Below are 57,671 nucleotides of genomic sequence, written 5' to 3' on the forward strand. Positions count from 1 at the left end.
GACCATAGCAAGTTGGTCCCACCCCTTCCCATCCCGAACAGGACCGTGAAACAACTTTGCGCCGATGATAGTGCTGCAACCAGTGTGAAAGTAGGTTATCGTCAGGCTTGTTATTCGCAGTAGAGAGAAACCCCGCCAGCAATGGTGGGGTTTTTTTTCGTCTGCTGATTCCTTGCCGCTCCCCTCCCGTTTTCAGGCACCCACCAGGTCCATCGTGCGCAAAATGCAACAACTCACCATATCTATATAAGCACTTATATAAATTCTGCTACTATTGCTACATGAAACAAGGACTCGGAACACAACTACGGCACCTGATCGAACTGCTTGATGGCGCGGTCCAGCAAGCCTATGCGGCCGCGGGCCTCGATTACCGGCCGCGCTACACGCCAGTGATGCGGGTGCTGGCACAACAGCAGAGCGCGACCATCGGCCAGTTGGCCGAGCTGGCCGGCATCACGCAGCCGGCCGTCACACAAACGGTGGCACTGATGAAAAAGGAGGGCTTGCTGCTGGTGGCTGCCGGTGGCGAGGATGGCCGGCAGCGTGTGGTACGCCTGAGCAGCCAGGGCGAGGCGCTGCTGCCCCATCTGCAGATGTGCTGGCAAGCGACCAAGTGCGCCGCTGACAGCCTGGATGCGGAACTGGCATTTCCTTTATCAACATGCCTGGCGCAAGCCATCACGATGCTGGAACAGCGGCCATTCGGCGAGCGCATCCGCGATGCAAGCAAGAAAGTAGCAGCCACTCCCTGACAACCCACGAGGAAAGCGATGATGGACAACACCCTGAGCATGGCAAGCAAAAAATCCCCCCTGGCTCGCCTGATGGCCTATCCTCTGGTGCAGATTGTGCTGGGCATGGTGCTGACGTTTGCCCCGGTGCCGCTGATCATGATCATCGCTTCCCAGTTGGTGGAGAAGTCTTACCGCATCTTGTGGCCGCAACTGCTGGCGGCAGTACTGGTATGGTGCGGCTACCGTTTCTATGTGCGCCACATCGAAAAGCGTCAACCGGTGGAACTGGCGATGCCGGGCATGGCGCGTGAACTGGGACGTGGATTGCTGCTCGGCGCCGGACTGGTCGCCCTCACCTTTGTTGTGCTCGCTGCGCTGGGCGTATATCAGTTTAGCGGCGTCCATGCCTTGAGCGTCTTGTTGCTGTTCCCGCTGGCCGAACTGGTGCTGGTCGGCATGGCCGAGGAGATGATGTTTCGTGGTGTGCTCTTTGGCGTGACCGCACGTGCGCTGGGCAGCAAGGCCGCCATCGGGATTTCATCGCTGGTGTTCAGCCTGGCCCATTTGCCCAATGCGGGCTTTTCCTTGCTGGCAATTGCAGGGCTTGTGGCGTATGGCGTGCTGCAGGCGGCGCTGTACATGCAGACGCGCCGCTTGTGGGTGTGCATCGGCACGCATGTCGGCTGGAATTACTGCGTCGGCCAGGTGTTCTCATCGACGGTGTCCGGCCATGCGGATACAGGCGGTTTGCTGCGCGGCGAACTGGCAGGCAATGCCATGCTGACTGGCGGGGCCTTCGGCGTGGAAGCGTCGCTGGTGACCGTCTTGCTGATCAGCGCCGCTGCCGCCTACGTGCTGCGCCTGGCTTTTGCCAGCGCAGCACGCACGCCGCGAAACTAGGCCGCTGCACCGGCCTTATTGGCCAGCCACCACCGGCGTGGCGCCGCTCCTGGCCACCCACTCGATCAGCGCATCGACAGCGGCGCGGCCATTGCCGTTGCCCACCAGGTCGCTATTGATCATGGCAACCACCACGCACAGTTGATTGTTGGCATCGGGCACATAGCCGGCGATGGCCACCACATTTTTCAAGGTTCCCGTCTTGATGCGGGCCCGCGTGGCGGCAGGGCTATTCAGCAGGCGCTTGCGCATGGTGCCGTCCAGCGCGGCGATGGGCAGGCTGGACTGGAACTCGGGCGCCCACGGACTTTGCTGCATGGCTTGCAGCATGCCGGCCATTTGCGCCGGCGCAATGCGTCCCGTCCGCGATAAGCCGGAACCGTTGTCGACCAGCATGCCCTGGGTGTCGATATTGTGCCGCTGGAACCATTCCTGGATAACTAGACGCGCCCGATTGGCCGTGTCTTCCGGCGCCGCCATGGCAACGGGGCGGCTGCCCAGCCAGCCATCGCTTTGCAAGCTGCCCAGGCTCAGGAATAAGGTGCGGGCCAGGGTGTTGTCGGACGTCTTGTTGATATCGCGCAGCACCTCCGGCAAGGCGCGCGCCACGTGGTCGGCCAACATGCGCGTGCCGACCGGTTCGGCCGTCGGCGGCAAGCCCGTAAACGGCGCTTCGCGCACCGTGCCTGTGATCGTGCCACCCAGGCGTTTCCAGGTCGCACGGAATAAGCGGTCCGCATAATCGTTGCGATCGAGCACATTGATACTGGTAGCCCTGTTGCAATTTTGCGGGAAGGTGCCGTGGAGTATCACCTGCAGCTTGTCGCTCGCATCGCGCCGGTATTCGGGCGGGCGCCAGCCATCTTCCCACCGGGCGCAGCTGCCCTTGATCAGCTTCATGTCGCTGGTGATGCTGACATTCTCGAGCGGCGGCTGCATGAGGATGCTCAATTGCCGGTCCGTCGAGTTCATGTTGATATCGAGCAAATTGGTGTTGAGCAATAAGGCATCGGGGATGACGTTGTAGCGGAACTCGGCCGACTCGTCGAACGGCAGCGCATTGATGTCCAGCCGTGCGGGGTGGAACAGCTGGCGGTCGAGGATCAGGTCGCCCTTGATTTTGACGATGCCCTGGTTGCGCAGGGTTTGCAGCATGTGTGCCAGCACGTCCGCGTTGAAATCCGTATCGGCGCCGCCGCGCAGGATCAAGTCGCCCTTCAGCACGCCATTGATGACGTCGGCGCTGGTGCGCAACTCCGTGCGGCCGCGGAAGATGGGACCCAGTTGCTCCAGGCCCACGGCCGTCGTCACCAGTTTCATGGTGGAAGCGGGCTGCATGCTGCGTTCGGCGCCATGCGACAGCACGGTGGTGTTGCCGCGCAAGACGATGGCGCCCATGGCGTCTTCGGGAATATTCGCGCTGCGCAGCAGCAGGCTGACGGATTCGGGCAATTGCGCCTGGGCATTCGACAGGCCAAGACCAGCCAAAAGCGCAGCCATCAGGACAGGACGTAACATGGTGCTCCTTAGTGGAAAAAGACGTAGGCGACAAAGACGGCCGTGATCACGCCAGCCAGATCGGCGATGAGGCCGGCCGTAATCGCATAACGCGTCTTGCGGATGCCGACGGAACCGAAGTACAGGGCCACGATATAGAAGGTGGTGTCGGCCGAGCCTTGGAAGACGCAGGCCAGGCGGCCGACGAAGGAATCGACGCCGTAGGTATTCATGGCGTCGATCATCATGGCTTTCGAGCCGGAACCGCTGAGCGGCTTCATCATGGCGGTCGGCAAGGCGGGCACGAAGTCCGTATTGATGCCCAGGTTGGCAAAGAACCAGTTCATGCCGCTCATCAGGAAATTGAATACGCCCGCGTTGCGGATTACGCTGATGGCTACCAGCATGCCGACCAAGTAGGGAATCACGGTAATGGATGTTTGGATGCCGCCTTTCGCTCCCTCGATGAAGGCGTCATACACGTTCACCTTCTTGCGCAGGGCGCCGATGATGAAGATGGCGATGACGCTGATCAATACCAGGTTGCTGACCACTTTGGAGACCAGCTCGATTTCCTGTTTTGTCAGGTATTGCGTGAAGTACCAGATCATGGCCACGATGGCGCTCGTCATGCCGCCCATCCAGCCCAGCACAACCCGGTTGAGCAAGTTGATGCGTTGCTTGATGGATACCGTGATGATACCGACCACGGTGGCGACATAGGTGGCGATCATGCAGGGGATGAAGATGTCGGATGGGTCGGCCGCGCCGAGGATGGAGCGCTGCGCCATGATGGCCAGCGGAATCAGGGTCAGGCCCGAGGTGTGCAGCACCAAAAACATGATTTGCGCATTCGTCGCCTCTTCCTTGTTCGGGTTCAAGGTTTGCAGGCTTTCCATGGCTTTTAAACCGAACGGCGTGGCCGCATTGTCCAGGCCCAGCAGGTTGGCCGAGAAATTCATTACCATGTGGCCGGTCGCCGGATGGTCCTTGGGAATTTCCGGGAAAATGCGTGAAAAGAAGGGCGCGATGACTTTCGCCAGCCAGCCGACGATGCCCGCTTTTTCGCCGATGTTCATGATGCCGAGCCACAAGGTCATCACGCCAGCCAGCGGCAGGGCGATATCCATCACGCCCATGCGTGCCGTTTCGAACGTGCCATCGATGATGCGCTTGAAGATATCGGTATCGCCGAGAAACAGCCACTGCAGCACTGCGGCCAGGAAGCCTACGAGGAAAAAGCCGGACCAGATGTAATTAAGTGCCATATGCGATCAGTTCTGTGTGTCGGGAGTGAAAAATGTTTGCAAACAAAGTATAGGGGCAGCCCGATACGAGTTGATGAAAGAATGCAGCAATCGCATGCCAAAAAGTTATAAGCTGGCAGCCTGTTTTCATTGGCGCCCCGTAGCTTGCCCGCGTAGTGTGGGGGATGCCTGTCGCTTATCGCTGTTCGTTACCTCGTCTGCACTGGATCATTGATGATGTTTTTACGCAAAACCGCCTGCGCCGCCGGCCTGGCCCTGTTGACGCTTTTCACCGTACCGGCCCACGCCGCCACCGATGCCGTGGCGGGCCGGGCGGGCAAGATACTGCACCTGTTTCTCAGCACCAGCGAGACGGGCCTGGACCCGGCCGTGGCGTCGGATCTGGCCAGCTTGAACTTGATGGAAAACATTTTTGACCCCTTGCTGCGCTATGATTACCTGGCGCGTCCCGTGCAACTGCAAGGCAATACGGCGCGCGGCTTGCCGACCGTGGAAGATGGTGGACGCACGTATATTTTTCACTTGCAGCCCAGCATTTTCTTTACACCCGATCCCGCCTTCAAGGGCAAGCCGCGCGAGGTGACGGCGCAGGATTATGTCTACAGCCTGACGCGGCTGTATGACCCCAGCCTGAAGTCGCCGTGGCTGTTCTTGCTAGAAGACAAGCTGGTGGGCGATGCGGCCCTGAAAGCTAAATTCAGCTACGACACGCCGATCGCCGGCCTGCAGGCACTGGACAAATACACCTTGCGCATCCGCCTGAATGGCGTCGACCCGAACTTCCTGTTTTACCTGGCCATGCCGGCCACCGGTGTGGTGGCGCGCGAAGTGGCCGAAGCGTACCCGGCGCCGGGGCAGATCGGCAATCACCCTGTGGGCACGGGGCCGTTCCTGGTGAAGGAGTGGAAACGCAGCGACAAGATCGTACTGCAAGCCAATCCGACTTTCCGTCCTACCGTGTTTCATACGGAAGCCAAGGCGCTGGCCGCCTTGCCGGTCGACGCGCGCGCCATCGCCGCTGCGCTGGAAGGCCAGCGCTTGCCACTGGTCGAGCGTATCGAGGTGCGCATCGTTGAGGAATATCAATCGCGCATGCTGGGTTTTCTGAAAGGCGAATTCGATTATCTGGAGCAAGTGCCCGAATCGATGACGGACATGGTGCTGGAAAACGGCGCGCTGAAACCGGCGCTGGCCGCCAAGGGGCTGCAACTGACGCGCTTTCCAGTGCTGCAGACATATTACATGTGGATGAACATGGACGATCCGGTGCTGGGTGGCACGAGCAAGGACAAGCTGGCTCTGCGGCGCGCCATCGCCCTCAGCTACAACAGCCGCGAAGACATCGCGCTGTTGAAGAAGGGTCTGGCCTTGCCGGCGCAGTCGCCGCTGCCGCCCAATGTGCTCGGTTACGACAAGCACTACCGCAGCCCCGTCGGCTACGATCCCGTGCTGGCGCGCGCCCTGCTGGACCGCTTCGGCTATAAGGTGGGTGCCGATGGTTTCCGCACGCAGCCGGACGGCACGCCCTTGATCCTGACCATGCACACGGAGCCGAGTACGGTGGGGCGCCTGCGCGATGAATTGTGGCGCCGCAACCTGAACGCCATCGGCCTGCGCGTGGCATTTAAAAGCGACAAGAAGACGGAAATCATCAAGGCGTCGCGTCTGGGCAAGGTGCAAATGTTCGAGACCAACTGGATCGCCGACTTTCCCGATGGCGATAACTTTATGCAATTGTTGTACGGTGGCAACATCGGCCGCGCCAACTATGCCCGCTTCAATTTGCCCGATTACAATAAACGCTATGAGGAGGCGCGCCTGCTATCCGATACGCCGCGCCGACGCAGTCTGTACTTCGACCTGTCTCAGCTGATCCACGCCTACACGCCGTGGGTGCTGCTGACGCATCCCATCTCTGCCGACCTGCAGCAACCGTGGCTAAAAAACTACAGGCGCCACCCCGTGGAATTCACGTCCTGGCGCTATCTGGACGTGGATAAAACCAGGGCTAGCCCCGCAGGCAAGTGAGCACGCAGTTGAAAAAGGCATTCATTCCAAAAAGTTATGGTTAGGAAAGCATTTTTCATTGGCTGGCCGCGGATGCATCGCGCTACTCTGAAAATGAAAACAAATAAAGTCATGCGCAAATGTCATAAAAAAATGTACTGCGAGACAGACGTTGCGACATATCTAACAGCCTGACTTGATAACTCAAGTTTCGATTGCCCAACAAGGAGAAGACCTGTGAAATTGAAGAAGCTAGCGCAGTTGGTGGCATTGATGGGGGTAGTGGGGCCGGTAATGGCACAGGAAGCGGCGGCGCCATCGATGCAACGGGTCGAAGTGACGGGCAGCAGCATCAAGCGAGTGGCCAAGGAAGGCGCGTTGCCGGTGCAAGTCATCAGCTTTGAGCAGATGGAAAAGCAGGGCATCACGACGGCCGAGCAACTGGTGCGTACGCTGTCGGCGAATGGCACGGGTGCTGAGAACATGACTTCGGGCAATAACGTCTTTGGCGCCGATGCGGACCGCCTGGCTGGCGGCGCCTCGTTCGCCTCGCTGCGCGGGCTGGGACCGGGCGCAACCCTGGTGCTGCTGAATGGCCGCCGCGTGGCCACGCATGGCGCCAGTGGCCGCGCCGTCGACTTGAACTCCATTCCGCTGGGTGCAATCTCTTGCGTGGAAATCCTCAAGGATGGCGCTTCGGCCATCTACGGCACGGACGCCATCGGCGGCGTGATCAATTTCATTCTGAAAACCAATTACAGCGGCGTGGAAGCGTCCGTCTCCACCAACGACACACAGGCAGGCGGCGGCGCCACGCGCCGCGCCTCCATCCTGGCCGGCACGGGCTCGCTGGAAGAGGACGGCTACAACCTCATGGCCAGCCTGACCGTCGACAAGGCGCAGCGCCTGAACGGCAGCGACCGCTCCTTCGTCAATGGCTACCAGCCGGGCCGGGGCCTGTCGCCGGACACCACGGGCACGCCGTTTGCCAACCAGATGGCGGGCGCCAACACGGCATTGGGCACCGCGTTCCAGCTGCCTGGCGATCCGAATCAATACCTGCAAGCCAATCCGCTGAGCTTCCAGGGCAAGTGCGACAGCGTCGCCGGCATGTCGCAATACCAGACGGAATTGTGGAAAGACGTGACCTCGCCGCTGCGCACCAAGTATTCGTGCGCGTACGACTATGGCGCCGACTATGTGCTGCAATTCCCTGTTGAGCGGGCCAATTTCCTGTCGCGCGGCACGTTCAAGCTGGCGCCCGACCACCGCATGTTTGTTGAAGCGCTCGGTTCGCGCACCAAGGCCACGGCGATTTTGACGCCGATGCAGGTGCAGACCAGCATTGCCAACAAGGCCGTGTACCCGGTGGGCGGCGCGTATTACCAGGATCTGTCGGCCTACATCCCGTCTTTCGACAAGACCAAGCCGATTGCCTACAAATGGCGCGCGAATGACGTGGGCAACCGCACCCAGGAAAACACCACCGATAACGCCCGCGTACTGCTGGGTTTTGAAGGCAACTTCGGCAAGTGGGATTACAAGACCGGCGTTTCCTACGCACAGAGCACCACCAAGACCAAGCTGACGGATGGCTACTCCTACACGGACAAGTTGTACGCGGCCCTGGGGACAGGGATCATCAATCCGTGGGTGGGCGCGGGCCAGAGCCAGACGGAAGCGGCCAAACAATTGATCGAGTCGACCAAGTTCCGTGGCGCCTTCCAGCATGGCAAGACGACCCTGACCCAGATCGATGGCGCCGTTTCCGGTGAGCTGTTCCAGCTGCCGGCCGGTGCGCTGGCCATGGCGGCTGGCTTTGACTTGCGCCGCGAGGGCTACAGTTTCGGACAGGATGTCGATGCCAACTTGATTCTGTTGGCGCCAGGAAATGCCGCATTGAAGGATGTCAGCCGCAACGTCAAGGCCGTGTATGCCGAGTTGCTGGTACCCATCATGAAAGACCTGGAAATGCAGCTGGCCGTGCGTCGTGACGATTACAGCCAGGTGGGCGCCACCACGAATCCGAAGATTGCCTTGCGTTACCAGCCGGCCGACTTCGTCCTGTTCCGCGCGTCGGCCAGCAAGGGCTTCCTGGCACCGAGTTTCGACCAGCTCTATTCAGGTGTATTGACGCAGGAATTGCCGAATGGTGTGAAAGATCCGGAAGGCTGTATCAAGCATCCCGGCGTGAAGGAATATTGCAGCATCGATCGTCTCAGCTACACGACGGGCGGCAATCTGAACCTGAAGCCGGAGACGTCGAAGCAGGGCAGCGTCGGCATCGTCATCGAGCCGGTGAAAGGCTACTCCGCCTCGTTCGATTACTGGGCCATCAATACCCAGGACCAGCTCCTGAAACGCACGCCGCAAGTCGTGCTGGCCAATTACCAGGCGCTGAACCAGTATATTTTCCGCAAATCCGATGGCACCATCGATTACGTGCAAGCGGGCTGGTTCAATGCGGGCGGCAGCCGCGTGCGCGGCCTGGACGTGAGCTTGCGCGGCGAAGGCAAGGTCAAGGACGCGAAATGGACGGCGACCCTGGACGGCACGTATATGGACAGCTTCAAATTTGCCGAGTACAAGGGGCAAGAATACAAGGAGCTGGTCGGCAATTTCTACACGCGTGACCTGTACCTGCGCTGGAAACACAATGCCAGTTTCGGCGTCTCGCGCGGCGACTGGAGCGGCTTGCTGATCCAGAGTTTTGCTTCCGGCTACAAGGACCAGGTACCGAATAATGGCAAGGGGGCGCCGCCACCGGGCTTCAAGCCGGACGTGTCCAGCTACACCACGTATAACTTGTCGGGCACGTACACGGGCTTCAAAAATACCACCATCACCGTGGGCATCCAGAACCTGTTCGACCGCGATCCACCGTTCACCGCGCACAACGTGGATGAAGTGGTGGGCGCCGGCTGGGATCCGCGCGTGGCCGACCCGCGCGGCCGTTCGCTGTCGTTCCAGCTGAAGTACAAGTTCCTGTAAGGCAGCCATGCCGGCGGCGATCCCGCCGGCATGCTAACCTCGTGCGGCGGCGCCTGGCGTCGCCGTTTTTATTCCAGGAAAGGGCCGCATGTCCAGTCAGACCAATCTCAGCCGGCGCCGCTTCGGCGGTTTGCTGGCCGCCACTCTGGGGGCGGCAGGCACACCGGCGTGGGCGGCGGCCGCGCAAGGGAAGGGCAAACGCATGCAACAGCAACACGCATTGATCAAACCGGCGCGCCTGCGCCAGGGCGACCTGGTCGCCATCGTCGCACCGGGCGGTTTTACCGATGAAGACGCCATCGCCAAGGCCGTGCGCAATGTCGAATCGCTGGGCCTGCGCGCCGTGCTGGGCGCCAACATCCACGCCGTGCACGGCAACTATGCGGGCACGGTGCAGCAACGCCTCGACGACCTGCATGCGGCGTTCCGCGACACCGAAGTCAAGGCGATCTGGGCCATACGGGGCGGCTCAGGCTGCATTTCGCTGCTGGCGCTGATCGACTACGCCTTGATCCGCGTCAACCCGAAGATTGTGCTCGGCTACTCCGACATCACGGCCCTGCACCTGGCCATCGGTCGCCAGGCGGGCCTGGTGACTTTCCACGGCCCCGTGGCGTCGTCGACCTTGTCCGACTACACGGTGACGCAGCTGCAAAACGTGCTGATGACGCCACAAGACAGCTATACGATCCCGATGGCGCAAGACAACCATCGCCGCGCACAGACGCAGCCCAACTTCGCCATCCGCACCGTGCACGGCGGCCAGGCGACGGGACGCTTGACGGGCGGCAACCTGTGCATGGTCAGCGCACTGGCCGGCACGCCGTATGCGGCTGATTTCCGCGAGCACATCCTTTTCCTCGAAGAAATCAATGAAGTGCCCTACCGCATCGACAGGATGTTGTGCCAGCTCGACCTGTCCGTGGGGTTCAACAAGGCGGCGGCGCTGATGCTGGGCGTCTTCGAGCATTGCGAGGCGGCCGAGGGCGACACGGCGCTGACCCTGAATGCTACCCTGGACCAGCATCTGCAGCCATTGAAGGTGCCAGCTGTCAGCGGCTATTCGTTTGGCCACATCCGCCACCAGTTCACGCTACCGATGGGAATATTGGCGACCTTGAATGCGGACCGGCAAACCTTGACCTTGCTGGAGCCCGGCGTCTGCTAGCGCACGGTGCAGCAGGGCGATTGTCAGTATGCTAGTGTGATTGCAGGCGTGGCACGAGGCCGCGCCGCCTTCTTCACCGCCCCCGACATGATCAACCGCCACGCCAGTACCTACATCCTCAGCCACCCGCTGGCCTTCGTGCTGCAGGTGCTGAAGGGTTTCCGCGCCAACCAGGGCTTGTTGCTGGCGGGTGCCGTCGCGTATTACTCTCTGCTGTCCATCGTGCCCTTGCTGATGCTGGTGGTGGTGGCCCTGTCGCACGTGATCCCAGAAGACGAGCTGTTGCGGACCATCGGCCATTACCTGGAATGGCTGGTGCCGGGGCAATCGAAAGCCATCGTGGCCGAAGTGGCGCATTTCCTCAACAACAGGGGCGTGATCGGCTGGCTGCTGCTGCTGACCATGCTGTTTTTCAGCTCGCTGGCGTTTACCGTGCTGGAAAACGCCATGAGCGTGATTTTCATTCACCGCGTGGCCATCCGCCGCCGCCATTTCCTCATTTCCGCGGTGCTGCCGTACTGCTACATCCTGTGCCTGGGCGCGGGCATCCTGCTCATTACCCTGGTAGCGGGAGGCCTGCAGGTGATGGGCGAGGAAAGCGTGCGCTTTTTGCGCCACGACTGGGGCCTGGAAGGCGTGTCCGGCGTGCTGCTGTATTTGCTGGGGCTGGCGGGCGAAATTCTCGTGCTCAGCTCGATTTACCTGGTCATGCCCGTGGGGCGCCTGTCGATCACGCATGCGCTGATCGGCGGCGTGACGGCGGCCCTGCTGTGGGAAATCGCCCGCCATGTGCTGGTCTGGTATTTTTCCACCTTGTCGCAGGTCAACGTCGTGTATGGCTCGATGACGACGGCCATCGTCGTCATGTTCAGCCTGGAAATCGGCGCTACCTTGCTGCTGCTGGGCGCGCAAGTTATTTCCGAATACGAAAGAGTGGCCCGTGGCGGCGAAGAAGAGAAGCCGCTGGCGCTAAGGACTTGATTTAAAGTATGGCTTCAATTCCTTATTGCACCGCACAAAAAGCTGTGCTATACTCCGTTCAGTGATTGAGATTTGGCAGCAAATTATCTCACCATCCAGTTTCAGCGCGGCGACCGACAGGTGTAATGTCGATGGCGTGACAGTGCGAAGAATGGATTTTGTAATTCCGGATACGATGGTCGCTACACCTTGGAGTCACCATGCAGATAGCATGGGAGTCCGAAAATCAGGAGGCACTTTGCAGATAGCACTGGCGTCCATGACACGATTAAAGCATTGGTAATACATTGGAACAAGCCCGCGTTGAGCGGGCTTTTTTTCGTCTATTGTTGGCGTATGGGGTCAGACCCTCAACACCGCTAACGCAAAGCTCCACGCTAACGCATGTGGGGGTCTGACCCCAGCCTTTGCCTTGGGTTTACAAAGCCCGCGCAATCAAAATCTTCTGAATATCGCTGGTGCCCTCATAAATCTGGCACACGCGCACGTCGCGGTAGATGCGTTCGACGGGGAAGTCGGACACATAGCCATAGCCGCCGTGCACCTGGATGGCGTCCGAGCACACTTTTTCCGCCATTTCCGACGCAAACAGCTTGGCCATGGCCGCTTCCTTCAGGCAGGGCAGGCCCGCATCTTTCATGGCTGCCGCGTGGCGTATCAGTTGCCGCGCCGCTTCGATCTGCGTGGCCATGTCGGCCAGACGGAATTGCACGGCCTGGTGTTCATAGATGGGTTTACCGAAACTTTCGCGTTCGCGCGCATAGTTCAAGGCCGCTTCGTACGCGGCGCGCGCCATGCCCACGGCTTGCGAAGCGATGCCGATGCGTCCGCCTTCCAGGCCGGACAGGGCGATCTTGTAGCCTTGACCTTCTTCGCCAATCAGATTTTCCGCCGGGATGCGGCAATTCTCGAACAGGATTTGTGCCGTGTCCGACGAGTGCTGGCCCATCTTCTGTTCCAGTCCCGCCACGATGTAGCCTGGCGTGTTCGTCGGCACCCAGAAGGCGCTGATGCCGCGCTTGCCGGCTGCCTTGTCGGTGACGGCCATGACGATGGCCACATCCGCATACTTGCCGCTGGTAATGAACTGCTTGGTGCCGTTGATGATGTACGCATTGCCGTCGCGGGTGGCCGTCGTGCGCAGGGCCGAGGCGTCGCTGCCCGTGTGCGGTTCCGTCAGGCAAAATGCGCCCAGCATGGCGCCTTGCGCCAGCGGACGCAGCCACTGTTCCTTCTGTGCGTCATTCGCGTACATCATGGCGATGCTGCACACGGGGCAATTATTCACGGAAATGATGGTCGAGGTGCCGCCATCGCCGGCAGCGATTTCTTCCAGCACCAGGGCCAGCGACACGTAGTCGAGGCCGGCGCCGCCCAGCGCTTCCGGCACGGCCACGCCAAAGGCGCCCAGCGCGGCCAGTTCCTGCAATTCTTCCTTGGGGAAATGATGTTCCTTGTCCCAGCGGGCCGCATTGGGCGCCAGGCGCTCGCGCGAAAAACTGCGCAGCGCTTCCTGGATCATCGATTGTTCTTCATTAAGTATCATGGGACGTCGTCTCGTATATTTTTATAGTGGATGCGGGAGTTACCAGGCTATGGGCTTGCCATCGTAGTTGCGGAACACGGCCTTGTCCGTGGCCGGCAGGCTGGCCAGGGTGGCGCGGATGCCGGCGGCGCTTTCCTCTGGTGAAATGTCGGCGCCAGCGCCGCCCATGTCCGTGCGTACCCAGCCCGGGTGGAAGGCGACGCAGCTGACGCCTTGCGGGCCATGCACGAGGGCCGTGTCGATCAGCACGGAATTCAAGGCGGCCTTGCTGGCGCGGTACAGCGAACCGCTGGGGTTGCCCCGTTCGCTCAAGGAGCCCATGTGCGAGGACAGCACGGCGAGTTTCCCTTTTGCATACACCACCAGCGGCGCCAATATCGGCAGCAGCCGCATGGCTGCCAGCACATTCGTGTGCATGACGGCATCGAAATCTTCTTGCGCGGGGGAACCGTCGTGACGGGGGCCATACACGCCCGCGTTGAGGATGGCCACGTCGAGCTTTTCATCGTCGAGCTTCCAGCCCAGGCCGGCACAGCCGTCCACATCCGTCACGTCGAGCTGATGCGCTTCCGCGCCCAGTTGTCGGAGGGCATCGCAAGCGTCTGGTGTGCGCGCCGTGGCGATCACCCGCCAGCCATCGTGGCGGTATTGACGGACGATTTCGTGGCCGATGCCGCGCGAGGCGCCGATGATCAATGCGGTAGGCATGTGTTGTTCTCCTTGGGTAATCCAATGAAAAGGCGCGCAGCGAACGTGTCCATGCCGCGCGCCTGTCGTCAACAGTGCAGCTTATACCAGTTCAATCGCCATCGCTGTCGCTTCGCCGCCGCCGATGCACAGGGCTGCCACGCCGCGCCTGCCGCCGGTCTTTTTCAAGGCGCCCAGCAGGGTGACGATGATGCGCGCGCCCGAGGCGCCGATCGGGTGGCCCAGCGCGCACGCGCCGCCGTGGATGTTGATCTTGCTGTGCGGAATATCGAGGTCGTGCATGGCGGCCATCGGCACGGCGGCGAATGCTTCATTGATCTCGAACAAGTCCACCTTGCTGCTGCTCCAGCCCGTTTTGGCGTACAGCTTCTTGATGGCGCCGATGGGGGCCGTGGTGAACTCGTTCGGTGCCTGCGCGTGCGTGGCGTGGCCGTGGATTTTCGCGATGACGGTGCAACCGAGTTTTTTCGCCGTCGATTCGCGCATCAGCACGAGGGCTGCCGCGCCATCGTTGATCGACGAAGACGAGGCGGCCGTGATGGTGCCGTCCTTCTTGAACGCCGCTTTCAAGGTCGGGATTTTTTCCAGGCGGGCCTTTTGCGGGCCTTCATCGATGCTGACGATGGTGTCGCCGCTGCGGCCGGAAACGGTGACGGGCACGATTTCCCATTCGAAACTGCCATCCTTGGTGGCTGCTTGCGCACGTTTCACCGATTCGATGGCAAACGCGTCCTGCGCTTCGCGTGTGAAGCTGTACTGGCTGGCGCACTCTTCGGCAAACGTGCCCATCGAGCGGGCATTGCCCTTTTCATCGCGGCTGTAGGCATCTTCCAGGCCATCCATCATCATGTGGTCATAGATCATGCCGTGGCCGATGCGGTAGCCGCCGCGCGCCTTCGGTACCAGGTAGGGGGCGTTGGTCATCGATTCCATGCCGCCCGCCACCACCACGTCGGCGCTGCCGGCGAGCAAGGTGTCATGCGCGAACATGGTCGTCTGCATGGCCGAGCCACACATTTTCGACAGCGTTACGGCGCCGGTGGAGTCCGGCAAGCCTGCCTTGCGCAAGGCTTGGCGCGCGGGCGCCTGGCCCTGGCCGGCCATCAGGCAATTGCCGAAAAACACGTGTTCGACGGCGTCCGGCGCCACGCCGGCCCGTTCGACGGCGGCGCGGATGGCTACGGCGCCAAGGTCGCTGGCGGTGACGTTGGCAAAATCGCCCTGGAAGGCGCCCATGGGGGTGCGCGCGGCACCGACGATTACGACTGGATCATGCATGTTGGATCTCCGGTTGGGGGTGGGAAGGTGCTTGCTTACAAAAACGCAGGTGCTGCGGATACGGGAAGACGTCCTCGATATGGCCGTCTTCGATGCGCTGCTTGCGCGCCTGCCAATACTGCGCCGTCAGCAGGTCGGCATGGTGCTGCATGAAATACTTGCGGATGCGGGGATTGCCCAGCAGGAAGGTGCCGAATTGTTCGGGAAATACATCGTGCTTGCCGATGGGATACCACGGTTCGGCCGACATTTCCTCCTCCTCCGTGCGCGCCTGGGGAATGACGCGGAACTGGCAATCGGTGATGTACTCGATTTCATCGTAATCGTAAAAAACGACACGTTGATGCCGCGTTACGCCAAAGTTTTTATACAGCATGTCACCGGGGAAAATATTCGCCGCGACCAGCTCCTTGATGGCGTTGCCGTACTCGACGATGCCGTGTTCGACCAGGTCATCGCGGCCTTCTTTCTCGGCATTGCTCAACCACATGTTCAGCGGCACCATGCGCCGCTCGATGTACAGGTGGCGGATGATGATCTGTTCCTGGTCTTCTTCGACCAACGAGGGGGCGAACTGCTTCAGCTCGGCCAGCAGTTCTTCGGCAAAACGGGCACGGGGAAAGGCCACGTTGGAGTATTCGAGCGTGTCGGCCATGCGGCCCACGCGGTCATGGTGTTTCACCAGCAAATACTTTTGCTGGACTTGCGCGCGCGTGGTTTCCTTGGGAGGCGGAAAAAAATCCTTGATCACCTTGAAGACATAGGGAAATGATGGCAGGGCAAACACCAGCATCACCAGGCCACGGATGCCGGGCGCGCTTTCAAAGTGGTCCGACGAGTGCTTCAGATGCTGCAGGTAGTCGCGGTAAAACAGCGTCTTGCCCTGTTTTTGCAAGCCCAGTATCGTATAGATTTCGCTGCGCGGTTTGCGCGGCAGCAAGCTGCGCAGGAATTGCACATAGGCCGACGGCACTTCCATATCTACCAGGAAATACGCACGCGTAAATGAAAACAGCACGGCAATCTGCTGATGCTCGAACAGCACCGTGTCGAGCACCAGCTTGCCGTGACGGTTGTGCAGGATCGGCACGACAAACGGGTATTCGCGGTTGCCGTTGATGCCCTTGCCGACCAGGTAAGCGCCCTTGTTACGGTAGAACAAACTGGTCAGGACCTGAATCTGGTGGTTCGGCTCCAGCCTGTCGCCGCCGAACAGCTGCTGCAGGCGCGCTTCCACCTGGGCCACGTCACGCTCCAGGTTGGCAAATGCGCAGTCCAGCTGGAAGTTCCTCAGCATGCGCATCAGGGTGTGGCGCAAGCCATCGTTGCCGGGGTAATACACGCGGTAGGTGGGTACCGGATCTTGCGTGTCGATGTATTCCGTGGAGACGACGGGACGCACGAAAATATAGTCGTTATTGAAATACGTGCGGTGCAGGATATTGCAGCAGACGGAATTGAAGAAGGTTTCCGCCAGTTCCGGCTGCTTGTGTTCCGTCAGCATGCCGATGTAGTGCAGCTTGAGTTCGCGCCACACTTCGTCGCTCAACTCCGACTCTTCGTACTCATCTTCGAGCATTTGCACGCATTCCTGCACGCGCTTGTCATAAAAGTCGATGCGTTCGTGGGCCGCCGTCTGCGCCGCGGCCCAGGCTCCTTGCTCGAAATACTGCTTGGCTTGCTGGCTCGTGGCGCGGAACAGACGGTAATGCTTGTCGAAGCCGTCGCGGATGGTGCGCGCGATATCGAATGCAATCTGGGAAGAAAGCAATTTTGGGAAGGCAATTTGCGTCATATCTGTGCTCGCATGAATGGCTCATCACCCAGTCGATTGCCGCGCGCCCGTGCTTACTTGGTTTCCGCAAACAGTTCGCGGCCTATCAGCATGCGGCGGATTTCGCTGGTCCCGGCGCCGATTTCGTACAGCTTGGCATCGCGCCACAGGCGGCCGGCCGGATACTCGTTGATGTAGCCGTTGCCGCCCAGGGCCTGGATCGCTTCGCCTGCCATCCAGGTCGCCTTCTCCGCACTATACAGAATGGCACCGGCCGCATCCTTGCGCAACTGGCGCACGGCTTCCGGCGTGGTGGCGCGGTCGCAAGCCTGGCCCACGGCATACACATAGGCCTTGCACGCCATCATGGTCGAATACATATCGGCCAGTTTGCCTTGCATCAATTGGAATTCGCCGATGGCCTGGCCGAATTGCTTGCGATCATGCACGTAAGGCACGACCAGGTCCATGCAGGCCTGCATGATGCCCAGCGGGCCGCCGGACAGCACGGTGCGCTCGAAATCGAGGCCCGACATCAGCACATTGACGCCCTTGCCCAGGCCGCCCAGCACGTTTTCGGCCGGCACTTCGCAATCCTGGAACACCAGTTCGCCCGTGTGCGAGCCGCGCATGCCCAGCTTGTCGAGCTTTTGCGCGATGGAAAAGCCCTTGAAATTCTTTTCGACCAGGAAAGCCGTCATGCCGCGCGAGCCCGCTTCCAGGTCGTTTTTCGCGTACACCACCAGCACGTCCGCATCGGGACCATTGGTGATCCACATCTTGGTGCCGTTCAAGACCCAGCGGTCGCCCTTGAAGTCGGCGCGCAGCTTCATGCTGACGACGTCCGAGCCCGCGTTCGGTTCCGACATGGCCAGGGCGCCGATGTGCTCGCCCGTGATCAGTTTCGGCAGGTACTTCGCCTTTTGCTCGGCCGTGCCGTTGCGCTTGATCTGGTTGACGCACAGGTTCGAGTGGGCGCCGTAGGACAGGCCGACGGAGGCCGAGGCGCGCGAGATTTCTTCCATGGCGATGATGTGCGCCAGGTAACCCATGCCGGCGCCGCCGTATTCTTCGCTGACGGTGATGCCGAGCAAGCCCATGTCGCCCATCTTGCGCCACAGGTCCATGGGGAACTGGTCGGTGCGGTCGATTTCGGCCGCCCGCGGCGCGATTTCGGCGGCGGCAAATTGTTGGATTGCTTCGCGCAGCGAGGCGATGTCGTCGCCGTGATCAAAGGTCAAGCCTGGGAGATGGAGCATGTCGTCCTCGTCGTCGTTATAAGTGTGGCGGTCATGGATACCGGTCAGTGAAGCTATGATACTCAGTTGTGACGTTTACGTAAACGTAAAGTGAAGCGCGTAAAGTGAAGCGTGTAAAGCGATGCGCGTGCGGCCAGCGTCTGCCGCATGGCCACTCAGTTTGTTGGCGCCTTGTCCATGTTCAAATCCGCCAGCATGTGCGCGCAAGCGTCTTCATGCGCGCTGATTTCCGCCAGCGCCATTTCGATATCGATGCGCTGCTGCTCCAGCGTCTGCCGGTGCTGCGCCAGCACGCCCAGGAAACGGTCCATTTGCGCGCGCGTGTCCTTTGGCGACTCGTACATGTCGACCAGGCTCTTGATCTCCGATAGCGCCAGGCCCAGGCGCTTGCCACGCAGGGTCAGTTTGAGGCGGGTGCGGTCGCGCGGCGTGTAGACGCGGCTGCGCCCACCGGCGCCTTCACGTTTCGGGCTGAGCAAGCCCTGGTCTTCATAGAAACGGATGGCGCGCGCCGTGATGTCGAATTCCCGCGCCAGTTCGGTAATGGTATAGGTCGTCATTGCTGCGGGCGGTGTCGGTTGCATGGGTGATCGGTTAATAGATGGGGTGCTGCGAGGCAGGCGGGTGGCAACGTCAACGTCAATACTATTGTAGCGTGCCCTGTCCGTGCTGCAACAAAGAAAAAAGAGGGTGTGGACAGGCAATTTGGCGAATAAGACAACAGTTGCTGAAAATAAATTGATTCTTCTTGCGCAAACACGCTTAAGATCGAGAGTTGGTGGCCAAGATGACACCAAAAAGAGCTTTCCTGGCATAACGGCGACATTCTTTTCGCTGCGATGCCAGTAAAATTTTTGAGCGCAGATTCTTTCCAATAGGCACGATCAAAAAACAACATTTCACTATGAGCAGCTTGTTTAGATTATTTCTATATTGGAAATAGAATGGCCCTTCTGAAAACTTTGTCTACAAGAAATTGTATGATATGGCCATTGCGCGTATCGGTAAAGGGGGCATTATCCGATACCGTACGTTGTAATGCCAAACCGAGGCTTTGAATCGTGCTGCAGTGCGAAAATCAAGGCTAACCGCGAATTTGAACCGGAGCCACACAGAATCACAAGAGAAAATTCGGCCATATTTTTACCCGAAAAACCTGGCCGGAGTGTTAATTGTTAATTGATACTATTTTCAAATGTAACAATCTGTATGGTCATTCAAGAAACTGACTTTCATGTTACAACATGAAATAGTACACCTATGAATTCTTCTAACGAACGCGAAAGCTTCAGCCAGCGACTTCAGTTGGCTCTCAAAAACGCCCATTACTCTCCAGACAGCCCGACCAGACTGGCCCGGGAATTCAACATCCGTTTCGACGGACGCCCGATTACCGTGCATGCAGCTAGGAAATGGTTAGTAGGTGAAGCAATTCCCACGCAAGAAAAATTGCGCATGATTGCCCAATGGTTGGGCGTTCCGGCGGAATGGTTGCGTTTTGGCGGCCCGGAAAGCGCCACGCCGAATGGCGAAGCGGGCAGCGCTTTATCGCGTTTTGAGTCTGCCGATGTGAAATTAATTGCCGATTTGCAAAGATTAGATGAACATCATCGTCAAATCGCGCGAGAATTTATTCGCATGCTGGTCAGAGTCAACTACCAAAAGTAAGCATTCAGGCCATCCCCGGCCGGCACCGTCCGCCTTTCGCTGACGGTGCTCCTCCTGTCCTTTTATTTGCGCAGCGTCATACTGGAGACATGATTTTGCCGCACAATAAGATCTCGCATGTTGCGCTGCAGCGGAATTATTTGACAATAATCCCGTACGCAGCGGCGCAGCGGCCAATACCAGCGCATAATCACATCAGAAGTAGCCAGTTCATCCACTACGGAGCCGAGCATTTGAGCCGTCTTATGAAAAGTAACTACAGCAATACCGCGCAGCTGAAGGACTTGATGACCGTGCCCCCCATGACTGCCGCGCAACATGCGGAAGTGATGCGCAAACGGATCGCCCACCGCAGGATGGTTGAAGAAGCCAGGGATTTGAAGCAGGCTAGTGCAGTTCAGTTCGAAAAACGCTAGTGGTGGATGCCTGAGCTAAGCTACTGCGCGTCGCGCTTTGCGGCCGGCGATGCTCACCGTGCTAGAGCACGGTTGCGCTTCTCGGCCACAAATCACTGCCGCTCGCTACGTTTTTGTCAGGCATCGTGACGCCAACTAAATCGTGACGTCAACTAGAGGGTGGAGGTGTCGCCAGTGGACTTAAGACCACTCCACCTCGGTGCCAGGCCGTGCTCGATGCCGAGCAGGTCGATGACGCGCGCCACCGTATGGTCGACCATCTCCGCGATGCTGTGCGGGTGGTGATAAAAGCTGGGGAGTGGCGGGAAGATGATGCCGCCCATTTCGGTCACGGCTGTCATATTGCGCAGGTGCGCCAGGTTGAACGGCGTTTCGCGTACCATCAGGATCAGGCGGCGGCGCTCCTTGAGCACCACATCGGCTGCCCGCGTAATCAAATTGTCCGACAAGCCATGCGCCACGGCCGCCAGCGTCTTCATCGAGCACGGCGCGACGACCATGCCATCCGATTGAAACGAGCCGCTGGCGATACTCGCGCCGATGTCGCGCAGCTTGTGCACCACGTGCGCCTGCGCTTCGATTTCCTTGCGTCCTACGCCCGTTTCCTGGTGCAGTGTCAATATGGCGGCATCCGACAAGACCAGATGCGTCTCGACGCCAGGGATGGCGACCAGCAATTGCAGCAGCCGCAAGCCATACACGGCGCCCGTGGCGCCCGTGATGGCCACCACGATACGGCGCGGCCGCGGTTGACTATCAGGCATCGATCAGGGACTTCAATTCACCCGATTCAAACATTTCATTCATGATATCGGAACCACCGATGAACTCGCCCTTGACATACAACTGTGGGATGGTAGGCCAGTTCGAGTAATCCTTGATGCCCTGGCGCACTTCCGGGTCATCCAGCACGTTGACGGTAGCGATGTTTTCCACGCCGCATGCTTTCAGGATCTGGATGGCGCGGCCGGAAAAGCCGCACTGCGGGAACTGGGCCGTGCCCTTCATGAACAGCACGACTGGCGTGCTCGTCACGGTTTCTTTGATCCAGGTTTGTACGTCGCTCATAGCTGCCTCTGATGGGTAAGTAAATAGATGCCGTCATTTTATAAGAAAACGACGGCACGGGTATGCGCTCAAGTCATAAATCGGACAAGTCAGCCACGTTAAGGCTCGTTGCTACTGATAACTGCTTGCCCAGGCAGATCGATTGCGCTGCGCCCACGTATTTGCCCCAGGCAACGACGGGTGCATAGCCGTGTTTGGCATAAAACGCCAGGGCGCGGCTATTTGCCACGCGGGTGGACAGGCGCACGGCCTGGTAGCCATGCCGGCGCGCCTGCGCCTCCACATGGGCCAGCAGGGCCGCGCCCACGCCAGCGGCGCCTGGACGCGCATACATGCGTTTGAGTTCTGCCGTGGGACTGTCCGGCTCGCCCAGCGGCCGCAGGGCGGCGCAACCCAGCAGGTTTCCAGCCGCATCGCGGGCCAGGTAAAAGCCGCCGCGCGGCGTTGCCGCTTCGACATCGAAGGAAGTGCGGCCGCTGTCGCCATTCAGGCGCAGCAGCACGTCCGACAATTCATCGAGCAGCAACTGCGCATCCAGGCTGGCGGCCTCCACCGCCACAATGACGATAGCTTCCACGCTGCGCCTGGCGGCTGCCTAACCGCGCAGCTTGGCGAACGCGGCGGCCATGCTGCCGGCCGGCTCGGGCGCGTTGCGCGACTGCGACTGGTGCTGCGCCATGCTGCGGCGGTCGTTGCGGTCGCCCTTTTGCTCCGGCTTGCTGCCCGCTTGCGGCGCGCTGTCCGTCAAACGCATGGTCAGCGCGATGCGCTTGCGCTTTTCATCGACTTCCAGCACTTTTACACGCACGACCTGGCCCGCTTTCACCACCGTGTGCGGGTCTTTCACAAACGTGTTCGACAGGGCCGAGATGTGCACGAGGCCATCCTGGTGCACGCCGATATCGACAAAGGCGCCAAAAGCGGCCACGTTGGTGACGACGCCCTCGAGGATCATGTCCGGGCGCAAGTCGCGGATTTCTTCCACGCCTTCCTTGAAGGTGGCGGTGGTGAATTCCGGACGTGGATCGCGGCCCGGCTTTTCCAGTTCCTTCAAGATGTCGGAAATGGTCGGCACGCCGAAGGTTTCATCCGCATATTTTGCCGGGCTGAGGGTTTTCAGCAAGGCGGTTTCGCCAATGACGGCCTTGATATCCTTCTTGATGTCGGCCAAAATCTTTTCCACCAGCGGGTACGATTCCGGGTGGACGGCCGAGGCGTCCAGCGGATTCTCGCCGCCCATCACGCGCAAGAAGCCGGCCGCCTGTTCGAACGTTTTATCGCCCAGGCGCGGCACGGCTTTCAAGGCCGCGCGCGAGGTGAACGCGCCCTTCATGTCGCGGTAGCTGACGATGCTTTGCGCCACGCTGGCCGACAGGCCGGAGACGCGTGCCAGCAGCGGCGCCGAGGCCGTGTTGACGTCCACGCCGACGGCGTTCACGCAATCTTCCACCACGGCATCGAGCGAGCGGGCCAGCTGGCTTTGGCTCACATCATGCTGGTACTGGCCCACGCCGATCGATTTCGGGTCAATCTTGACCAGCTCGGCCAGCGGGTCTTGCAGGCGGCGCGCGATCGACACGGCGCCGCGCAAGGACACATCCATGTCCGGCAACTCTTTCGATGCGAATTCGGACGCCGAATACACGGATGCGCCCGCTTCCGAGACGACGATCTTCGTCATCTTCGCTTCCGGGTGCTGCTTGATCAGATCCTGCGCCAGTTTATCGGTCTCGCGCGAGGCCGTGCCGTTGCCAATCGAAATCAGGGACACATTGTGCTTGGCGGCAAGACGGCCCAGGGTGTGCAAGGAACCATCCCAGTCGTTCTTCGGCTGGTGCGGGTAGATCACGGCCGTGTCGACCACCTTGCCGGTGGCATCGACGACAGCCACCTTGACGCCCGTGCGCAAGCCAGGATCGAGGCCCATGGTGGCGCGCTGGCCGGCCGGCGCGGCCAGCAGCAACGCTTTCAAATTGGTGGCGAAGACATTGATGGCGTCCAGTTCCGAGCGTTCGCGCAGCGCGCCCATCAGTTCCGTTTCCAGGTGCATGAAGCTTTTCACGCGCCAGGTCCAGCGCGCCGTATCGGCCAGCCATTTGTCGGCCGGGCGGCCCTGCTGCTTGATGCCGAAGCGGGCGGCGATGCGGCCTTCGCACGGGTTGTGCGGCGCATCCCATTTCGGTTTTTCCGCTTCCGTGTCCAGGCGCAGGGTGACGTCGAGGATACCTTCGCGGCGCCCGCGCAACAAGGCCAGCGCGCGATGCGATGGCACTGTGGAAATGGTTTCCGAGTAGTCGAAATAATCGGCGAACTTTTCGCCTTCATCCTGCTTGCCTTCCACCACTTTCGATTCGACGATGCCGTGCTCTTGCACGTATTCGCGCAAGGTTTGCAGCAACGTTGCGTCTTCGGCGAAACGCTCCATCAGAATCTGGCGCGCACCGTCGAGGGCCGCCTTGGTGTCAAGCACGCCCGGGTTGTTGCCGTCGGCACTCGTAAACGCCTCGCGCAGGAACTTGCCCGCTTCCATTTCCGGCGTCAGTTCCGGATTGTCGAGTAAACCGTCGGCCAGCGGCGTCAAGCCCGCTTCGATGGCGATCTGCGCCTTCGTGCGGCGCTTTTGCTTGTACGGCAGATACAAATCTTCCAGGCGCGTCTTGTCTTCCGCATGCATGACGGCATCGAGCAACTCGGGCGTCATCTTGTTCTGTTCCGTGATCGAGGCCACGATGGCGGCGCGCCGCTCTTCCAGTTCGCGCAGGTAGCGCAGGCGCTCTTCGAGCAGGCGCAGCTGGATATCGTCGAGGCCGCCGGTCGCTTCCTTGCGGTAACGGGCGATGAAGGGCACGGTGGCGCCTTCGTCGAGCAGTTCGATGGCGGCGGCAACCTGCACCGGTTTGGCGGCAAGTTCAAGGGCAAGGCGTTGTTCGATAGTGGGCAGCATGGTTGTTTCCAGAGCGATCAAGCCTGGAATGATACGCAATCGGCGCGATTGCGCAATCTTGACAGCGCAAATGGACTGTGCGTTGACAGCAGCGTCAGCGCGCCGGCCGCAGCGGGCTGGCGGGCGGCGGCGGTGCCGGCCTCTGCGGCGTGACGGATTTGCCAAAGGCATTGCCCATGCGGTGTTCGAGGGCGGCGCGGTTGTACAGGCCCAGCTGGTTCGACGGACGCTGCACGGTCGCTTCCGCGCCGGACAGGGTGGGCGGGGGCCGGTTCACGGTATTGCTGCTAGGTAATAATTTTTCGTTCAAGCAAGAGATGGATTGCGCGCGCTTGCCATGTACTTCCACCTCCACGCAGCCCTTTTCCGGCGCGGCGGCCTTGACGACGACGGTGTGCTCGTCCGCGTGCGCGGGCAGGGTGGCACAGGCCAACAGCAACAGTGATAACAGGCGCGCCATGGCGGCTCCCGGAGCGGTGGATTAAGCGCTCAGCATAGCAAAGTCATATGTCGCGGCGATGACAGGCTGGAATGCGGGTTGACGCCATGTCATGCAGTTGTCATTTTATGAAGCTACCATCTTGCCATTCTGCTTGAAATATTGCAGTCAAGACACTTCATGAGCAGGCTCTCGTTGATTCCCCTGGAAAATGACACTAACCCACCGCCGCGCCGCAACGGGCAATGCCCTGTCCGCCTGCTTGCTGATGACATTGATGACATTGATGACATTCGTGCGGCCGGCTGCCAGTGCGGACGGTGCTGACGCGGCCGCGCACACGACCCTGCGCTTCGACTTGCCCGCCCAGCCGCTCGACGCGGCGCTGGTGGCGTTTGGCGAAGTGACCGGGTATTCCGTGCTCGTCAGCAGCCAGCTGGCGGCGGGGCGCGTGGCCTCGCCCGTGCGCGGCGACTACACGCCGGCCGAGGCGCTGCAGCGCTTGCTGGCCGGCACGCAGCTGGGCGTGCGCTTCAGCGGCAGCAATGCATTCACCTTGCTGGCGCTGGCCGACGCACCCGTGCCGGTCGAGGCCGCTCCTGCCGCGCCGCCCTTGCAAGGCTATGCGGCCATCCTGCAGCGCTCGCTCACGCGCGCCCTGTGCCGCTTGCATCCGGACGCCTTCGGCCGCTACCGCCTGGCCTTCCAGTTGTGGCTCGATGAACGGGGCAAGGTGCGCGCCGTGCACGTACTCGAACCGAGCGGCGTGGCGCAGCGCGACCGCGCCGTGCTGCAGCGCCTGCGCAGCCTGCTGATGGATGGCGCGCCACCGGCGGGCTTGCCGCAGCCGCTGACGATCCTGTTGACGCCGCGGCCCGATCCGGACGCCGATTGCGCGCCGTATCTGCACCTGGCCGTGACGCCTTGACGATGCCGGATTTGCTGAAAGCCACCTTGCGCAAGCTGTTCCTGGAACGCTATGGACAGTTTCGCCGCCACCTGCAGCGCCGCCTGGGCTCGGAAGACCTGGCCAATGACGCGCTGCATGAAACGTATTTGCGGGTGGAGCGGATGAACGCGCCCGAGGCGATCAGCTATCCGTCGGCATACCTGATGCGCATCGCCATCAACATTGCGGAAGATCAACGCCGCGACAATGCGCGCCTGCTCAGCCTGCCGGATATCGACGACTTGTATGAGATGGCCGATGAATTGGCCGACCCGGCCCGCACCTTCAGCGCGCGCGCCGAGCTGGAAGAACTGGAACGGGCCTTGCAGGAGTTGCCGAAACGCCGGCGCGCCATCGTCATCGCCGCCCGCGTCGACCAGTTGCCGCACCGCGACATCGCCGAGCGCTTCGGCATTTCCGCCCGCACCGTGGAGAAGGAATTGCGCGCCGGCCTCGAACATTGTTGTGAGCGCATGGGACGCGATTTCATCCAGCGCTTCGGTCCCGGCGCGGGAAAAACGTCTAAACATCATGATTGAACAAGCGGAAGACGACATGGGTGTCATCCAGAAGGAAGCGCAGGCGTGGGTCGTGCGGCTGGCCTCGGGCCAGGTCAGCGAGCGCGATGCGCAGGTGTTTCGCCATTGGTGCGCGCGCAGCCGCAAGCATGCCAACGCGTTTGCCGAGGCGCGTGCCGTGTGGGGCGCCATGGCGCCGGCCGCGCGCGCCGTCAAGCGGGCGCAGGCGTCTGTCAACACGGCGCGGCGCGCCTGGCTGGGCGGCGCCATGGCTGCCTCGCTGGGCTTGCTGGTGCTGCGACCGCCCACGGACCTGTGGCCGGCCGTGGCGGGCCTGGGCGCCGACTATGCCACCGGCACGGGCGAGCAGCGCGCAGTGGCGCTCGATGGCGGCGTGCTGGTGCAGATGAATACGCAGACACGCCTCGACGCGGCGCCCCTGCAGGACGGCGCCGCGGCGCTGGTGCTGCTGGCGGGCGAGGCGGAATTCCAGGCTGGCTTGCGCGGTGCGGCTAGAGTGCGCGTGCAGGCGGGCGACGGCACGGTGTCGGCCGGCAGCGCGCGCTTCAATATCCGCCTGTTCGGCCAGGAAGTGTGCGTGACCTGCCTGGCGGGCCGCCTGCGCGTGGCGCAGGCCGGCAACGATGCGGAACTGGCGGCCGGCCAGCAGCTGCGCTACCGGCCCGAGCATTTTGGCATCGCGCATGCGGTGGCAAGAGGCGACGTCAGCGCGTGGCGCCAGCGCCTGCTGGTGTTCAAGCAAAGCACGCTGGCCGAGGTGGTGGACGAGGTGAACCGCTACCGCCCCGGCAAGCTGATCCTCAATGGCGACACCTTGAAACTCACGCGCGTGCAAGCCAGCTTTTCGCTCGACCGCCTCGACGACGTGATCGCCCTGATCCAGGACGCGTATGGCGCAAGGGTGACGCGTTTGCCGGGCGGCATCGTGCTGTTCGGCTGAACCCCGCCTTGGCGCGCCAAGGCGGAGCGCCAATTATGACATTTTGATGACCTTTTGCAGTCCCGGACCTTGTTCTCTGTCAATGCTGCTGGAAGCCGCGAATCAGTGCCTGCCGCCCGCCCCGTGCGTGCCGCGCGCCGCCTCGCGATATCGGTCAGCAACGGAACATGAAAAGGGAATGTCGCCATGCAGCGAAGCAAGTCGGTCACGAAACACGCATCCTCCTCCGCCATGGCGGGCAACCGGACCGGGCGCCCGGTGCGATTGAAACCGCTGGCGCTGGCCATCGCCATGCTGCTGCAGGCCGGCGGCGCGCAGGCGCAGCAGCCGTTCAGCGGCGCCTGGTTTGCCGGCAAGGGCGCGCAGCAGGGCACGGCTGCGGCCACGGGACGCTTGCCGAATGGCCAGCCGGCAACATCGCTGAATAATCCTTTGCTCCAGCAGCAAAAGGCGGAAGGCAAGTTGCAGCAATCGCTGAACAATCTCTTGCTGGCCGCGCGCGGCATCGCCGCCGAGCAGGCGGTGCAGGCGGCCGCGCGGCAGGCGGCGCTGGCGGCCGGCGGCGCCCCCGATGGCCTGGTCAAGGGTGGCTTGCAGGTCGACAGCAACAGCCTGACGGCCGGTTGGCTCAATGCCCAGGCGCCCGTGCAGACCCAGGCCGACGGCAAGTCCGTCGTGAAGGTCGTGCAGACGGATGAGAAGGCGATCTTGAACTGGGAAAGCTTTAACGTCGGCAAGAACACCACCCTGCAGTTCGAGCAGAAATCGCACTGGTCCGTGTTGAACCGCGTCAATGATCCGCTGGCGCGTCCCAGCCAGATCCATGGCCAGATCAAGGCCGACGGCACGGTGATGATCGTCAACCGCAACGGCATCGTGTTTACGGGCAGCAGCCAGGTCGATACGCGCAACCTGGCGGCGGCCGCCATGGGCATGAGCGACAGCCAGTTCAAGAGCGGCCTGTATGGCAAGACGCAGGGCGCGGGCGCCGTGCCGACCTTCGCGAATGATCTGGTGCTGGGCCAGAATACCTACACGCACGGCGCGGCCGAGGCCGATGTCGTCGTCGCCGCCGGTGCGCGCATCGACACGCGCAAGCCGCAGACGGTGACGGAAGGCGGCGGCTATGTGCTGCTGGCTGGTCGCGCCGTCGAGAATGCGGGCGCCATCACCACGCCGAACGGCCAGACGACTCTGGCGGCCGGCGACGCCATCGTCGTGCGCCAGGGCATGGGCACGGACAAGAACCAGTATTCAAGCACGCGCGGCAATGAAGTCGAGATGCTGCGCATGGCCGGCAGCAGCGCCGGCAGCGTCGTCAACAACGGCCTGATCCAGGCGGCGACGGGCGATATCACGCTCAGCGGCAATAGCGTGCGCCAGGATGGCGTGCTGTTGTCGAGCACGACCGTCAATGGCCGCGGCACGATACACCTGGCGGCGGCGGGCGAGAACGCCGGCGTCACCCTGGCGCGCGGCAGCGTCAGCGCCATTGTCATCGATGACAACGGCGCCACGGCGCTCGACGTGCAGCGCGATACCTTGCTGAAAGACACGGGCAAGGGAACGGACACGCCGCAGGACCGGCGCGACCAGTCGCTGGTGCGCATCGTCTCCGCCGGCAACGTGGCCTTCGAGGGCGACTCGCTGACCCTGGCCACGGGTGGTCAGGTGCTGGTCGACGCGGCCCGCCGCAGCCACGTGGCGCGCGACGCCGCCATCGATGTCTCCGGCGCCGTCGGCGTGAAGGTCAACATGAGCAGCAACAATGTGCTGATTAATGTGCAAGGCAACGAGCAGCGCGACGCACCGGGCAGCCGCGACGCAAAATACCTGAACAACAGCGACGTGTGGGTCGACCGCCGCGACCTGGTGCTGGTGCCGGCCGGCACGAACGGCTACGCTACGGACCGCTGGTATACGGCTGGCGGCTTGCTGGAAGTGAGCGGCTACCTGAACACCAGCGGCCACGGCATCGGCGAGTGGGCGGCCCAGGGTGGCACTGTGGGCTTTGGCGGCGGCGAAGTGGTGACGCAGGCCGGTTCGCGCATCAACATCGCCGGCGGCTCGCTCGATGTGCAGACGGGCATGGTCAAGCAGACGTGGCTGAAGGGCGCCGATGGCGCGATGGTCAAACTGAGTACCGCTCCCGGCGACAATCTGTACACGGGCCTGTATCGCGGCTATGAAAGCACGCATGCGCGCTGGGGCGCGAACACGACGGAAACCCATGCGAATGCCTTGATCGGCCCGCGCGAACGCCTGGAAAACGGCTATACGGTGGGCCGCGATGCGGGCCGTTTGATCGTTTCCACGGGCGCCGCCGTGCTGGAAGGCGATATCGATACCTCCGTGTATCAGGGCGAACGCCAGCAGCGCAAGCGCGATGAGGGCATGGAGAGCTACAAGCAGGCGCAGACGGTGGCGGCGCGTGCAGGTCAATTAATCGTGGGAAAAATGACGCCCGTTTTCGATACCAAGACGGGCCAGCTGCGCGACAGCCCGCAAACCGTGCTGGAAAAGGTCGAGATCGGCAAGGTGGCGCCCATCGCCGATGGTCAGCTGCTGAGCGAAGCCTTGCCGGCCGCGCGCAGCAAAACCTTGCAGCTCGATGCGGACTGGCTCAATGGACTGGAGCTGGGCGCACTGAAGATCTTCGCTTACGACAAGCTCGACGTCAATGCCGACGTGCGCGTGGCCGATGGCGGCGACATCGCCCTGCACGCCACCGACGTGGCCATCAAGGCCAATGTGAGCGCGCGCAGCGGCAGCATCGCCGCCGGCAATATGGTGTCGCGCTACCTCGCCACCGGGGGTGCCGTGTGGCTGGATGCGCCCGTGTCGCCCGAAGGGCGTCCCGCTGGCCCGGCCGGCGTGCGCGTGGCGCCCGGCGTGCGCCTCGATGCGCGTGGTCTGTGGAGCAATTTGGAACTGGACCCGGGCGCCAGCGCCGGTTTGCCGTATATCAATGGCGGCAAGGTCACCTTGAAGAGTTCCGGCGGCATCGAGCTGGCCGGCGGCAGCGTCCTCGACGTCTCGTCCGGCGCCGCCCTGATGAGCAATGGCAGCCTGCAGGGCGGGCGCGGCGGCGACATCACCCTGGCCGTCGATTTGCCGCGCGAAAAAACGCCGACTGGCGCCTTGCTCAAGCTCGACGGCGAATTGCGCGGCCACGGCGTGAAGGGCGGCGGGCGCCTGGTGATCGACAGCGGCACGGCTGTCAGCATCGGCGGCAAGCTGCAGGGTGGCGACGTGCTGCAAGCGGGGAGCAGCGCCCCCGTCGGCCTGCGCCTGAGCGATGAATTTCTGATTGCCAAGGGCGAGAAGATCCCCTTTGATTTCGCGCTCAGCACCAGCTTGATCACGCCGGGCCAGACCCTGGGCAAGCCCGTGACGGTGGATGTATCTGCGACGAAGCCGCTGCTGCTGGGGGGCGACTTGCTGGTACCGCCGGGCGCCAACGTCGTCATCAACGGTACGACGTATGTCTGGGGCGGTTCCATCGCTCCCGCCGGCAGCATGTTGACGGCCATCAACGGCCTCACTACCGGCTTCGTGGTCTCGGCGGCGGCCTTTCCCAACGGCTTGCCCATCCTGCCGATGACGACGCAGTATGCGGCCGGCAGCATCGCCGCCGACGACGTGCGCACGCCGCGCGGCGTGCTGCTGCCGACTGGCACCATGCTGGGACGCGACGTTGCCGTGCAGCCCATGCTGGCGCTGGACGCCAGCCTGTTCCAGAGCGGCTTTGCTGACTATGCCGTCACGGGCCGCGATGGCGTCGTGGTGGTCAAGGATGCGCAGATCGATGTCAGGATGCCCGTGCTGCGCTTCAATCCCGCCACCGGCCACACGGTAGCGGGCGGCACCGATCCGGGCGCCGCGTTGGAAGTGTGGACGCCGCAGCTGTACCAGGAAGATGCGCGCAAGGGCCGCTTGACGCAGCGCGCCGGCGCCGACCTGACGCTGACGGCCGGCAGCCCCTACGTGAAGGGGGGACTGGCGGTGGTGCAAGGCGCCCTCGTCACGGTCGATCCGGGCCGCCAGATCAGCCTGACGGGCAATGGCCAGGTCAGCATCGACGGCCGCCTCGACGCCTGGGGCGGCAAGATCGCCATCCTGCCGGGGACGTTTGGCACGGGCAGCGATGCCGATGTGCCGAACGGCAAGGGGCAAGCCACCTCGATCTGGATTGGCGAACACGCCGTGCTCGACGTGGCCGGCCGCGCCAGCGTCGCCACCGACATGCGGGGCGGGCGCTATGGCCGCGCCGACAAGGGCGGCAGCATCGAAATCGGCGCCCGCTACAAGGCCGACGCCGCCAGCGTCGATGCAGCCGATGCCTTTGTCGTAGTGCGCCCGGGCGCCCTGCTCGACGCCAGCGGCGCGGCAGCCACGCTGGACTTGCCGAAGCAGGGCGCCGTCAACGTGGCCGGCAGCGGCGGTTTGATTGCGCTCAGTTCGTATAATGGCATCTTTGCCGATGGCACCCTGCGCGCGGCGGCTGGTGGCGCCGGCGCGGCCGGCGGTACGCTGGCAATGGCGCTGGACACGCCCAACTATGGCCAGGTGGACCGCCAGACGCTGCAAGGCGCCACCGTCGACAATGTGCTGCGGGTGCCGCGCGAATTCGTGCTGGCCCAGGTGCAGGGCGACAGCGTCTTGCCGGCCGATTTGCGCGCGGGCCAGCAGGACGAGGCCTTGCGCTACGGCAGTGCGCGCCTGGGTGCCGACCGCGTGCAGGCCGGCGGCTTCGATAACCTGGCCATGCATGTCAACGGCATGCTCAGCATGGATGGCGACGTCAAGCTGACGCTGGGCCAGAGCCTGCGCCTGAGCGCCAGTTCGCTGGGGCTGGCGCAGCAGCAGCCGCAGTTGGATGCGGACGGCCGGGACAAGGCGAGCAGCCTTGCCAGCCAGGTTCACCTGGCGGCGCCGTATGTGCGCCTGGGTACGGCCATGCGCGGACAAAAAGATAACTACATCGTGCCCAATGCCGTGAACGGCTCGAAAAACTCGGGCAAGGGGCGCGGCATGCTGGGCGTGCCGCTGGTGGCCGACGGCTCCCTGCTGCAGATCGATGCGGGCATGCTCGATCTCGCGGGCGAGGTCAACATGGGCACGCGGGGCGAGATCGTGCAGAGCAGCGGCAAGCCGCTGGCCGTCGAACGCGATGCCTTCGAACAGCTAACCCTCAACAGCCGCGGCGACTTGCGCATGTCGAACAACGCCGCCCTGTACCAGCCGGGCAACGCCACCCTGGTCGCGGCGCAAATCTATCCAGCCACGGGCGACAGCGGCATGGTCACGGTGGGCCAGAGCAGCCGGGTCGACGAATACGGCAACGTGCGCATCACGCTCGATCCGCAGCGCACGCTCACTGTCGAGCGCAGCGCCGGCAGCGCGACGCCGAACCAGCCATTTTCCGTGTTTGGCAGCCTGAGCCTGGTTGCCCCCACCATCAACCAGCACGGCGTGCTGCGCGCGCCGCTGGGCCAGATCACCCTGGGCGCCGAAGGTTTTGAAGCCTACACGGGCCATGTCAATCTGCTGCCAGGCAGCCTGACGTCGGTCAGCGCAAAAGGCTTGACGATGCCGTATGGCGGCACGCTCGATGGCCTTAGCTACCTGTATGACGGCAACGACGTCGTGTTCAAGGGCGTGGGCAACGGTCCCGAGATCGCCTTGACGGGTGCCGCCGTCGACGTGCAAGCCGGCGCCGTGCTCGACCTGTCGGGCGGCGGCACCTTGACGGGCGCGGCCTTCCTGGCCGGACGGGGTGGCTCTACCGATGCGCGTCTCAATCCGCTGGTGCAGATGAAGCCGAATGGCGGCTTCACCCTGCCCGGTTTGAATACCAATCCCGTGTACGCCATCATTCCCGGCGTGCAGCCGGACGTGGCGCCGCTGATGACCGAGCAAGGCGCGGGCAAGCCGGCCGTGGGACGCCAGATCACCATCGGCGCGGGCGTGCCCGGCCTGGCGGCCGGCACCTACACTTTGCTGCCATCGAATTTCGCCTTGCTGCCGGGCGCCTTTCGCGTGGAATTGAATGGCCTGGCCGGCGCCGTCGAGGCGGGCGGCACGGTAGCCATGCGCAATGGTTCGTATGCCACGGCGGCGCAGACGGGTATCGCCGGCACGGCGATACGCGACGCCGTGCCCGGCCAGGCCATCCTGACGCCGGCCGACGTGCTGCGCAGCTATTCGCAATACAATGAAACGGGTTATGCCGCCTTTGCTATAGCGCAAGCCACGCGCGACGGCGTGCCGCGCGCCATGCTGGAACGCGACGCCAAGGCCGTGCGGCTGCAGCTGATCGCCCCGTCCCTGCACAGCGTCGAGGATAACCACACGCCATTGATGATGGATGGCAGCGCCCTGTACGCGCCGGCCGAGGGCGGCTTTGGCGGCTCCCTGCTGCTGGGCACGGGGCGCCATGCGTCGACCCGCTACGAGGTGCTGGCCGACGGCACGGCGCCGCTGGCGGACTTCGATGGCGTCTCCGTGCACGCCTCGCAGATCAACGCCTTTGGCGCCCAGCGCCTGGGGATCGGCGGCTTGCCGCGCGTCACCTACAGCGATATCGGTACGGGCAGCAACCAGCGCGCCAATATCGCCGCCATCAACGAATCGGCGGGCGGCATCGTGCTGCGCGACGGCGCCGTGCTGAAGGCGGCCGAAGTGTTCCTGGTGACCACGAAAACCAACGATGGCATTTTCCTGGAGCAAGGATCGGGCATCAATACACTGGGCCGCGGCAAGGCGGCCTGGGATTCGCGTGATGGCTATGTGTACCAGCCGATGGGCAGCGTGCTGGCCGTCTCGAACGGCTGGCTGGACATGTTGCCGGCCGTGCGCACGCCGTCCGATTCGGATGGTCCCGGCATCATCGACATCGGCGCGTGCGCGAAGGCGGATGGCGTTTGCGGCGGCACGACCTCGCTGTATTCGGAAGGCACCATCGCCGCCGTGACGGAGCGCGCGTTCACCCTGCGCGACAAGGTGCGCTATGGCACGCGCAACCTGGTGCTGGCGATGGGGGCGATCAATATCGGCAGCGAAGCTGCGCTGGCGGATGCCAGTGCCCGCGGCGCCCTGCCGGACGGCCTGGCACTGAACCAGGATGTGCTCGACCGTTTGCTGCGCGGCGATACCAGCACGGGCGCGCCGGCGCTGGAAAGCCTGGGTTTGACGGCGCGCAACTCCTTCAACTTCTACGACTCGTCGCAGCTGTCGACCATCGATGCGGCCACGGGCAAGTCGTCGCTGTCGCGCCTGGTGCTCAATACGCCCGCCATCTACGGTTATGGCGGCACGGACGCGCTGGCGCGCATCCATACCGACACCCTCGTGTGGCAGGGCGCGACGAATGCGCCCGGCGCCGTCGTCGCGGCTGGCCCCGGCACGGGCAGCGGCCGCCTGCAGGTCGATGCCAAGCGCATCGAGTTCGGTTTCACGCCGGATAGCCGTCCCGACACCATCCACAACCTGGACCGTTTGATACTGGGCTTCGGCCAGGTGGCACTCAATGCCAGTGAGCAAGTCACCGCCAACAACAAGGGTAGCCTGTCTGTGTACCAGTCGCAGGGCGCCTGGGATACGGCCATCAATGGCTACCGCTACAGCGGTGGCGATGTGCTGATCAACACGCCGCTGCTGACGGGCGCGGCCGGTTCCGTCAACCGCATCACGGCGGGCGGCGACCTCAAGGTGAGCGCACCGGCAGGCGCGGCCGCCACCACGCCGACGAATGCGGCGCTGGCTGGCGCCCTGGGCGCCGAAGTGGCGCTCAGCGGCAACAGCGTCAGCGTGGATACGTCGGTGGTCTTGCCAAGCGGAAAATTGACCCTGTCAGCCGAGCGCGATGTGCTGCTGGGCGACAAGGCCAAGTTGGACCTGGCGGGTCGCAAGATCGATTTCTACGACACCAGCAAGTACAGCTGGGGTGGCGATGTGATCCTCGACAGCCGTGTAGGCGATGTGCGCCAGGCGGGCGCTTCCGTGATCGACCTGTCGGCCGTGAACAATCGCGCCGGCAAGCTGGCCGTGATCGCCACGGGCGAGGCGGCCGGCACGGCCGACTTGCGCGGCACCTTGCTGGGCGGCGCCAGCGGCAGTTATGACGCGGGCGGTACCCTGGTGCCCTACGCGGCTGGCGGCGCGGACATCCGCGCCCGGCAGATTGGCGACTTCGCCGGCCTGAACCAGCGCTTGAACACGGGCAAGGTATTCGGCAGCCGCAGCTTCCAGCTCAAGCAGGGCGACCTGGCCATCGGCGACGAGCTCAAGGCGCGCGAAGTGAGCGTGTCCGTCGATGGCGGCGCGCTGATGGTGAACGGTCGCATCGACGCCAGCGGCGAACAGGTGGGCAGCATCCGCCTGGCTGGTCGCGACGGCGTCACCATCCAATCCGGCGCCGTGCTCGACGCGCATGGCACGCTGTTGCGCACGGACAGCTATGGCCAGGTGATCGAGGCGCCGAACCGCGCCGTGATCGAACTCGCCTCGCTTGGTGGACGCTTGACCCTGGAAGGCGGCGCGCGTTTCGACCTGCGCAGCGGAGACAAGGGCGGCAACTACGGCAGCATCGACCTGAACGCGCGTCGCCTGGGTGGCGCCACGGGCGACGATATCGACATCGATGCGGCTGGCGCGCTGAACATCGCCGGCGCGCGCACTATCAACGTCAACGGCTTCTGGCAATACAAGGATGCGCCCGCCGGCTCTGGCAAGGATGCGGACGGCCGCAGCTACCAGAGCATCAACCAGGCCTATCTGGATGAAAAGCACGCCGACAGCCAGGCCTTCATGGCTCATGCACTGGCCAACGGCAACTTGATGAACAACAAATTGCGCGGCTTGCGTGGCGATGCCAACGCCTTCCATCTGCGCCCCGGCGTCGAGATCGTCAGTGCCACGCCGGGTGGCGACTTGCATATCGATGGCGACATCGACCTGTCCGGCCAGCGCTACGACGGCGTCAATCCGCTGGCGCGCCTGAGCGGGGTGTACGGCTCTGGCGAGGCGGGCGCGCTGGTAGTGCGCGCCGGTGGCAAGCTCAGCGTCTTTGGCAGTATCACGGATGGCTTCGACATCCGCACCCTGCCGGTCACGCCGGACGACCAGGGCTGGCAACTGGTGAAGGGCCGCCTGCCGTGGGGCGGCGAGGTTGTCGTGCCGCAAGCGGGCCTGGTGACCCTGGCGGAAGACACGTATTTCAAGTCGGGCACGAGCGTCAATTTCGCCGTGCCGATGAAGCCGATGCAGTTGCGCGGCGGCACCTTGCTGGCGGCGCCCGCCACCTTGACGGCGGAGTGGACCTTGCCTGCCGGTAGCGTGCTGGGCGGCGCCGTGCGCAACGCCGACGGCAGCGTGCTGTACGCGGCTGGCACAGTCTTGCCGAAGGCGCTGACTTTATCCAGCGGCATGCAGCTCGATCCCGGCCTGCGCCTGCCGGGCGCAGCCAAGGTGGCGGCCATGCTGTGGCCGGCGAACGTGGCCTTGCCCTTCCCGGAAGGCAAGCCCATGGACACGGGCGATAGCGTCAATCCCGTCAACGGCGTGGTGCTGGCGTCGGCGCTGGCGCTGGACAAGGGCAGTGTGCTGCCGGCCGGCACGCTGGTCAAGCTGCCTGGCGACGCGACCATGGTCTCGCTGCGCGCGGCCGACGGCACGGGCAGCCAGGGCCGCAACCTGGCGCTGGCGCCCATGCTGGCCCAGGGTTCGCAAGCGTGGTCGCTGCGCCTGGTGGGCGGCGCCGATACGGCCGCCGCCGACACGCGCACGCTGCGGCCGCATGCGAAGGATGCCCATCTGATGCTGGCCGATACGCATTACGGCATGGGCGAGAGGACATCGATCAAGCCGGGCACGGGCTTGCCGGGCACATATATCTTCAGTGAGGAAGCCATCAGCCAGGGCATGCCGGAAGGCGAGGTCGATATTGGGATGTGGTTTGGCAGCGAAGAGCTCATGCTGGAGTATGGCGCGCATCTGGTGGTCAAGATTGCCGATGGCACGCCGCCCGAATATGTGACCAATGTGGAGCCGGCGCGCCAGCCCCTGTTCAGCGTGCTGCGCACGGGCACGGGCGACCTCGACTTGCTCGCCGCCGGCGATTTCGACATGCGTTCGCTGTACGGCGTCTACACGGCGGGCACGCAGTCGGCCTCGCCGCTGGTCGATGGCAAGGACCTGTTCAACCTGCCGCGCGGCTTCAACGCCAAGGGCCAGTTACTCGGTGTCCTGGACAACAAGCTGACGCGCTTCGTCGATGGCGGCAGCGAGAGCCTGTACCGCGCCTGGTATCCCGAGCACGGCGGCAACCTGCTGTTGCGCGCCCAGGGCGACGTCAAGGGCGACACCGTGGGCACCGCCCTGCAGCGCCGTGAGGATGCCATCGGCACCCTGAACGCGCAGCAGGACACCAGCGACATCGGTACCTGGCTGTGGCGCCAGGGCAGCGGCAGCACGGGCGCGGGCGTGCCGACGGCATGGTGGATCAACTTCGGCACCTATGTCGCGCGCCCCGAGGGCGGCGACCTGTTTGCCGGCCTGCCGGTCGTGTCGGGCTTTACGGGCATCGGCACCCTGGGCGGCGGCAATGTGCTGCTGCAGGCGGGCGGCGACGCCGGCATGCTGACCTCGCGCGCCGATCCGGGCGCCATCTACACGCTGCGCAGCCAGGGCTTGAACGTGGCCGTGGGCAGCACGGGCAGGGTGACGCCGCAAGGCAAGCTGCTGCTGACGGGCGGCGGCGACCTCGACATCCGCATCGGCGGCGGCCTCAACCCTGTCGCCGCGGTGCGCAGCTTCGATGCCAACAGCGACTTCCCGAATGCCGATACGCGCTTCGAGCGCCAGTATCCCACGCTCAACAGCACCTTCACGAATCTGCGCGGCGCGCTGCGCATGGAGGCGGGCGCCGTGGGCGGCGTCGAGCTGCGTTTCGATCGCGCCGATCCGAAGGAATCGCGGCCATATGAAACCTACACGGCGGGCACGGCCATCGCCAGCGGCGGGCCTATCCTGGTGCCGGGCGACAGCGGCGTGCGCATCGATGCGCGCGGCGACCTGGTGCTGGGTGGCACGGCCGATGCGGGTCGCGTGAAGCAGCTGGCCAACGGCTCGCCGTTCAACTACCAGGGCGTGGAGCGCAAGGGCGAGGGCTGGAGCTGGTTCTCGCTGTGGACGCCGGCCACGGCCATCGACCTGTTCAGCGCCGGCGGCAATCTGACGCCGACGTCCGCCTGGATCCAGTCGGTGACGGGCGACAACCACGCGCCATCGGACGGGCGTTATGTCATGCCATCCGTGCTGCGCGCCGTGGCCGCCAGCGGCAGCTTGTACTACGGCAATGCCAGCCTGGGCAGGTTTGGCGAGGGCGGCAAGGTCGACATGCCGCAAAACGGCGTGATCCTGGCGCCGTCGCCGGTGGCGCCCCAATTTGTCAAGACGGGCACGGGCCAGCTGGAAATGCTGGCCGCCGATTCCATCCATGCGGCCGGTTATCCGATCACGCCATCGGGCGCCGATCCGCGCCTCTTGCCGAACCCGTTCAATCCGGGCTTCGTCGGGGCACTGGACAAGGTCTGGTACGGCTTGCTACCGCTGCATAACGTCAACGCGAATGCGCTGGCGCCCTCGCCACTGCAATCGTTTGGTTCGAATCCCAACGGCGCCGGCGAGGCCGCACAGACCTATCCGTTGTTCAGCATGACGGCGCCGACGGTGTCGGATTATGTGCCGGTGGGCCAGGTGCCCGCGCATTTCTATGCCAACAGCGGCGACATCGTCGGCCTGCGCACGGGCGGTATCGTGTACCGGGCGATGCTGAAGGGCGAAACTGGCCCGCTGGGCGTGTGGTACGAAGGCGGCGGTGCCGTGGCCGTGCGCGCCGGACGCGACATCGTCAATTCCGGCACGCCGCTTGGCAGCGTCGAGGGTGTGCCGGAAGGCGCGGCGGGATGGACCAGCCAGGGCTATGCCGGCCGGCCCGATTATCCGGACAAACCTATCGTCACCGGCAGCTCGTCCACGCGCGGCAACCTGTTCGTGCACCGCAATGCCGCCGATGTCTCCGTCGTCAGTGCCGGACGCGATATCCGCTACAGCACCTTCTATGTGGCGGGACCGGGCCAGCTGAACGTGAGCGCCGGGCGCGACCTGTACCTGGCCGACAAGGCGGAATTGCGCAGCCTCGGCGCCATCGTCAGCACCGGCCCCGGCGAACGCGGCAACGGCGCCGGCATCAGCGTGGCCGCCGGCGTGGGCCGCAATGGTCCCGACTATGCGGCGTTCGCGGCGCGCTACCTGGACCCGGCCAAGCTGGCCGACCCAGGCCGGCCGCTGGCCGACCAGGCCGGCAACGCCGTGTACGTCTACGGCGGCAAGCTGACCCTGGCCGACTGGCTGCGCGGCCAGTTCGGCTACAACGGCGACGAAGTGGGCGCGTCCGCCTTCCTCGGCACGAAACAGGCGGAACTGGAAAAGGCCGGCCGGCAAACGGGCGGCGTGCGGCGCGACCTGGCGCGCGAATATGCGCTGGTGAGCCAGCTGCACCTGGTGAACTGGCTGACGACGCGCTTTGGCGGCGACAGCGGCCTGGGCATCCGCTACGACCCGGCCACCGATGCGCGCAGCTTCTTTGCCGCCTTGCCGAAGGAACAGCAGCAGGTGTATCTGAGCAATGTCTACTTTGCCGAACTGAAGGCGGCCGGGCGCGAATACAACGATCCGGACGGCATGCGCCGTGGCAGTTACCTGCGCGGCCGTGTAGCCATCGCCACCCTGTTCCCATCGCAGGACAAGGAGGGCAAGAAGATCGAGTACAAGGGCGACTTGACGATGTTCAGCAGCGCGCTGTACACGGTCGATGAGTACGAGGGGGCACGCACCAAGCGGCCGCTGCCGGGTGTGCAATATCTCAGCCCTAAGGAATGGATAGACGCCGGCCGGCCTCAATACAACGTGCCCCACGTGGTCGTCAACGATGCCGGCATCCACACCGACTTCGGCGGCGATATCGGCATCACGGTGCCGGGCGGGCGCGCCCTGATCGGCGTCGATGGCGGCTATGCGCCGGGCGAAGGCTCGGGCGTGCTGACGCAGGGGGCGGGCGAGATCCAGATGTATGCGAAAGACAGCATCCTGCTGGGCCAGAGCCGCATCTTCACCACTTTCGGCGGCAACATCCTGGCCTGGTCGGCCACGGGCGACATCAATGCGGGCCGTGGCACCAAGTCCACCGTGGTCTACACGCCGCAACGCCGCACCTACGACAGCATCGGCCTGGTCAGCCTGTCGCCCAGCACGCCGACCACGGGCGCCGGCATCGCCACGCTGAACCCGATCCCGGAGGTGCCGCCCGGCGACATCGACCTGATCGCCCCGCTGGGCACCATCGACGCAGGCGAGGCGGGTATCCGCGTCTCGGGCAACGTCAACCTGGCCGCGCTGCAGGTGGTGAATGCGGAAAACATCCAGGTGCAGGGCAAGTCGACGGGGATGCCGGTCATCGCCGCGGTGAACGTGGGTGCGCTCAGCAATGCCAGCGCGGCCGCCACGCAAGCCGTCACTGCGGCGCAGGACGTGCTGCAGCGTGAACGGGCTGCCACGCGCCAGGCGCTGCCATCGCTGTTCACGGTGAAAGTACTGGGCTTTGGCAACGAGCAAGCGGACGAGGGCGGTGTCGGCAAGCACAAGGGCGGTGAACCGCAGGCGTCGAACTACCAGCCGGCCGGCGTGGTGCAGGTGCTGGGCGCGGGGCCTTTGACGGCGCCGCAGCTGCAAGCGCTCACGCCGAACGAGCGGCGCGGCCTGCAACCGTGAGTTTTATGAACATTTGATGACATTCGACAGTCGCCGCGCGCGGCGGCAGTCTAGGCATCAGTAGACAAGCTTCGGTGGACCACATCCGCAGTACAAAACGCCGGCCCAGCGCCGCAACACAGGGCAACCGTTTGATTTTAAGGTGAATGGAAGATGCGTGAGATGAAAAAACAGGGCAAGGGGGCAGCACCAGCGGCACCCGCGACCGCCTTGACGATGCTGTGCCTGGCCATGCTGGCGTTGCCCGGCATGGGCTGCGCTCAGGAAACAGTTGTCGCCGCGCCGGCCGTGCCGGAACGGCAAGTGACGATCGAGGAATACCTGGTGCGCGGCAATACCGTGCTCGATGCGCGTGCCATCGAAGAGGCGGTCACGCCCTTCCTGGGGCCGGGCCGCAGCCTGAAGGACGTGGAAGGGGCGCGCGACGCCCTCGTTGCGGCATATCAAGCCCGGGGCTACCAGTCCGTCTACGTGGACTTGCCCGAGCAGCAGGTGGAGCAGGGCGTGGTGGTGCTGCAGGTGAGCGAAACGAAGGTGGGGCGCTTGCGCGTGGTCGGTGCGCAATACAACTCGCCGCTCGACGTGCGCCAGCAAGTGCCGGCACTGACGGAAGGCAAGGTGCCCGACTTTACGCAGGCGCAGGTGGAACTGACGGCCCTGAACCGCGGCCCCAAGCGCCAGGTGATGCCGCTGGTCAAGCAGGGCAGCCTGCCCGGCACCATGGACGTGGACTTGAAAGTGGAAGACAGCAGCCCGTGGCGCGCCAGCGTGGGCTTGAACAACGATTACAGCGCCGATACGAAAAAGCTGCGCAGCAGCGTGTCGCTGGGCCACGACAACCTGTGGCAGCTCGGGCATAGCGCCACCCTCAGCTTTTTCGGCACGCCGGGCGACCTGAACCAGACCCGCGTGTGGTCCGCCTCGTACGTGGCGCCTATCGGCACGCAGGGCTGGAGCGTGGAAGCGACCGGCTACCAGTCGAACAGCAACGTCGCCAGCACCGGCGGCACCAGCGTGCTGGGCAAGGGCCATGCGCTGGGCATGAAGCTCAACTACACAGTGCCCAACAGCGGCATCTGGTGGCACAGTTTTAGCGGCGGCATCGATTTCAAGGATAACCAGGAAGCGCTGCAACTGAATGGCGCCGGCTCGAGTATTCCATTGAAGTATGTACCGCTCAGCGTGGCCTACAACGGCTTTGCACAGACGGAGACGGCGACCTACGGCCTGGGCCTGTCGCTGGTGGCCGGCACGCGCGCCGGGTTCGGCTATGGCAGCGACAGTGCCGCCTACGACAACAAGCGCTACAAGGCCTCGCCCAGCTTCCTCGTACTCAAGGGCGATGCCAACGTGACCACCACCCTGGGCAGCGGCGCGCAGCTGTACGGCAAGCTGGCGGGCCAGCTGGCCGATGCGGCGCTGGTGTCGGGTGAGCAGATGGCCGCCGGCGGCGCCAATTCCGTGCGCGGCTATCTGTCGGCCGAAGCGACGGGCGACTACGGCGTCTCGGGCAGCGTCGAATGGCGCACGCCGCAGCTGACGTATTTCAGCCGCCTGGAAAACTGGCGTCTGTACGCGTTTGCCGACGGCGCGCGCCTGCGCTTGCGCGACCCGCTGCCGGAACAGAAAGACCTGTTCGGCCTGGCCTCCGTGGGCGTGGGCAGCAGCTTCCAGTTCCTGCGCTACCTGAATGGCCGCATCGATTTTTCTTACCCGCTGCGCGATGGCCCGCGCACGCACAAGCACGTGCGCCGCATCAATTTCAACCTGTCGGCCAGCTACTGACGGGCCAGCTCACCAGCACTGCACTTTTTTAGACTTTTCTTCGGAGAATCACTGTCATGCAACGTTTTCTTTTTTTGCTCACGATCCTGGGCACGCTCGTTCCCGGCCTGGCGCATGCCTGGTGGCAGCCCGACTGGGCTTACCGCAAACCCGTCACAGTCGACGCTGGCCCGAAGGCCGGCGCCGTGGGCGGCGATCCCGGCCGCATTCCCGTGCTGCTGCGTTTGCATTCGGGTAACTTCAACTTCGAAGGCGTCAGCGACAACGGCGCCGACCTGCGCTTCGTGGCAGGCGACGATAAAACGGTGCTGAACCACCAGATCGAGCAATTCAACCCGCTGCTGGGCATCGCCCTGATCTGGGTCGACGTGCCGGCCCTGAGCGCCGGAACACCGCAAAAATTGTGGATGTACTACGGCAATCCGAAGGCGCCCGCTTCCGGTAATGGCCAGCGTACTTTTGATCCCGACTACAGCCTGGTGTACCACTTCACCGAGCCGGGCGTGCCCTCGCGCGACAGCACTGCCTACGGCAACCATGCCCAGACAGCCGTGCCGGCGCTGGACGGTTCCGTCATCGGCGCCGGTGCCCGCCTGGGTACGGCACCGCTGATGCTGCCTGCCTCACCTTCGCTGGCGCTGACCGCCGCTGCGCCATTTACCTTCTCGGCCTGGGTCCGTCCGGACAGCCTGGGCGCGCAGCAAGTGCTGTATGCACGCCGCGACGGCGCCAATGAATTGCTGATCGGTATCGACCAGGGCGTGCCGTTCGTGCAGGTGAATGGCCAGCGCAGCAAGCCCGGCCAACCGATCCAGGCCGCGCAATGGTCGCACCTGGCCGTCAAAGCCGATAAAAACAATGTGGCCCTGTATGTGGGCGGCCGTCCGGCCGTGTCGCTGGCCACTGGCCTGCCAGCGTTCAGCACGGCGGCCTCGGTGGGCGCCGATGCGCCGCCGGCCGCCTCCGGCGCCACCACCCTGGCCAACTTCACGGGCGCCATCGACGAGCTGCGCCTGTCGCGCACGGCCCGTCCCGATGCGCTGCTGCTGGCCGATGCCGTCTCGCAAGGTTCCGAATCGCGCCTGGCCGTGTTTGGCGCCGATGAACAGCAGGCCGGTAAAAGCCATTTCGGCTTCATCATCGCCGCCATGCCCCTCGACGCCTGGATCGTCGTGGGCTTGCTGGGCTTGATGATGGTCTTGTCGTGGATCATCATGATCGGCAAGGGCCGCAGCTATGGCGCCATCGCGCGCGCGAATGCGCAATTCATGCAGTCGTTCCACGAAGCGGCCGGCGCGCCGCTGGACCACCTGGCGCGCAACGGCAAGCTGAGCACTTCCGTGAAGACGGATTCCTCGCTGTGGCGTTTGTATGACGTGGCCATCGACGAGATGCGCCGCCGTCATGACCGCGGCTACGACTTGAACGCCGTCTCGAACGCCACCATCGGCGCCATCCGCGCCGCCATGGATGGCGTGATGGTGCGCGAAAGCGAGCGCATGTCGAAACGCATGATCTGGCTCTCGACCACCATCGAAGGTGCGCCGTACGTGGGCCTGTTCGGCACCGTGATCGGCATCATGCTGGTGTTCGTCGTAGCAGCCATGGCCGGCGCCGTGGACATCAACTCGGTGGCGCCGGGCATGGCTGCTGCGCTGCTGTGTACGGCTGCGGGCCTGGGCGTGGCGATTCCCGCGCTGTTCGGCTACAACTGGCTGTCCTCGCGTTCGGACGCCATCGTCGCCGATATGGCTGTCTTCGTCGATGAATTTGCCACGCGCCTGGCTGAAGAGCAGGGCGACGGACGCCAGATGCGTCCCGTGCTGCAACAGGCGTGAGGGGCGCATAACCATGGCCACCTCCGCCAAGTTTACCCCCCGCAAGCGTAGCGGCGGCATCAACATCACGCCCTTCGTCGACGTGCTGCTGGTGGTGCTGGTGATCTTCATTTTGACCAGCAACGCCAGCATTCCCGGCATCAAGGTCGACCTGCCCAAGGCCAGCTCGGCCATGGCGCTGGAAAAACCGAAGACCAAGGCCATCACCATCGACAATGCGGGCCAGGTCTTCCTCGATGCCTATCCCGTCACCCTGCCCGAGCTGGAAGAGCGTTTGCGCACGGAAAAGGCCTTGACGCCCGACTTTCCCGTAATCGTGCGCGGCGATGCCGCCGTGCAGTACGCGAAAGTAGTCGAAGTGCTCGACTTGCTGCGCCGCATCGACCTGAACCAGGTGGGCCTGGTGACCGGCAAGCCGGCATGAGGAGCGCAAGGTGAAGCGTGACGACATGATGAAGACGGCCGCCTCGGAACCGTCGGGCGCGGCGCAGTGGTGGCGCCGCTGGGGCGGCGTGGCCGGTGGCGCGCTGCTGGCCGGTGCGCTGGCCGCACTGGTCTGGTATTTGCTGTCCGACACGGCGGCCACCAGGCGCGAAGTGGCGGCCCCGCCGATGCTGATGCTGCCACCGCCGCCACCGCCGCCGCCGGAACCGGAAAAACTGCCGGAACCGACGCCCGACAAGGTGGTGCCGGAAGTGTCGGAGCCGGAACCGACGCCGGCCGACAAGCCCATGGATGACGCCCCGGAAAGTCCGTCGCCGGACAAGGGCGACCCCGTCACCATCGACGGCGCGGCGCAGGCTGGCAGCGACGCCTTCGGCATCCAGGCCGGGCGCGGCGGCGGCATGACGGGCGGCGGCGGTGGCGGCGGTCTCGGCGCTGGATCGTATGGCCGCTATGTGGCCAATGCCTTGCAGATGGCGTTCGCCCGCGACCCGCGCACGCGCCAGCTGGCGTTTGCCGACATCCGCGTCGACCTGTGGCTCGATACGGAAGGCAGGACGACGAAAGTGCAGCTGGTGCAAGGCACGGGCAATGCGCAGACGGATGAGCAGGTGCTGGCCATGGTGCGCGACTTCCGCGCCGATGAGCGGCCGCCGGCGTCCTTGCGTTTCCCGGCCCGGGTTTCCATTAAAGGCCGCCGGCCGTAGTGCACACATTCATTTTAATTTTTACCGAAAGAAACAATGAATTCCATATTTTCTTCCCCACAGCGCCTGCGCCGCCTTCCGTTGGCGCTGGCTGCCTTGGCCCTGAGCATGGCGGCAGGCGCAGCGCAAGCCCAGACTGCACCGGCTGACAGCACCATGGTCAAACTGATCCGCGGCCTGATCCAGAGCGGCGCCCTCAACAAGGATGCCGGCGAAGCGCTGCTGGCGCAGGCGCAGAGCGAAGCGCTGGCAGCGGCGCAAGCCCGTCCGGCCGCTGCGCCAACAGCCTTGGCGCAGGTGCAGCCGGGCGATGTGCGCGTGCCGTATATTTCACACACCGTGCGCGAGCAGATCCGCGACGAGATCAAGGGACAAGTGCTGGCCGAAGCGAAGGCGGGCGGCTGGGCGGCACCGAATGAAACGCCGGCTTGGACCAAGCGCATCCGCCTGGAAGGCGACGTGCGCGCGCGCTATGAATCGCGCTATTACGACATGGCCAACAGCAATATCGAGATCGACTGGCGCTCCCTCAACAGCGGCAGCGGCTACGACGTCAATTCGAATACCAACCTGGCCCTGCCGGCACTGCTCAACACGCGTGAAGACCGCAAGCACTTGCTGCGCGCGCGCGCCCGCCTGGGCATCCTGGCCGACATTTCCGACAACACGCAAGCGGGCATTCGCCTGGCCAGCGGCAACGATGACAGCCCGGTGTCCACCACGCAAACCCTGGGCGGTGGCCTGGGCAAGAAAAACATCTGGCTGGACCAGGCCTGGCTGTCCTACCAGCCCGCTTCGTGGCTGAAACTGACGGCGGGCCGTTTCGATAACCCGTTTGTGTCGGGCGACGAACTGTTTTCCAGCGAACTCAATTTTGACGGCATCGCCGCCAAGGTGCAGCAACCGGTGGGTGCGAACAAGGACGTCACCGTGTTCGGTACCCTGGGCCTGATTCCGCTCGAGTATTCGTCCGACAATGCGCCCAGCCGCAGCCAGGCAAAAATGTCCAGCGAAAACAAATGGCTGCTGGGCGCGCAGGTGGGTGCCTCGTGGAAAATTAACAGCGACCACCAATTGCGCGGCGCCTTGGCCTACTACAACTTCCGCAACATCAGCGGCGAGTACTCGCAGCCGTGTGCGCTGTACGCGGGCGCCGATGGCTGCAGCACGGACTGGTCGCGTCCATCGAGCATGCAGAAGGGCAATAGCTTGATGCTGCTGCGCAATATCGCGTTGAACCCGCTGGATCCGGCAAATACGCCGCAGCCGCAATTCGTCGGCCTGGCGTCGAAATTCCGCCTGGCCAATCTGAATGCGCGCTGGGATAGCAAGGTGGCCGGCGGCACGGACTTGCGCATCGAAGGCGATTATGTGCGCAACATGGCCTACGACAAGAACGCCATGTGGGCGCGCGCCAAGGGCGGCATCATGAACAACTTCGGCGGCACGGGTGGCGTCTCGCAAGCCGATTTCAGGAGCGGCGGCAATGCCTACATGCTGCAGGCGACGCTGGGCAAGGCCAGCCCGGCGGCGCGCGGCGACTGGAACGTGTTACTTGGCTACAAGCGCATCGAACCGGATGCCTTGCCTGATGCCTACAACGATTCCACCTTCCACCTGGGTGGCACGAATGCGCGCGGGTATTACCTGGGCGGCGCGTATGCGCTCGACAAGAATACCTGGCTGAACGGTCGCTGGACGTCGAGCCGCGAAGTGTTCGGTTCGGCGCTGTCGATCGACACCCTGCAAATCGAACTGAACGCGCGTTTTTAAGGAGCCATGATGTTGATATCCAACAAAATGCGCGTGCCTCTACTGCTGCTGAGTTTACTGGCTGCCAGCACTGCGCAGGCGCAAAAGGGGCAAAGCATGGAGGAGCGCCTGCGGGCCGAGTTGCGCAATGTCACGGCGCAATTGCAGCAGACGCGCGGCGAGCTGGACTTGCTCAAGGCCAAGGGCGCGCCTGCCGCCAAGGCCGCACCAGCCGCCGCGCCCGCCAGCGATGTCTTGAAAAAAGACCTGGCGCGCAGCCAGTCGCAGCTGGCGCAGGAGCGCGCGCAGCGGGAAAAACTGGGCGAGCAGCAACAGCGCAGCGCCGCCGCCGCGCAAGAGGCGGCCGCCAACCTGGCGCAATTGCGCCAGGCCAGCGAGCAGCTGGCCGCCACGGGCAAGCAGATCGAAGCGGAGCGTGCGCGCCTCGACGGTGAGGTGACGTCGCAGCGCGGTGCCCTGGCGCGCTGCGAAAGCAAGAATGCCCAGCTGTATGCGACCGGGCAGGAAATCTTGCAAGCGTATGAAGGGCTCGACGTGCTGGGCGTCATGCAAGCGCGCCAGCCATTCGCCGCGCAAAGCCGCGTCAAGCTCGAGCAAATCGCGCAGCAGTATGGCGACCAGCTGTACCAGGGCCGCTTTGATGCGCGTCAAACAAGTGACACGCCGGTCGCTCCCGCGCCGGCACCCCAATAATTTTATTTGCTGAAATGGAATGACGATGGAACACACCAACACCAACTTGCTGAGCACCCTGAATGCGGAACAAATGGCCGACGCCATCAAGGCGGCCGGCTGCGCCGTGACGAGCATCGAACACGATGGCGTCGTACGCCTGCACAGCGCCAGCCATGGCATCGGCTTTCAAGTGCTGTGGGGCAATGAGGCGGCGCCTGGCCAGTACGCGGACCTCACCCTGAGCTGCCCGCTGCGCGTGCAGGGCGGCGACTTGCCGGCCGGCTTGCTGGCCGAATGGCACCGCAGCAAGCGTTTTGCCCGCGTGGCCCAGCATGGCGATTTCGTCGTGCTGGAAATGGATGTACTGGTCGCCGGCGGCGTCAGCAAGGAGTACCTGAATATCAATCTGCAACTGTGGACGCAGATGATGGGCCAGTTCTTCTTGTTCTTGCGCAACTTTACGCCGGCCGACACGGCCACTGCACCGGTAGTGGAGGCCGCCAGCGTGGCAGAAGAAGAAACTGTGCCGGCCTGACAAGAGCCGTCCACGGGCGGCGAAGTGGCCCGTGAAGGGCCCTTTTTGCCGCTTGCGGGTCCCAAGTGTCGTATTAAATACTTATTTTTTAGGCATCGCGCATTAAAACTGTTCAAAGAGCGTGTGTGAATCAAGCCAGCAACGCCTGTATGGCGGATAATATTGCCTGTTGCCGATTTGGATACGACCTTTACACAAAAATGCGCCCCATGGATTTTACCCGCGACGAAACCAGTGAAACCCCAGTTGCCCCGGCCAGCGCGCCGGGAGCGCCTTTGCCGTATGCCGTCGCCACCTGGCTGCAGCGGGTGGAGGCTGCCGCCCATCCGAAAGCTGTGCTGAGCATTGCCGAACCGGACCCCAAACTCAACCAGCATCGATTGATCTACGTGCTGGCGCCCACCAGCGGTGGCCGCCACGTGGCCCTGTGCCTGTACAAGGCGCGGCTGCGGCCGAATGGCGACGTGGCGGCAGCCAGTCCCATCAGCGAAATCTTTTCCCTGTTGTCCGCGCCGCCCACCTTTTTGACGCCGGCTGACGAAGACCTCGTGCGTTTCTTCGTGGCCATGCGTAGCGGACAGAATTCGCAGACGGGCAGTGCCACGGAGCCGAAGGGCAAGGTGGGTGCGGCCTTGCTGAAAATGCTGGCCGAGCAGGATAAATTGTTGTGGGCCAATTCCTGGGCCGATGTGGGCAATGGCCTCGTGTACCCGTTGAAGGAAGGTCCTGTGCGTCCCGCGCGCCTGTTCTGGCGCGACGAAGGCAAGACCATGCGCCTGGGCTGGCAAGTGGACCCGCCGGAAGGCGCGAAGCACCATGGCGCCGACCAGATCGACTACATGCTGCCCACCGATCCGCCGTGGTACATCGACAACCTGTCGTGCGGCGTGCTGGAACTGAACCAGGGCGGCTCCGATATTTCCCTCGCCGATCTACAAGCGCTGGTGGCGCAGGCGCCACCTTTGAGTGCGAACGACAAGGTGCGCGTGTCGCAACTGCTGCTGGCGCAGGGCTTGCAGCATTTGATGCCGCTGCCGCAACCGTTGCCGCAGCGCTTGCGCAAGGATGTGCCCGCGCAACCGGTCTTGCTGCTCGACAGCGCCATGCTGGCCGATGGCAGCGCGCAGCGCTGGAGCGATTTCGCCGTGCTGTCCTACGACTATGATGGCGAGCGCGTCGCGTTCGACCCGTCGCAGCGCGTGGTGCGGCAAGTGGGCGAGGTGACGGAAATTATCCAGCGCAATACGGACGACGAGGCGCGCGCGCTGGCCACCCTGGCCGAGCTGCAATTCAAGAAGCCGGGTTCCGCTCCCTTGAGCGGCTTGAAGGGCGCCTTGCTGCTGCCGTCCCAGGCGGAATGGCTGCGTTTTGCCGAGTCCGGCATCGACGCCTTGCTGGAGCAGGGCTGGATCGTGGAAAAGACGGTCAAGTATCGCTATGACGTGAGCGACGTGGGCGACTGGTATGCGGAGATCGACGACCAGGACACGGATAGCGGCAATGCCTGGTTCGAGCTGGAACTGGGCATCGTCGTCAACCAGGAAAGAGTGCCGCTGCTGCCCGTGCTGGTGCAGCTGATCCGCAACGCGCCCAACGATTTCAATCCGAAAGTCATCGAGGCGCATGCGGACGATGACCAGATGCTGGCGACCTTGCCGGACGGCACGCGCGTGGCCCTGCCGTGGGGCCGCGTGCGCCCCATCCTCAACACCCTGGGCGAACTGTATTTCAGCGACAAGATCAAACATGCGGTGCGCATGTCGACCCTGGACGCGGCGCGCCTGGAAGAACTGGCGCGGGGCCTGGAACTGCGCTGGACGGGCGGCGAGCAGCTGCGCGCCATGGGCCGCAAGCTGAGCCAGTTCGGTTCCGTGCAAAAAGTGGCGGCGCCAGCCGGTTTGCAAGCGACCCTGCGCGACTACCAGGCCGATGGCCTGGCGTGGATGCAATTCCTGCGCGATCATGACCTGGCCGGTATTTTGGCCGATGACATGGGTCTCGGTAAAACCGTGCAGACCTTGGCGCATATCCTGGTGGAAAAGGAAGCGGGACGCCTCACGCATCCGGCCCTCGTGATTGCACCGACGAGTTTGATGGGCAACTGGCAGGACGAGGCGGCCAAGTTCGCGCCCAGCCTGAAAGTGTTGCTGCTGCAAGGCAAGGACCGCGCCCAGCAATTCGACCAGATCGATCAATGCGACCTGGTGCTGACCACATATGCCCTGTTGCCGCGCGACGAGGAAACCCTGCGCGAGCACGATTTCCACCTGGTCATCCTCGACGAATCGCACTACATCAAGAATACGCGCAGCAAGGCGGCGCAAAGCGCGGGCCTGTTGCGCGCGCGCCACCGCCTGTGTTTGTCTGGCACGCCGCTGGAAAACCATTTGGGCGAATTGTGGTCGCAATTCCACTTCCTGCTGCCGGGCTTGCTGGGTGACGAGAAAACTTTCAATAGCCAGTTCCGTCATCCGATCGAGCGCCAGGATGACCCGCTGCGCCGCATGCTCTTGAACCGCCGCATCAAGCCCTTCCTGCTGCGCCGCACGAAGGACAATGTGGCCAAAGAGCTGCCGCCGAAGACGGAGATGGTGCGCAAGGTGGAATTGACGGGACCGCAGCGCGACCTGTATGAAACCGTGCGCCTTGCGATGGATCAAAAAGTACGCGAAGAAATCGACAAGAAGGGCGTGGCGCGCAGCCAGATCGTGATCCTCGAAGCGCTGCTGAAACTGCGCCAGGTCTGTTGCGATCCCCGCCTCGTAAAATCCTTGCCGGCGAAGAAGCAGTCGGCTGGCTCGGCCAAGCTGCTCGACCTGATGCAGATGGTGGAAGACTTGCTCGACGAAGGGCGCAAGATCCTCGTCTTCTCGCAATTTACCAGCATGCTGGAATTGATCGAGGAAGAGCTGGAATCGCGCGACATTCCCTACGCCTTGCTGACGGGCGAAACGAAGGACCGGGGTGCGCAAGTGGCGGCCTTCCAGCAGGGCGCCGTGCCGATCTTCCTGATCAGTTTGAAAGCGGGCGGCGTGGGCTTGAACCTGACGGCGGCCGACACGGTGATCCACTACGATCCGTGGTGGAATCCGGCGGCGGAAAACCAGGCCACGGACCGCGCCTGGCGCATCGGCCAGGACAAGCCCGTGTTCGTGTATAAATTGATTGCAAAGGGCACCTTGGAAGAAAAAATCCAGCTGCTACAGCAAAAGAAATCGGAATTGGCGCAATCGATCCTGGCCGAGGGCGAGTCGCAGAAGATGGCCCTCACGCAAGAAGATTTGCAGCAGATTTTCGCCCCGCTGGAAGATTAACGCTGCCGCACGCTTATACTTGACGATTCTTTCTTGCCAGGTATAAAGCATGCTGCCCTTTCTCCTCCTGCTGCTTGCCGGCGTCATCCTCATGGCGCTGCGCTTCGTCCAGTTGCGCCGCGCCCTGCTGCGCGCGCGGGCGGGCGAAGCGCAGTTCCGCCTGCTGGCCGAGCACGGGCGCGACGCGGCCTTCCTGCTCGACGCCGCCACTCTCGAATTGCTCTACATCAGCCCCGCCGCGCCGCGTCTGACGGGCCACGACTTGCCTGCCTTGCGCGAGCACGCGTCGCGTCTGGCGGCGGATGTGCCGGCCCGGCTGCAGCGCTGGCGCGATGGTGATGCCAGCCGTTTGACCCTGCTGCGCGAAGTGGAGCTGCCGCATGCCGACGGGCATCCGCTGGCGCTGGAAATCAGCTCGACCATCGTGCCCGCGGCAGCAGCGGGGCGCGGTATGATGGTGGTGGGCACGGTGCGCGACGTCAGCGCCGCCCAGGCGCAGGAAGCGGAACGGGAAAAGGAGCAAAAACGTTTCGCCTCGATGCTGTCGCATGAATTCCGCACGCCGCTGGCCACCATCGACGGCGCCATCCAGCGCCTCGTCTCGACATCGAAAGATACCGACGAGGCCACGCGCAAGCGCTATGTGAAAATCCAGACGGCCGTCGACCGCCTGCTGGGCATGATCGATGATTACCTGTCACCTGAACGCATGGCAGCGCTTGGCCGCGAGCGGGCCGCCGACGGCATCGCGCCGCTGGCCTTGCTGCAGCAGGCAGCCGCCACCGTGCCGGCCAGTCACTGCGTGCAGCTGGACCTCGACGAGGACTTGCCGGCCAGACTGCGCTGCGACGTGCCCGGCATGGCGTTATGCCTGAAAATCTTGCTAGACAACGCCGTCAAGTTCAGCGCGCCGGGCAGTGCCATCATCCTGTCGGGCAAGCTGGTGCCCGAGGGCGGCGTGGCCCTGTGCGTGCGCGATGCGGGGCCCGGCTTGCGGGAAGAAGAACTGGCCCAGCTGTTCGAGAAAGGAAGCCGTGGACGCCATGCGACGCATCCGGGCGCGGGCCTGGGCCTGTACATGGCGCGCGCCGTCGTCGAGGTGCATGGCGGGAGTTTGCAGGGGCATAATCTGCCCGAAGGCGGGGCCATTTTCCGCATTTGGCTGCCGCTTCCTGTCCAGGCAAGGAAAAGCCTTGCTTCCACTGAAGGCAACCGTGATAATTCCTTGACGTAAACCTATCAGGCCGTCCATCATGGTGCAGCAGTGAATGGCATGGTTTGCCCACGGTAGCTCACTAACGGAAGAATGGCGTAGCAATGACGAAAATATTGATCGTCGAAGACAATCTGGACTACGCCGAAGACATGGCGGAGTTTCTCGTTGAGCTCGAGCACGAAGTCCATATCACCAGCTCCGCTGGCGGGATGTGGACGGCGTTGAGTCATGGCAATGTCGGCGTGGTCGTACTGGACCTGGGCTTGCCCGATGAGGACGGCTTCAACGTCATCCCCCGCATGCGCCAGCTGTATCCGCAAATCGGCGTACTGGTGCTGACGGGGCGTGTCGCTTTCGACAGCCGCATCCTGGGCTTGCGCCTGGGCGCCGACCATTACCTGACCAAGCCGATCAAATTCCCTGAACTGGCCGCCCACATCGAGGCGCTCGACCGCCGCGTGGGGCCGCAAGACCCCGTGCCCGAGCCGGGCAAGTGGACCTTGAAAGTAAGCGCTCGCCAACTTGAACTGATGGGCGCTGTGATCGCCCTGACGGAAAAGGAATTCAACTTCCTGCACCTGTTGACCATCAACACCCGCCCCGTGCCGCGCGACGTCATCGTGGCCGGCATGGGCGGCGAAGATCCCGATGCGGGCCGCCGCGTCGACATGCTCGTGTACCGGCTGCGCAAGAAAGCCAAGACGGGCCTGGGCCAGGACTTGCCGCTGCGCAGCGCGTATGGCGAGGGCTACAGCCTGTCGGCCAGTTTTAATCTGTCCTGATCTCGATGCCAGCCACCCGCAAGCGTGGTGGCTGCATAAGAGGGACAGAGTCAATCGTTTTCCCCGGCATGTTCAATAAAACAGGGTCAGAGTCGCGTCTTGTACGTGAAAGTGTGTAAAATCAAGGTCTTAGCCTTCATTTTTCGATTCTGCCATGGCCCGTTTGCCCCGCCTCATCATTCCAGCATTGCCCCATTACGTGATCCAGCGCGGCAGCAACCGCCAGCCCGTGTTCCAGGACGCGGCTGACTACGCGCAATTTTTATCCTGGCTGAAAACGGGCGCGAAAATGTTCAAGGTGGCCATCCACGCCTATGTTTTGTTACCTGATCAGCTACACTTATTGGCGACGCCAGCCGATGCCACGGGCCTGGGGCAGCTGATGCAGTGGCTGGGACGCTATTACGTGCCGTATTTCAACCAGAAATACGGCCGTGTAGGTGCCTTGTGGCAGGGGCGCTACAAAACCTCCGTCATCGATCCCGACAATTTCTTTCTTGCTTGCTGCCGCTACCTGGAGTGCGTACCCGTGCAAACGGGTTTGGTGGGCCAGGCATTGGACCATGCATGGTCCAGTTATGCCCACCATGCGGGTGTGCGCCCGGATCCCGTCATTACCGACCACGCCCTGTACTGGGCACTCGGCAATACGCCGTTCGACCGTGAGGCGGCGTATCTGCGTCTGTTCGAGCAAGGCCTGGGCAGCAGCCAGGTAAAAGCCCTGGAACAGGCTGTATTGAAGGGCTGGCCGCTGGGTTCCGAGTCATTCAAGCAGGCGCTGGAACTGAAAATGCAGCGGCAAGTGCTGCCAGCCAAGCGGGGTCGTCCCCGCAAAATTGTGGCTGCGGCGGACGCCAGTTGAAACACATTCGCATTTAAAACAAAAAAATGGTTTCTTTTTGACGTTTTAGTGAAATTGCTTTTACTATGTCCCTATTAAATTTTTAGAGCGACGGAATAGAATTTAATTCGACTCCGACCCTAATTGTTGTGGTTGAGTTTTTTGTTGCGTTGCACTACTCTAGTTTTTCGATACTCATATGCAGCGGAGAAGCCCATGAAAGCGCAAGGCCTGTACGACCCAGCCAATGAACACGATGCCTGCGGCGTCGGTTTCGTCGCCCATATCAAGGGCAACAAGACCCATTCGATCGTCGAACAAGGTTTGCTGATTCTGAAAAACCTCGATCACCGGGGCGCCGTGGGCGCCGATGCGCTGATGGGCGATGGCGCCGGCATCCTGATCCAGATTCCTGACCAGTATTACCGCGAAGAAATGGCCAAGCAGGGCGTGGAATTGCCGCCCCCTGGCGAATATGGCGTGGGCATGGTCTTCCTGCCGAAGGAACACGCGTCGCGCATCGCTTGCGAACAGGAAATCGAACGCGCCGTGCGCATCGAGGGACAAGTCGTACTGGGTTGGCGCAACGTGCCCATCGATACGGACATGCCGATGTCGCCTACCGTGCGCGCCAAGGAACCGGTCATCCGCCAGATCTTCATCGGCCGCGGCCCGGACATCATGGTCACCGACGCGCTCGAGCGCAAACTGTATGTGATCCGCAAATCGTCGGGCCACGCCATCCAGGCCTTGAAACTGCTGCACGGCAAGGAATTCTTCGTGCCATCGATGTCGGCCCGCACCATCGTCTACAAAGGCTTGCTGCTGGCCGACCAGGTGGGCGTGTACTACAAGGACTTGCAGGATGCGCGCTGCATCTCGGCCCTGGCCCTGGTGCACCAGCGTTTCTCGACAAATACTTTCCCGGAATGGCCGCTGGCCCACCCGTACCGTTTGATCGCGCACAATGGCGAGATCAACACGGTGAAAGGCAACTTCAACTGGATGCGCGCGCGCGAAGGCGTGATGAAGTCGGCCGTGCTGGGCGACGACCTGCAAAAACTGTTCCCCTTGATCTATGAAGGCCAGTCCGACACGGCGTGCTTCGACAATGCGCTGGAATTGCTGTTGATGGCCGGCTACCCAATCGCCCAGGCGATGATGATGATGATTCCGGAAGCGTGGGAAAACCACACGACGATGGACGACAACCGCCGCGCCTTCTATGAATACCACGCGGCCATGATGGAACCGTGGGACGGCCCCGCCGCCATGGCGTTCACCGATGGCCGCCACATCGGCGGCACCTTGGACCGCAATGGCTTGCGTCCGGCCCGCTACATCGTCACGGACGACGACCTGGTGGTGATGGCGTCGGAATCGGGCGTGCTGCCGATTCCCGAGTCGAAAATCATCCAGAAATGGCGCTTGCAGCCTGGCAAGATGTTCCTGATCGACCTGGAAGCGGGCCGCATCATCGATGACCAGGAACTCAAAAACACTTACGCCAACGCCAAGCCGTACAAAGCGTGGATCAACTCGGTGCGCATCAAGCTCGACGAGATCAAGCTGGCCGAAGGCCAGGCGAAACAGGACCGCGCGCAGGGCGAAAAAGCCCTGCCATCGTTGCTGGACCGCCAGCAGGCGTTCGGTTACACGCAGGAAGACTTGAAATTCCTCATGGCGCCAATGGCCGTGGCCGGCGAAGAGGCGACGGGCTCGATGGGCAATGACTCGCCGCTGGCCGTCATGTCGAACAAACTCAAGCCTTTGTACAACTACTTCAAGCAGCTGTTCGCGCAAGTGACCAACCCGCCGATCGACCCGATCCGCGAAGCGATGGTGATGTCGCTGGTGTCGTTCATCGGCCCGAAACCGAACTTGCTCGATACCAACAACGTCAACCCGCCGATGCGCCTGGAAGTGGCGCAGCCCGTGCTGGGCTTTGACGACATGGCGCGTCTGCGCAACATCAGCGCCCACACGGGCGGCAAGTTCAAGTCGTATGAACTGGACATCTGCTACCCGCTGGCCTGGGGCAAGGAAGGCGTGGAAGCATGCCTGGCCTCGCTGTGCGCGGAAGCCGTCGACGCCGTCAAGTCCGGCCACAACATTTTGATCGTCTCGGACCGCGCCATCTGCGCCGACCAGGTGGCGATCCCTGCGCTGCTGGCCACCTCGACCGTGCACCAGCACCTGGTAAGCAAGGGCTTGCGCGCGTCCACCGGCCTCGTCGTTGAAACGGGCTCGGCCCGCGAAACGCACCACTTCGCCCTGCTGGCGGGCTATGGCGCGGAAGCCGTCCACCCCTACCTGGCCATGGAAACCCTGGCCGAGATGGCGCATGGCTTGCCGGGCGATTTATCGGCCGACAAAGCCATCTATAACTACACCAAGGCGGTGGGCAAGGGCTTGATGAAGGTCATGTCGAAGATGGGCATTTCGACATATATGTCGTACTGCGGCGCGCAAATCTTCGAAGCCATCGGCTTGAACAAGTCGCTGGTGGACAAATACTTCAAGGGCACGGCTTCGAACGTGGAAGGCATCGGCGTGTTTGAAGTGGCGGAAGAAGCGCTGCGCCTGCATGCGCTGGCTTTCGGCAACGATCCCGTGCTGATGGATAAGCTCGACGCGGGTGGCGAGTATGCGTTCCGCGTGCGTGGCGAAGACCACATGTGGACGCCGGATGCGATTGCAAAGCTGCAGCATTCCACGCGCAGCAACAATTTCTCCAGCTATAAAGAGTACGCGCAAATCATCAACGACCAGAGCCGTCGCCACCTGACCCTGCGCGGCCTGTTCGAGTTCAAGCTCGACCCAACCAAGGCGATCCCGCTCGACGAAGTGG

The 57,671-nt window shown here is 63.1% G+C and carries 37 protein-coding genes and 1 rRNA gene (1 of these 38 running past the window's edge); 25 read left to right on the forward strand and 13 right to left on the reverse strand.

The window, feature by feature from the left end:
- The 3 genes from rrf to ACQ4WP_RS17125 form a co-directional block, all read left to right on the forward strand.
- Nucleotides 1–107, forward strand: a 5S ribosomal RNA gene (gene rrf / locus ACQ4WP_RS17115); the annotation flags it as partial.
- Nucleotides 108–281: 174 nt separating this feature from the next.
- Nucleotides 282–755 (forward strand): MarR family winged helix-turn-helix transcriptional regulator, encoded by a 474-nt coding sequence (locus ACQ4WP_RS17120; protein WP_436522670.1) that lies wholly within the window; start codon nt 282–284, stop codon nt 753–755.
- An 18-nt stretch (nt 756–773) separates the two neighbouring features.
- A complete protein-coding gene (locus ACQ4WP_RS17125; protein WP_436522672.1) occupies nt 774–1,637 on the forward strand; it encodes a CPBP family intramembrane glutamic endopeptidase in 864 nt (287 codons plus the stop codon).
- A 15-nt stretch (nt 1,638–1,652) separates the two neighbouring features.
- Here the strand turns inward: ACQ4WP_RS17125 and dacB are convergent, their stop codons facing one another.
- Together dacB and ACQ4WP_RS17135 are read right to left on the reverse strand one after the other, a co-directional pair.
- A complete protein-coding gene (dacB, locus tag ACQ4WP_RS17130) occupies nt 1,653–3,155 on the reverse strand; it encodes a D-alanyl-D-alanine carboxypeptidase/D-alanyl-D-alanine endopeptidase (protein ID WP_436522674.1) in 1,503 nt (500 codons plus the stop codon).
- Nucleotides 3,156–3,163: 8 nt separating this feature from the next.
- The gene (locus ACQ4WP_RS17135; RefSeq protein WP_035823177.1) at nt 3,164–4,402 is read right to left on the reverse strand and encodes a nucleoside recognition domain-containing protein; all 1,239 of its coding nucleotides are present in this window, start codon (nt 4,400–4,402) and stop codon (nt 3,164–3,166) included.
- Between the two features lie 216 nt (nt 4,403–4,618).
- On the opposite strand from ACQ4WP_RS17135, the gene ACQ4WP_RS17140 reads away from it, so the two are divergent.
- The 4 genes from ACQ4WP_RS17140 to ACQ4WP_RS17155 all read left to right on the forward strand — a co-directional run bounded on the left by ACQ4WP_RS17140 (nt 4,619) and on the right by ACQ4WP_RS17155 (nt 11,549).
- Nucleotides 4,619–6,430 (forward strand): ABC transporter substrate-binding protein, encoded by a 1,812-nt coding sequence (locus ACQ4WP_RS17140; RefSeq protein WP_436522862.1) that lies wholly within the window; start codon nt 4,619–4,621, stop codon nt 6,428–6,430.
- Between the two features lie 216 nt (nt 6,431–6,646).
- The gene (locus ACQ4WP_RS17145; RefSeq protein ID WP_436522676.1) at nt 6,647–9,400 is read left to right on the forward strand and encodes a TonB-dependent receptor; all 2,754 of its coding nucleotides are present in this window, start codon (nt 6,647–6,649) and stop codon (nt 9,398–9,400) included.
- Between the two features lie 88 nt (nt 9,401–9,488).
- Complete coding sequence (locus ACQ4WP_RS17150) at nt 9,489–10,568, forward strand: S66 peptidase family protein (protein ID WP_436522678.1); 1,080 nt, start codon at nt 9,489–9,491, stop codon at nt 10,566–10,568.
- 87 nt (nt 10,569–10,655) lie between these two features.
- Nucleotides 10,656–11,549, forward strand: coding sequence for a YihY/virulence factor BrkB family protein (locus ACQ4WP_RS17155; RefSeq protein WP_436522864.1), 894 nt, complete (start codon nt 10,656–10,658; stop codon nt 11,547–11,549).
- 418 nt (nt 11,550–11,967) lie between these two features.
- On the opposite strand, the gene ACQ4WP_RS17160 is transcribed toward ACQ4WP_RS17155, so the two are convergent.
- The 6 genes from ACQ4WP_RS17160 to ACQ4WP_RS17185 all read right to left on the reverse strand — a co-directional run bounded on the left by ACQ4WP_RS17160 (nt 11,968) and on the right by ACQ4WP_RS17185 (nt 18,674).
- The gene (locus ACQ4WP_RS17160) at nt 11,968–13,095 is read right to left on the reverse strand and encodes an acyl-CoA dehydrogenase family protein (RefSeq protein WP_436522680.1); all 1,128 of its coding nucleotides are present in this window, start codon (nt 13,093–13,095) and stop codon (nt 11,968–11,970) included.
- 39 nt (nt 13,096–13,134) lie between these two features.
- Nucleotides 13,135–13,803 carry an SDR family oxidoreductase gene (locus ACQ4WP_RS17165; protein WP_436522682.1) on the reverse strand — a complete coding sequence of 223 codons (669 nt, stop codon included), beginning with the start codon at nt 13,801–13,803 and terminating at the stop codon, nt 13,135–13,137.
- An 81-nt stretch (nt 13,804–13,884) separates the two neighbouring features.
- A complete protein-coding gene (locus ACQ4WP_RS17170) occupies nt 13,885–15,081 on the reverse strand; it encodes an acetyl-CoA C-acyltransferase (RefSeq protein ID WP_436522684.1) in 1,197 nt (398 codons plus the stop codon).
- On the reverse strand, nt 15,074–16,876 hold the full coding sequence (gene aceK / locus ACQ4WP_RS17175; RefSeq protein WP_436522686.1) for a bifunctional isocitrate dehydrogenase kinase/phosphatase: 1,803 nt from the start codon (nt 16,874–16,876) through the stop codon (nt 15,074–15,076). The genes ACQ4WP_RS17170 and aceK overlap by 8 nt, the downstream gene beginning before the upstream one ends.
- A 53-nt stretch (nt 16,877–16,929) precedes the next feature.
- Nucleotides 16,930–18,114, reverse strand: coding sequence for an isovaleryl-CoA dehydrogenase (locus tag ACQ4WP_RS17180; protein ID WP_436522688.1), 1,185 nt, complete (start codon nt 18,112–18,114; stop codon nt 16,930–16,932).
- A 155-nt stretch (nt 18,115–18,269) separates the two neighbouring features.
- Nucleotides 18,270–18,674: a MerR family transcriptional regulator gene (locus ACQ4WP_RS17185; RefSeq protein WP_436522866.1), complete on the reverse strand. Its 405-nt coding sequence runs from the start codon at nt 18,672–18,674 to the stop codon at nt 18,270–18,272.
- 700 nt (nt 18,675–19,374) lie between these two features.
- On the opposite strand from ACQ4WP_RS17185, the gene ACQ4WP_RS17190 reads away from it, so the two are divergent.
- The gene (locus ACQ4WP_RS17190) at nt 19,375–19,782 is read left to right on the forward strand and encodes a hypothetical protein (protein WP_034753756.1); all 408 of its coding nucleotides are present in this window, start codon (nt 19,375–19,377) and stop codon (nt 19,780–19,782) included.
- Nucleotides 19,783–19,871: 89 nt separating this feature from the next.
- A complete protein-coding gene (locus ACQ4WP_RS17195) occupies nt 19,872–20,198 on the forward strand; it encodes a hypothetical protein (RefSeq protein WP_102123441.1) in 327 nt (108 codons plus the stop codon).
- Between the two features lie 152 nt (nt 20,199–20,350).
- On the opposite strand, the gene ACQ4WP_RS17200 is transcribed toward ACQ4WP_RS17195, so the two are convergent.
- From ACQ4WP_RS17200 to ACQ4WP_RS17220, 5 genes are all read right to left on the reverse strand, one after another.
- Nucleotides 20,351–20,962: a UbiX family flavin prenyltransferase gene (locus ACQ4WP_RS17200; protein ID WP_436522690.1), complete on the reverse strand. Its 612-nt coding sequence runs from the start codon at nt 20,960–20,962 to the stop codon at nt 20,351–20,353.
- Complete coding sequence (gene grxD, locus ACQ4WP_RS17205) at nt 20,955–21,266, reverse strand: Grx4 family monothiol glutaredoxin (RefSeq protein ID WP_116742780.1); 312 nt, start codon at nt 21,264–21,266, stop codon at nt 20,955–20,957. The genes ACQ4WP_RS17200 and grxD overlap by 8 nt, the downstream gene beginning before the upstream one ends.
- Before the next feature lie 73 nt (nt 21,267–21,339).
- Nucleotides 21,340–21,843, reverse strand: coding sequence for a GNAT family N-acetyltransferase (locus tag ACQ4WP_RS17210; protein ID WP_436522692.1), 504 nt, complete (start codon nt 21,841–21,843; stop codon nt 21,340–21,342).
- Between the two features lie 18 nt (nt 21,844–21,861).
- The gene (locus ACQ4WP_RS17215; protein ID WP_436522694.1) at nt 21,862–24,210 is read right to left on the reverse strand and encodes a Tex family protein; all 2,349 of its coding nucleotides are present in this window, start codon (nt 24,208–24,210) and stop codon (nt 21,862–21,864) included.
- 94 nt (nt 24,211–24,304) lie between these two features.
- Nucleotides 24,305–24,670 (reverse strand): hypothetical protein, encoded by a 366-nt coding sequence (locus ACQ4WP_RS17220; RefSeq protein ID WP_436522696.1) that lies wholly within the window; start codon nt 24,668–24,670, stop codon nt 24,305–24,307.
- Nucleotides 24,671–24,860: 190 nt separating this feature from the next.
- On the opposite strand from ACQ4WP_RS17220, the gene ACQ4WP_RS17225 reads away from it, so the two are divergent.
- The 16 genes from ACQ4WP_RS17225 to ACQ4WP_RS17300 all read left to right on the forward strand — a co-directional run.
- A complete protein-coding gene (locus ACQ4WP_RS17225; RefSeq protein WP_436522698.1) occupies nt 24,861–25,577 on the forward strand; it encodes a secretin and TonB N-terminal domain-containing protein in 717 nt (238 codons plus the stop codon).
- Nucleotides 25,541–26,137 (forward strand): RNA polymerase sigma factor, encoded by a 597-nt coding sequence (locus ACQ4WP_RS17230; RefSeq protein ID WP_436522700.1) that lies wholly within the window; start codon nt 25,541–25,543, stop codon nt 26,135–26,137. The genes ACQ4WP_RS17225 and ACQ4WP_RS17230 overlap by 37 nt, the downstream gene beginning before the upstream one ends.
- Nucleotides 26,130–27,077 (forward strand): FecR family protein, encoded by a 948-nt coding sequence (locus ACQ4WP_RS17235; protein ID WP_436522702.1) that lies wholly within the window; start codon nt 26,130–26,132, stop codon nt 27,075–27,077. The genes ACQ4WP_RS17230 and ACQ4WP_RS17235 overlap by 8 nt, the downstream gene beginning before the upstream one ends.
- Nucleotides 27,078–27,263: 186 nt before the next feature.
- Nucleotides 27,264–40,910: a filamentous hemagglutinin family protein gene (locus tag ACQ4WP_RS17240; protein ID WP_436522704.1), complete on the forward strand. Its 13,647-nt coding sequence runs from the start codon at nt 27,264–27,266 to the stop codon at nt 40,908–40,910.
- A 153-nt stretch (nt 40,911–41,063) separates the two neighbouring features.
- A complete protein-coding gene (locus ACQ4WP_RS17245; protein WP_436522706.1) occupies nt 41,064–42,695 on the forward strand; it encodes a ShlB/FhaC/HecB family hemolysin secretion/activation protein in 1,632 nt (543 codons plus the stop codon).
- Nucleotides 42,696–42,751: 56 nt separating this feature from the next.
- Complete coding sequence (locus ACQ4WP_RS17250) at nt 42,752–44,533, forward strand: DUF2341 domain-containing protein (protein ID WP_436522708.1); 1,782 nt, start codon at nt 42,752–42,754, stop codon at nt 44,531–44,533.
- A gap of 13 nt (nt 44,534–44,546) precedes the next feature.
- The gene (locus ACQ4WP_RS17255; RefSeq protein WP_034753784.1) at nt 44,547–44,957 is read left to right on the forward strand and encodes an ExbD/TolR family protein; all 411 of its coding nucleotides are present in this window, start codon (nt 44,547–44,549) and stop codon (nt 44,955–44,957) included.
- A gap of 10 nt (nt 44,958–44,967) precedes the next feature.
- Nucleotides 44,968–45,684 carry an energy transducer TonB family protein gene (locus ACQ4WP_RS17260; RefSeq protein ID WP_436522710.1) on the forward strand — a complete coding sequence of 239 codons (717 nt, stop codon included), beginning with the start codon at nt 44,968–44,970 and terminating at the stop codon, nt 45,682–45,684.
- A gap of 36 nt (nt 45,685–45,720) precedes the next feature.
- The gene (locus ACQ4WP_RS17265) at nt 45,721–47,457 is read left to right on the forward strand and encodes a putative porin (RefSeq protein WP_436522712.1); all 1,737 of its coding nucleotides are present in this window, start codon (nt 45,721–45,723) and stop codon (nt 47,455–47,457) included.
- A 6-nt stretch (nt 47,458–47,463) separates the two neighbouring features.
- Nucleotides 47,464–48,150 (forward strand): hypothetical protein, encoded by a 687-nt coding sequence (locus ACQ4WP_RS17270; protein ID WP_436522714.1) that lies wholly within the window; start codon nt 47,464–47,466, stop codon nt 48,148–48,150.
- 25 nt (nt 48,151–48,175) lie between these two features.
- Nucleotides 48,176–48,667, forward strand: a complete 492-nt coding sequence (locus ACQ4WP_RS17275; RefSeq protein WP_436522716.1) for a YbjN domain-containing protein — start codon at nt 48,176–48,178, stop codon at nt 48,665–48,667.
- Between the two features lie 209 nt (nt 48,668–48,876).
- Nucleotides 48,877–51,981 carry a DEAD/DEAH box helicase gene (locus ACQ4WP_RS17280; RefSeq protein ID WP_436522718.1) on the forward strand — a complete coding sequence of 1,035 codons (3,105 nt, stop codon included), beginning with the start codon at nt 48,877–48,879 and terminating at the stop codon, nt 51,979–51,981.
- Between the two features lie 49 nt (nt 51,982–52,030).
- Nucleotides 52,031–53,215: a PAS domain-containing sensor histidine kinase gene (locus ACQ4WP_RS17285; RefSeq protein ID WP_436522720.1), complete on the forward strand. Its 1,185-nt coding sequence runs from the start codon at nt 52,031–52,033 to the stop codon at nt 53,213–53,215.
- An 83-nt stretch (nt 53,216–53,298) separates the two neighbouring features.
- Nucleotides 53,299–53,979 carry a response regulator transcription factor gene (locus ACQ4WP_RS17290; RefSeq protein ID WP_034753797.1) on the forward strand — a complete coding sequence of 227 codons (681 nt, stop codon included), beginning with the start codon at nt 53,299–53,301 and terminating at the stop codon, nt 53,977–53,979.
- A 154-nt stretch (nt 53,980–54,133) separates the two neighbouring features.
- The gene (locus tag ACQ4WP_RS17295) at nt 54,134–54,841 is read left to right on the forward strand and encodes a transposase (protein WP_436522722.1); all 708 of its coding nucleotides are present in this window, start codon (nt 54,134–54,136) and stop codon (nt 54,839–54,841) included.
- 195 nt (nt 54,842–55,036) lie between these two features.
- Nucleotides 55,037–57,671, forward strand: partial view of a glutamate synthase-related protein gene (locus ACQ4WP_RS17300; RefSeq protein ID WP_436522724.1) — the 5' portion only. 2,066 nt of this gene lie beyond the right edge of the window; the window shows 2,635 of its 4,701 coding nt (coding positions 1–2,635); it begins with the start codon at nt 55,037–55,039; its stop codon lies off the right edge, out of view.

Source organism: Janthinobacterium lyxosi, assembly GCF_051380665.1.
Classification (GTDB): domain Bacteria; phylum Pseudomonadota; class Gammaproteobacteria; order Burkholderiales; family Burkholderiaceae_D; genus Janthinobacterium.

Coding starts and splice junctions, on each gene's coding strand:
- ACQ4WP_RS17225 (WP_436522698.1), top strand. CDS start 24,861: ATGACACTAACCCACCGCCGCGCCGCAACGGGCAATGCCCTGTCCGCC.
- ACQ4WP_RS17285 (WP_436522720.1), top strand. CDS start 52,031: ATGCTGCCCTTTCTCCTCCTGCTGCTTGCCGGCGTCATCCTCATGGCG.
- ACQ4WP_RS17195 (WP_102123441.1), top strand. CDS start 19,872: ATGATTTTGCCGCACAATAAGATCTCGCATGTTGCGCTGCAGCGGAAT.
- ACQ4WP_RS17165 (WP_436522682.1), bottom strand. CDS start 13,803: ATGCCTACCGCATTGATCATCGGCGCCTCGCGCGGCATCGGCCACGAA.
- ACQ4WP_RS17150 (WP_436522678.1), top strand. CDS start 9,489: ATGTCCAGTCAGACCAATCTCAGCCGGCGCCGCTTCGGCGGTTTGCTG.
- ACQ4WP_RS17295 (WP_436522722.1), top strand. CDS start 54,134: ATGGCCCGTTTGCCCCGCCTCATCATTCCAGCATTGCCCCATTACGTG.
- ACQ4WP_RS17245 (WP_436522706.1), top strand. CDS start 41,064: ATGCGTGAGATGAAAAAACAGGGCAAGGGGGCAGCACCAGCGGCACCC.
- ACQ4WP_RS17255 (WP_034753784.1), top strand. CDS start 44,547: ATGGCCACCTCCGCCAAGTTTACCCCCCGCAAGCGTAGCGGCGGCATC.
- ACQ4WP_RS17200 (WP_436522690.1), bottom strand. CDS start 20,962: ATGCCTGATAGTCAACCGCGGCCGCGCCGTATCGTGGTGGCCATCACG.
- ACQ4WP_RS17180 (WP_436522688.1), bottom strand. CDS start 18,114: ATGCTCCATCTCCCAGGCTTGACCTTTGATCACGGCGACGACATCGCC.
- ACQ4WP_RS17290 (WP_034753797.1), top strand. CDS start 53,299: ATGACGAAAATATTGATCGTCGAAGACAATCTGGACTACGCCGAAGAC.
- ACQ4WP_RS17220 (WP_436522696.1), bottom strand. CDS start 24,670: ATGGCGCGCCTGTTATCACTGTTGCTGTTGGCCTGTGCCACCCTGCCC.
- ACQ4WP_RS17275 (WP_436522716.1), top strand. CDS start 48,176: ATGGAACACACCAACACCAACTTGCTGAGCACCCTGAATGCGGAACAA.
- ACQ4WP_RS17270 (WP_436522714.1), top strand. CDS start 47,464: ATGATGTTGATATCCAACAAAATGCGCGTGCCTCTACTGCTGCTGAGT.
- ACQ4WP_RS17280 (WP_436522718.1), top strand. CDS start 48,877: ATGGATTTTACCCGCGACGAAACCAGTGAAACCCCAGTTGCCCCGGCC.
- ACQ4WP_RS17190 (WP_034753756.1), top strand. CDS start 19,375: ATGAATTCTTCTAACGAACGCGAAAGCTTCAGCCAGCGACTTCAGTTG.
- ACQ4WP_RS17235 (WP_436522702.1), top strand. CDS start 26,130: ATGATTGAACAAGCGGAAGACGACATGGGTGTCATCCAGAAGGAAGCG.
- ACQ4WP_RS17185 (WP_436522866.1), bottom strand. CDS start 18,674: ATGACGACCTATACCATTACCGAACTGGCGCGGGAATTCGACATCACG.
- grxD (WP_116742780.1), bottom strand. CDS start 21,266: ATGAGCGACGTACAAACCTGGATCAAAGAAACCGTGACGAGCACGCCA.
- ACQ4WP_RS17265 (WP_436522712.1), top strand. CDS start 45,721: ATGAATTCCATATTTTCTTCCCCACAGCGCCTGCGCCGCCTTCCGTTG.
- ACQ4WP_RS17170 (WP_436522684.1), bottom strand. CDS start 15,081: ATGCATGATCCAGTCGTAATCGTCGGTGCCGCGCGCACCCCCATGGGC.
- dacB (WP_436522674.1), bottom strand. CDS start 3,155: ATGTTACGTCCTGTCCTGATGGCTGCGCTTTTGGCTGGTCTTGGCCTG.
- ACQ4WP_RS17250 (WP_436522708.1), top strand. CDS start 42,752: ATGCAACGTTTTCTTTTTTTGCTCACGATCCTGGGCACGCTCGTTCCC.
- aceK (WP_436522686.1), bottom strand. CDS start 16,876: ATGACGCAAATTGCCTTCCCAAAATTGCTTTCTTCCCAGATTGCATTC.
- ACQ4WP_RS17215 (WP_436522694.1), bottom strand. CDS start 24,210: ATGCTGCCCACTATCGAACAACGCCTTGCCCTTGAACTTGCCGCCAAA.
- ACQ4WP_RS17125 (WP_436522672.1), top strand. CDS start 774: ATGATGGACAACACCCTGAGCATGGCAAGCAAAAAATCCCCCCTGGCT.
- ACQ4WP_RS17135 (WP_035823177.1), bottom strand. CDS start 4,402: ATGGCACTTAATTACATCTGGTCCGGCTTTTTCCTCGTAGGCTTCCTG.
- ACQ4WP_RS17140 (WP_436522862.1), top strand. CDS start 4,619: ATGTTTTTACGCAAAACCGCCTGCGCCGCCGGCCTGGCCCTGTTGACG.
- ACQ4WP_RS17155 (WP_436522864.1), top strand. CDS start 10,656: ATGATCAACCGCCACGCCAGTACCTACATCCTCAGCCACCCGCTGGCC.
- ACQ4WP_RS17240 (WP_436522704.1), top strand. CDS start 27,264: ATGCAGCGAAGCAAGTCGGTCACGAAACACGCATCCTCCTCCGCCATG.
- ACQ4WP_RS17160 (WP_436522680.1), bottom strand. CDS start 13,095: ATGATACTTAATGAAGAACAATCGATGATCCAGGAAGCGCTGCGCAGT.
- ACQ4WP_RS17120 (WP_436522670.1), top strand. CDS start 282: ATGAAACAAGGACTCGGAACACAACTACGGCACCTGATCGAACTGCTT.